General features: G+C 63.4%; 53 protein-coding genes and 2 pseudogenes (2 of these 55 running past the window's edge). 41 read left to right on the plus strand and 14 right to left on the minus strand.

Annotation, left to right across the window (positions count from 1 at the left end; translation table 11 throughout):
- From VGN93_RS08125 to VGN93_RS08220, 20 genes and pseudogenes are all read left to right on the plus strand, one after another.
- On the plus strand, positions 1-62 hold the final stretch of the coding sequence (locus VGN93_RS08125) for a sugar ABC transporter permease (RefSeq protein WP_319314745.1). 838 nt of this gene lie to the left of the window's left edge; 62 of the gene's 900 nt are visible here — the last part of the coding sequence; its start codon lies beyond the left edge, outside the window; it ends in the stop codon at positions 60-62.
- Positions 63-72: 10 nt separating this feature from the next.
- Positions 73-933, plus strand: a complete 861-nt coding sequence (locus VGN93_RS08130; protein WP_256116660.1) for a carbohydrate ABC transporter permease — start codon at positions 73-75, stop codon at positions 931-933.
- Between the two features lie 4 nt (positions 934-937).
- Positions 938-1,180 carry a hypothetical protein gene (locus VGN93_RS08135; protein ID WP_327507052.1) on the plus strand — a complete coding sequence of 81 codons (243 nt, stop codon included), beginning with the start codon at positions 938-940 and terminating at the stop codon, positions 1,178-1,180.
- Positions 1,180-2,289, plus strand: coding sequence for an ABC transporter ATP-binding protein (locus tag VGN93_RS08140; protein ID WP_327507053.1), 1,110 nt, complete (start codon positions 1,180-1,182; stop codon positions 2,287-2,289). The genes VGN93_RS08135 and VGN93_RS08140 overlap by 1 nt, the downstream gene beginning before the upstream one ends.
- Positions 2,290-2,292: 3 nt before the next feature.
- Positions 2,293-3,387: an ABC transporter ATP-binding protein gene (locus VGN93_RS08145; protein WP_327507054.1), complete on the plus strand. Its 1,095-nt coding sequence runs from the start codon at positions 2,293-2,295 to the stop codon at positions 3,385-3,387.
- Entirely contained in the window at positions 3,384-5,045 is a 1,662-nt protein-coding gene (locus tag VGN93_RS08150; RefSeq protein ID WP_327507055.1) for a GMC family oxidoreductase, read from the plus strand. Before VGN93_RS08145 ends, VGN93_RS08150 begins: the two co-directional genes overlap by 4 nt.
- A gap of 11 nt (positions 5,046-5,056) precedes the next feature.
- Positions 5,057-5,584 carry a 2,4'-dihydroxyacetophenone dioxygenase family protein gene (locus VGN93_RS08155; RefSeq protein WP_256116666.1) on the plus strand — a complete coding sequence of 176 codons (528 nt, stop codon included), beginning with the start codon at positions 5,057-5,059 and terminating at the stop codon, positions 5,582-5,584.
- Positions 5,562-6,353 carry an SDR family NAD(P)-dependent oxidoreductase gene (locus VGN93_RS08160; protein ID WP_327507056.1) on the plus strand — a complete coding sequence of 264 codons (792 nt, stop codon included), beginning with the start codon at positions 5,562-5,564 and terminating at the stop codon, positions 6,351-6,353. The genes VGN93_RS08155 and VGN93_RS08160 overlap by 23 nt, the downstream gene beginning before the upstream one ends.
- Positions 6,354-6,361: 8 nt before the next feature.
- On the plus strand, positions 6,362-7,357 hold the full coding sequence (locus VGN93_RS08165; RefSeq protein WP_327507057.1) for a zinc-binding dehydrogenase: 996 nt from the start codon (positions 6,362-6,364) through the stop codon (positions 7,355-7,357).
- A gap of 21 nt (positions 7,358-7,378) precedes the next feature.
- Complete coding sequence (gene aldA, locus VGN93_RS08170) at positions 7,379-8,815, plus strand: aldehyde dehydrogenase (RefSeq protein ID WP_327507058.1); 1,437 nt, start codon at positions 7,379-7,381, stop codon at positions 8,813-8,815.
- Between the two features lie 48 nt (positions 8,816-8,863).
- Positions 8,864-9,636, plus strand: a pseudogene (locus VGN93_RS08175) (SDR family NAD(P)-dependent oxidoreductase).
- Between the two features lie 413 nt (positions 9,637-10,049).
- Complete coding sequence (locus VGN93_RS08180; protein WP_327507059.1) at positions 10,050-11,237, plus strand: sugar ABC transporter substrate-binding protein; 1,188 nt, start codon at positions 10,050-10,052, stop codon at positions 11,235-11,237.
- Between the two features lie 133 nt (positions 11,238-11,370).
- A complete protein-coding gene (locus VGN93_RS08185) occupies positions 11,371-12,855 on the plus strand; it encodes a sugar ABC transporter ATP-binding protein (RefSeq protein ID WP_327507060.1) in 1,485 nt (494 codons plus the stop codon).
- A 15-nt stretch (positions 12,856-12,870) separates the two neighbouring features.
- Entirely contained in the window at positions 12,871-13,908 is a 1,038-nt protein-coding gene (locus VGN93_RS08190) for an ABC transporter permease (protein WP_319314780.1), read from the plus strand.
- Positions 13,909-13,921: 13 nt separating this feature from the next.
- Positions 13,922-14,815: a sugar phosphate isomerase/epimerase gene (locus VGN93_RS08195; protein WP_327507061.1), complete on the plus strand. Its 894-nt coding sequence runs from the start codon at positions 13,922-13,924 to the stop codon at positions 14,813-14,815.
- Between the two features lie 268 nt (positions 14,816-15,083).
- On the plus strand, positions 15,084-16,037 hold the full coding sequence (locus VGN93_RS08200; protein ID WP_327507062.1) for a GNAT family N-acetyltransferase: 954 nt from the start codon (positions 15,084-15,086) through the stop codon (positions 16,035-16,037).
- A gap of 182 nt (positions 16,038-16,219) precedes the next feature.
- The gene (locus tag VGN93_RS08205) at positions 16,220-17,440 is read left to right on the plus strand and encodes an efflux RND transporter periplasmic adaptor subunit (RefSeq protein WP_327507063.1); all 1,221 of its coding nucleotides are present in this window, start codon (positions 16,220-16,222) and stop codon (positions 17,438-17,440) included.
- Positions 17,440-20,502 carry an efflux RND transporter permease subunit gene (locus VGN93_RS08210; RefSeq protein ID WP_327507064.1) on the plus strand — a complete coding sequence of 1,021 codons (3,063 nt, stop codon included), beginning with the start codon at positions 17,440-17,442 and terminating at the stop codon, positions 20,500-20,502. Before VGN93_RS08205 ends, VGN93_RS08210 begins: the two co-directional genes overlap by 1 nt.
- A gap of 170 nt (positions 20,503-20,672) precedes the next feature.
- Positions 20,673-21,290 carry an isoprenylcysteine carboxylmethyltransferase family protein gene (locus VGN93_RS08215; protein ID WP_327507065.1) on the plus strand — a complete coding sequence of 206 codons (618 nt, stop codon included), beginning with the start codon at positions 20,673-20,675 and terminating at the stop codon, positions 21,288-21,290.
- 171 nt (positions 21,291-21,461) lie between these two features.
- On the plus strand, positions 21,462-22,184 hold the full coding sequence (locus VGN93_RS08220) for a response regulator transcription factor (protein ID WP_327507066.1): 723 nt from the start codon (positions 21,462-21,464) through the stop codon (positions 22,182-22,184).
- 156 nt (positions 22,185-22,340) lie between these two features.
- Here VGN93_RS08220 and VGN93_RS08225 read toward each other — a convergent pair whose 3' ends face one another.
- Entirely contained in the window at positions 22,341-23,189 is an 849-nt protein-coding gene (locus VGN93_RS08225; RefSeq protein ID WP_327507067.1) for a MipA/OmpV family protein, read from the minus strand.
- A gap of 235 nt (positions 23,190-23,424) precedes the next feature.
- Here VGN93_RS08225 and VGN93_RS08230 point away from each other — a divergent pair, with 235 nt between their 5' ends.
- From VGN93_RS08230 to VGN93_RS08275, 10 genes are all read left to right on the plus strand, one after another.
- Positions 23,425-24,792, plus strand: coding sequence for an ATP-binding protein (locus tag VGN93_RS08230; protein WP_327507068.1), 1,368 nt, complete (start codon positions 23,425-23,427; stop codon positions 24,790-24,792).
- Between the two features lie 46 nt (positions 24,793-24,838).
- Positions 24,839-25,237 carry a DUF2809 domain-containing protein gene (locus tag VGN93_RS08235; RefSeq protein ID WP_327507217.1) on the plus strand — a complete coding sequence of 133 codons (399 nt, stop codon included), beginning with the start codon at positions 24,839-24,841 and terminating at the stop codon, positions 25,235-25,237.
- Between the two features lie 86 nt (positions 25,238-25,323).
- Entirely contained in the window at positions 25,324-26,346 is a 1,023-nt protein-coding gene (locus VGN93_RS08240; protein WP_319313664.1) for a LacI family DNA-binding transcriptional regulator, read from the plus strand.
- Positions 26,347-26,513: 167 nt separating this feature from the next.
- Positions 26,514-27,527, plus strand: coding sequence for an SIS domain-containing protein (locus tag VGN93_RS08245; RefSeq protein WP_327507069.1), 1,014 nt, complete (start codon positions 26,514-26,516; stop codon positions 27,525-27,527).
- 89 nt (positions 27,528-27,616) lie between these two features.
- On the plus strand, positions 27,617-28,942 hold the full coding sequence (locus tag VGN93_RS08250) for an ABC transporter substrate-binding protein (protein ID WP_327507070.1): 1,326 nt from the start codon (positions 27,617-27,619) through the stop codon (positions 28,940-28,942).
- A gap of 14 nt (positions 28,943-28,956) precedes the next feature.
- Entirely contained in the window at positions 28,957-29,922 is a 966-nt protein-coding gene (locus VGN93_RS08255) for a sugar ABC transporter permease (protein ID WP_327507071.1), read from the plus strand.
- Positions 29,919-30,779 carry a carbohydrate ABC transporter permease gene (locus tag VGN93_RS08260; protein WP_327507072.1) on the plus strand — a complete coding sequence of 287 codons (861 nt, stop codon included), beginning with the start codon at positions 29,919-29,921 and terminating at the stop codon, positions 30,777-30,779. The genes VGN93_RS08255 and VGN93_RS08260 overlap by 4 nt, the downstream gene beginning before the upstream one ends.
- 1 nt (position 30,780) lies before the next feature.
- Positions 30,781-31,644 carry a PfkB family carbohydrate kinase gene (locus VGN93_RS08265; RefSeq protein WP_327507073.1) on the plus strand — a complete coding sequence of 288 codons (864 nt, stop codon included), beginning with the start codon at positions 30,781-30,783 and terminating at the stop codon, positions 31,642-31,644.
- A 2-nt stretch (positions 31,645-31,646) separates the two neighbouring features.
- Complete coding sequence (locus VGN93_RS08270; protein ID WP_327507074.1) at positions 31,647-33,050, plus strand: FAD-binding oxidoreductase; 1,404 nt, start codon at positions 31,647-31,649, stop codon at positions 33,048-33,050.
- Positions 33,051-33,081: 31 nt separating this feature from the next.
- On the plus strand, positions 33,082-34,197 hold the full coding sequence (locus VGN93_RS08275; protein ID WP_327507075.1) for a sn-glycerol-3-phosphate ABC transporter ATP-binding protein UgpC: 1,116 nt from the start codon (positions 33,082-33,084) through the stop codon (positions 34,195-34,197).
- A gap of 43 nt (positions 34,198-34,240) precedes the next feature.
- Here VGN93_RS08275 and VGN93_RS08280 read toward each other — a convergent pair.
- Positions 34,241-34,573: pseudogene (locus VGN93_RS08280) on the minus strand (isocitrate/isopropylmalate family dehydrogenase); the annotation flags it as partial.
- A gap of 28 nt (positions 34,574-34,601) precedes the next feature.
- Positions 34,602-35,276 (minus strand): FadR/GntR family transcriptional regulator, encoded by a 675-nt coding sequence (locus VGN93_RS08285; RefSeq protein WP_327507076.1) that lies wholly within the window; start codon positions 35,274-35,276, stop codon positions 34,602-34,604.
- Between the two features lie 248 nt (positions 35,277-35,524).
- On the opposite strand from VGN93_RS08285, the gene VGN93_RS08290 reads away from it, so the two are divergent.
- From VGN93_RS08290 to VGN93_RS08310, 5 genes are read left to right on the plus strand one after another with little or no spacing between them, the layout of a single operon-like run.
- A complete protein-coding gene (locus VGN93_RS08290; RefSeq protein ID WP_414714064.1) occupies positions 35,525-36,514 on the plus strand; it encodes an ABC transporter substrate-binding protein in 990 nt (329 codons plus the stop codon).
- Positions 36,514-37,356 carry an ABC transporter permease gene (locus VGN93_RS08295; RefSeq protein WP_327507078.1) on the plus strand — a complete coding sequence of 281 codons (843 nt, stop codon included), beginning with the start codon at positions 36,514-36,516 and terminating at the stop codon, positions 37,354-37,356. The genes VGN93_RS08290 and VGN93_RS08295 overlap by 1 nt, the downstream gene beginning before the upstream one ends.
- Position 37,357: 1 nt before the next feature.
- Positions 37,358-38,164, plus strand: a complete 807-nt coding sequence (locus tag VGN93_RS08300; protein WP_327507079.1) for an ABC transporter ATP-binding protein — start codon at positions 37,358-37,360, stop codon at positions 38,162-38,164.
- 6 nt (positions 38,165-38,170) lie between these two features.
- Complete coding sequence (locus VGN93_RS08305; RefSeq protein ID WP_327507080.1) at positions 38,171-38,923, plus strand: ABC transporter permease; 753 nt, start codon at positions 38,171-38,173, stop codon at positions 38,921-38,923.
- Positions 38,923-39,633 (plus strand): fumarylacetoacetate hydrolase family protein, encoded by a 711-nt coding sequence (locus tag VGN93_RS08310; protein ID WP_327507081.1) that lies wholly within the window; start codon positions 38,923-38,925, stop codon positions 39,631-39,633. The genes VGN93_RS08305 and VGN93_RS08310 overlap by 1 nt, the downstream gene beginning before the upstream one ends.
- Before the next feature lie 281 nt (positions 39,634-39,914).
- Here VGN93_RS08310 and VGN93_RS08315 read toward each other — a convergent pair whose 3' ends face one another.
- The 9 genes from VGN93_RS08315 to VGN93_RS08355 form a co-directional block, all read right to left on the minus strand.
- Positions 39,915-40,076, minus strand: a complete 162-nt coding sequence (locus tag VGN93_RS08315) for a hypothetical protein (RefSeq protein ID WP_327507082.1) — start codon at positions 40,074-40,076, stop codon at positions 39,915-39,917.
- A gap of 191 nt (positions 40,077-40,267) precedes the next feature.
- Positions 40,268-41,773 carry an aldehyde dehydrogenase family protein gene (locus VGN93_RS08320; RefSeq protein WP_327507083.1) on the minus strand — a complete coding sequence of 502 codons (1,506 nt, stop codon included), beginning with the start codon at positions 41,771-41,773 and terminating at the stop codon, positions 40,268-40,270.
- Between the two features lie 65 nt (positions 41,774-41,838).
- Entirely contained in the window at positions 41,839-42,186 is a 348-nt protein-coding gene (locus VGN93_RS08325) for a cupin domain-containing protein (protein WP_064333342.1), read from the minus strand.
- A gap of 29 nt (positions 42,187-42,215) precedes the next feature.
- Positions 42,216-42,578 carry a cupin domain-containing protein gene (locus VGN93_RS08330; RefSeq protein WP_327507085.1) on the minus strand — a complete coding sequence of 121 codons (363 nt, stop codon included), beginning with the start codon at positions 42,576-42,578 and terminating at the stop codon, positions 42,216-42,218.
- Entirely contained in the window at positions 42,571-43,863 is a 1,293-nt protein-coding gene (locus VGN93_RS08335; protein ID WP_327507086.1) for a glycosyltransferase, read from the minus strand. The genes VGN93_RS08330 and VGN93_RS08335 overlap by 8 nt, the downstream gene beginning before the upstream one ends.
- 13 nt (positions 43,864-43,876) lie before the next feature.
- On the minus strand, positions 43,877-44,929 hold the full coding sequence (locus tag VGN93_RS08340; protein ID WP_327507087.1) for an ABC transporter ATP-binding protein: 1,053 nt from the start codon (positions 44,927-44,929) through the stop codon (positions 43,877-43,879).
- Positions 44,926-45,717, minus strand: a complete 792-nt coding sequence (locus tag VGN93_RS08345; RefSeq protein ID WP_327507088.1) for an ABC transporter permease — start codon at positions 45,715-45,717, stop codon at positions 44,926-44,928. Before VGN93_RS08345 ends, VGN93_RS08340 begins: the two co-directional genes overlap by 4 nt.
- Positions 45,714-46,514 carry an ABC transporter permease gene (locus VGN93_RS08350; RefSeq protein WP_327507218.1) on the minus strand — a complete coding sequence of 267 codons (801 nt, stop codon included), beginning with the start codon at positions 46,512-46,514 and terminating at the stop codon, positions 45,714-45,716. Before VGN93_RS08350 ends, VGN93_RS08345 begins: the two co-directional genes overlap by 4 nt.
- 166 nt (positions 46,515-46,680) lie before the next feature.
- A complete protein-coding gene (locus tag VGN93_RS08355; RefSeq protein WP_327507089.1) occupies positions 46,681-47,739 on the minus strand; it encodes a spermidine/putrescine ABC transporter substrate-binding protein in 1,059 nt (352 codons plus the stop codon).
- Between the two features lie 203 nt (positions 47,740-47,942).
- Between VGN93_RS08355 and VGN93_RS08360 the strand changes: the two genes are divergently transcribed.
- The 4 genes from VGN93_RS08360 to VGN93_RS08375 all read left to right on the plus strand — a co-directional run bounded on the left by VGN93_RS08360 (position 47,943) and on the right by VGN93_RS08375 (position 52,076).
- A complete protein-coding gene (locus tag VGN93_RS08360; RefSeq protein WP_327507090.1) occupies positions 47,943-48,884 on the plus strand; it encodes a GntR family transcriptional regulator in 942 nt (313 codons plus the stop codon).
- Between the two features lie 5 nt (positions 48,885-48,889).
- On the plus strand, positions 48,890-50,167 hold the full coding sequence (locus tag VGN93_RS08365; RefSeq protein ID WP_327507091.1) for a glycosyltransferase: 1,278 nt from the start codon (positions 48,890-48,892) through the stop codon (positions 50,165-50,167).
- A gap of 231 nt (positions 50,168-50,398) precedes the next feature.
- Positions 50,399-51,640 (plus strand): AGE family epimerase/isomerase, encoded by a 1,242-nt coding sequence (locus VGN93_RS08370; RefSeq protein WP_327507092.1) that lies wholly within the window; start codon positions 50,399-50,401, stop codon positions 51,638-51,640.
- 28 nt (positions 51,641-51,668) lie between these two features.
- Positions 51,669-52,076, plus strand: coding sequence for a DUF3307 domain-containing protein (locus VGN93_RS08375; RefSeq protein ID WP_327507093.1), 408 nt, complete (start codon positions 51,669-51,671; stop codon positions 52,074-52,076).
- Here the strand turns inward: VGN93_RS08375 and VGN93_RS08380 are convergent.
- A complete protein-coding gene (locus VGN93_RS08380; RefSeq protein ID WP_327507094.1) occupies positions 52,073-52,969 on the minus strand; it encodes a hypothetical protein in 897 nt (298 codons plus the stop codon). The two genes, VGN93_RS08375 and VGN93_RS08380, sit on opposite strands and share 4 nt — an antisense overlap.
- 560 nt (positions 52,970-53,529) lie before the next feature.
- A complete protein-coding gene (locus VGN93_RS08385) occupies positions 53,530-54,252 on the minus strand; it encodes an SDR family oxidoreductase (protein WP_327507095.1) in 723 nt (240 codons plus the stop codon).
- A 136-nt stretch (positions 54,253-54,388) separates the two neighbouring features.
- Here VGN93_RS08385 and VGN93_RS08390 point away from each other — a divergent pair, with 136 nt between their 5' ends.
- Both VGN93_RS08390 and VGN93_RS08395 read left to right on the plus strand, forming a co-directional pair.
- A complete protein-coding gene (locus VGN93_RS08390; protein ID WP_327507096.1) occupies positions 54,389-55,336 on the plus strand; it encodes an AraC family transcriptional regulator in 948 nt (315 codons plus the stop codon).
- 298 nt (positions 55,337-55,634) lie between these two features.
- Positions 55,635-56,532 carry the 5' portion of a helix-turn-helix domain-containing protein gene (locus tag VGN93_RS08395; protein ID WP_319313724.1) on the plus strand. Its footprint extends 152 nt past the window's final position, so the window shows 898 of its 1,050 coding nt (coding positions 1-898); the start codon lies at positions 55,635-55,637; the stop codon falls past the right edge of the window.

Consider the following 56,532-nt stretch of genomic DNA (forward strand, 5'->3'; position numbering starts at 1 on the left):
CAAGCCTCTTCGCGCTTCGCCCGCTGCTCACCCAATTTTCGTCGCGCGCATCCGAAGGCTGAGGAGATCGCCATGCTGCAACGTGAATCAAGCTTCCCGAAGGAAGCGCTCCGCTACGGCCTGATCGTCATCGTGCTCGGCTTCATCGTGTTCCCGATCGCCTGGATGATCATCACGTCGTTCAAGCCGGCCGATGCCATCATGGTGTCGCCGCCGCGCTTCCTGTTTACCCCGACGCTGGATAACTATGTCCACGCGATCTACGACAAGAACTTCCTGTTCTACATCAAGAACACGCTGTTCATCTCCGTCGCCTCGACGATCATCGTCGTCATCACCGGCTCGCTCGCGGCCTACAGCTTCGCGCGCTACAATGTCGGCGACGGCCATATCCTGTTCTTCATCCTGTCGACCAAGATGTTTCCGGCCATCGCCGTCATCCTGCCCTACTTCCTGATCTTCCGCGAAGTCGGCAGGACGGGCGCCGGCAAGTTCCTCGGCATCGGCCTCGACCAGCCGGGCGCGCTGATCATCTCCTATACGGTGTTCAACCTGCCGTTCGCCATCTGGCTGCTGGTGTCGTTCTTCCAGGATATCCCACGCGAACTCGAACATTCCGCCCGCCTCGACGGCCTGTCGCGGCTGAAGGTTCTGGCCAAGGTCGTCTGCCCGCTGGCTGCCCCCGGCATCGCGGTCACCGGCGTCTTCACGCTGATCTTCAGCTGGAACGAGTTCCTGTTCGCCTACATCCTCACCCGCAAGGCCGCGAGCACAGTCACGGTGGGCGTGGAATCCTTCTTCACGCTGCAGGGCATTCTCTGGGGGCCTGTTGCGGCGGCCGCCACCATCAGCGTCCTGCCGATGCTGGTCTTCGTACTCGCCATGCAACGCTACATGGTGCGCGGCCTCACCTTCGGCGCTGTGAGAGGATAAGATCATGAGCTTCAGTCAAGGCTGGGATACCGGCTTCCGCGTCATCCTTCTCTATGTCGGCGTCGTCTTCGTCTGGCTCGGCTTCATCGAGCCGTATTTCGCCAGCCAGTCGATGTCGGTGGTCATCATGAACATCGTTGCTTTCGCGATCTCGGCGGCTTTCGTCGTGCGCGCGCGCAGCCGCTTTATCGCCGAGCGCCAACAGGCGGAGGCGGAAGTTGCCGCCCTCATGCAGGAGGACGTCTGATGTACGAACTGAAATCGGTCCACAAGCGCTACGGTCTCGCCAAGGTCGCCCTTCGTAAGATCGATCTGACGGTGCGCGACCGCGAGTTCCTCGTGATCTACGGGCCGGCCGGTGCCGGCAAGAGCACGCTTCTCAACATCCTCGCCGGCATCACCAAACCGACGAGCGGCGACGTGCTGCGCAACGGCGTCTCCATCCTGCGCGTGCCGCCGGAAAAGCGCGATGCGGCGATGGCCTTCGAAAACTATGCGCTCTATTCGCACCTCTCGGTCGGCGAGAACCTGGCGTTCCCGCTGAAGGCCCGCGGCATCGGCCGCGCGGAAGTCGAGGAGCGCGTCAAGCGCATCTCCGGCATTCTCGGCATCGGCCATCTGCTCGACCGGCGCCCGGGGTTCCTCTCCGGCGGCCAGCGCCAGCGCGTGGCACTCGGCCGCGCGATCATCCGGCCGGCGGACATTTATCTGCTCGACGAACCGGTCGGCCATCTCGATGCGAAATTGCGCCACAAGATCCGCGCCGAACTAAAGGCGCTCGCCGAAGACCTCTCCGCGACCGTCGTCTTCACCACCACATCCTCGCGCGAAGCCCTGGCGCTCGGCGACCGGGTTGCCGTGCTGAACGCCGGCAAGCTGGAACAGCTCGGCAAACCGGCCGATCTTTATCACCGACCGGCAAACGCCTTCGTCGCCTCCTTCGTCGGCGATCCGCCGATGAGCTTCATTTCCGTGCAGCCTCGTCGGCACGACGGCAGGGTCGATTTCGTGACGGCGGATGGCATGCCGGTCGCCTCGCTTGCGGCTGAGGCCGTCAGCGATCTCAACGAGGAGCAAGGCTCGAAAATCCAGGTCGGCTTCCGCTCCAACGAGGTGCGGATCGCCCGGGAGGGTGATTCCAATGCATTGCGCGGCCGCGTCGATGTCATCGAAAACCTCGGCTACATGAAGATCGCCCTTGTCGGCATCGGCAATGACCAAGTCTCCGTCTCGGTGCCCGCCGGCACATCGCTCGGTGTGGGCGAAACGGTCGCCATCGCCTTCCCGCGTGATGCCGTCCACTTGTTCCAGAATGCCCGGGCGGTCACGCACGCCACGCCTTCCGCAGGAGTTTGACCCATGGCCTCCATCAAAGCCGAAAGACTCGTCAAGCGCTATGGCGCCGTCCAGGCCGTGCACGGCATCGATTTCGAGATTGCCGATGGCGAGTTCGTCGCCATCCTCGGGCCGTCCGGCTGTGGCAAATCCTCGACCATGCGCATGATCGCGGGCCTGGAGCCGGTCACCGAAGGCTCGATCTATTTCGACGGCAAGCGCGTCAACGACGTGCGTGCCCGCGATCGCAACGTCGCCATGTCCTTCGAATCCTATGCGCTCTACACGACCATCTCGATCTACGAGAACATCGCCTTCCCTCTGCGCTCGGCCAATGTCGACAGCAAGGAGATCGATCGCCAGGTTCGCGACATCGCCGAGAAGATGGAGCTGACGGCGCTGCTGCACCTGAAGCCCAAGGGCCTTTCCTCCGGCCAGGCGCAGCGTGTGGGTCTCTCGCGCGCGCTGGTGCGTAAGCCCGAAGTGTTCCTGCTCGACGAGCCGATCTCGCATCTAGACACGCGCCAGCGCTACCGCATGCGCCGCTTCATCAAGAGCCTGCACCAGAAGTTCAACTACACGATGATCTACGTCACCCATGACCAGGAGGAAGCCTTGGCGCTTGCCGACCGCGTCATGGTGATGAGCGATGGCGAGATCCAGCAGATGGCGGTGCCGGACGAGGTCTATGCCCGGCCGAAGAACGCCTTCGTCGCTGGCTTCGTCGGCGAGCCGCCGATCAACTTCTTCGATTGCCGCGTGGCGGCGGCGGATGGCGGCTGGTCGATCGAGTTCGAGGGGCGCAAGCTTGCCTTGCCGGAACGTCTGCACGCGGCCGCACAGGGCATCGGCGATGGCGGGCTTGCCGCGATCCGTCCGCACTTCCTGTCGATCAGTGGCGATGGCCCGCTCAAGGTTGATGGTAGGGTCTTCATCACCGAGGAATTGCAGGACCAGAACCTGATCTTCGTCGATGTCGGCGAGACGCGCTTCACGCTGGTCGCTCATCCGTCGGTGACGCCGAAACGCGGCGACGCCGTGCCGGTGTCGATCGATCCGGACCACCTGCTGCTCTTTCCGCGCTCGCAGGCCGGCAAGGTGGAGAGTATCGTCGCATGAGCTACGACCACATCGTCGTCGGTGGGGGAACGGCGGGCTGCCTTGCGGCAGGCAAGCTTGCGGGCGAGCACGGCGCCCGCGTGCTCGTTCTCGAAGCGGGGCCGGATGACCGTAACCCGCTGATCCGCATGCCGGCCGGCTTCGTCAAGCTGCTCGGCGTCGAGAAATATATGTGGTTCTACAAGTCCGTGGCGCAGGCGCGGCTTGGCGGCCGCAGGCTGATCGTGCCGCAGGGCCGCGTGCTCGGCGGCGGGTCATCGGTCAACGCCATGGTCTACATGCGCGGCCAGCCGGCCGATTACGACGGCTGGGCCGACGAGATCGGCGACGAGCAATGGTCCTACGATGCGCTGCTGCCCTATTTCACCGGCATGGAGGACAATGCGCGGTTGAACGACGACTATCACGGCGTCGGCGGCCCGTGGAAAGTCTCGGACCTTGACCACATCTGCGAACTCTCCCGCGCCTTCGTGCTGGCCGCCCAGGGCATCGGCCTGCCGCACAACAGCGACTTCAACGGCCGCAGCCAGCGCGGCGTCGGCGCCTATCAGGTGACGACCCGCGATGGCCGCCGCTGCTCCGCGGTCGATGCGTTCCTGCGCCCCGCCATGGCGAGTGGCCGGCTCGATGTGAAGACCTCTTGCCTGGTGCATTCGCTGATCATCGAGAATGGCCGCGCCGTCGGCGTGCGCTATTCGCAGGGCGATGCGCGGACGGTGGTGGAGGCCCGCTGCGATGGCGAGGTGCTGCTTGCGGCCGGCGCCATCGCGACGCCGAAGCTGCTGATGCTTTCCGGCATCGGCCCCGCCGATCATCTGAAAACCCATGGCATCGATGCGCTCGTCGATCTGCCGGGTGTCGGCGCCAATCTTCAGGACCATACGGAGACGCCGGTCGTGGCGCTTTGTAATGGTCCTTATGGCTATTACGGCCACGACCGCGGATGGAAGCAGATGCGCAACGGCATCGAATATCTTGTAAACCGCACCGGACCCGTGACGTCCAATGGTGTGGAGGCCGGCGCCTTCTTCGATCCGGACGATCTCTCCAATGATCCGAAGATCCAGCAGTTCTGCGTGCCGACCGTCTATCTCGACAAGGACCATACCGACCAGCAGGCAAGCCATGGCCTGACGCTCAATTCCTGCGTCGCCAAGCCGCGGTCGCGCGGCTCGGTGCAGCTTGCCTCCGCCGATCCGAGGGACCAGCCGCTGGTCGATCCGAACTATCTGGCCGATCCGGAAGACCTGCGCCTGTCGATCGGCGGCGTGCGCCGCGCCCGCGAAATCCTAAGCCAGGAACCGCTGCGCTCGATGATCGCGCGCGAAATCTTCCCCGGCCCGGACAAGGTGTCCGATGCGGAGCTCGCCGAACATGCGAAGCGTTTCGTCAAGACCGTCTATCACCCGGTCGGCACCTGCCGCATGGCGCGCGAAGGCGACGCTGGTGGCGTACTCGGTGCCGATATGCGGGTGCGCGGCGTCGAGGGGCTTCGGGTGATCGATGCCTCTGCGATCCCCACCATCATCTCCGGCAATACCAATGCCGCCGTGCTGGTCGTCGCCGACAAGGCGGTGGAATTCATCACCGGCGCAAAACGCCGCCAGCCTGCGGGCATCGCGCCACGGCGCGAGTCCAGCACCCTCCAGACAGCCTGAGGAAGACGCCGATGCCCCCCATGAAGACCGATCCCAACCCGCGCATGCCCTACCAGTTTCCCATGCCGAAGGAGTCGCTGCCGGATATCGTCATTCCGGACGCCATCCCCCTCGACGACCGGGTGTGGGTGCCGCAGGGCACGAATGTCTGGTTTCGCCCGCTCTGCCTCAATCGCTCCGCCGGCTACTGGATGAACCTGTTGAAGGTGCGCAAGTCCGGCGTGCTCAGTCGCCACCGGCATCCGCAGGCGGTGCACGGCTTCGTGCTGAAGGGCCGCTGGCACTATCTGGAGCATGACTGGGTCGCCGAAGAGGGTGGCTACGTCTTCGAACCGCCGGGCGAGACGCACACGCTGGTCGTCCCTGACGATGTCGAGGAGATGATCACTTTCTTCCAGGTCAACGGCATCATGTATTACGTCGATGCCTATGGTGAACCGCTCGGTTTCGAGGACGTGTTCACCAAGATCGACATGTGTCGTGCGCATTACGAGGCGGTTGGGCTGGGAGCGGATTATGTCGACCAGTTCATCCGCTGACGGGCGGACCGCTGCTGCCGGCAACCCCGCCGCCTACCTGCGCCCCGGCCTGTTCGAGGGCCGGCAAGTGCTGGTGAGCGGCGGGACCTCCGGCATCGGGGCTGCGATCTGCCAGGCCTTCGTCGCGCTCGGCGCGGATGTGCTGGCAACGGGCGTCACCGAGGCCGAGATCGCCGCTGCCGGAAGCCGGCCGGAGATGAAGGGTGTGCTCTTCGCCACGCTCGACGTGCGCGACAAGTCTGCCGTCGATGCGCTCGTTGCCGGCCTGCCGCGGCTCGATCACGTAGTGAACTGCGCCGGCGTCATCCGCCGCACGGACGAACTCGAACCGGACGTCTTCGCCGAGGTCGTCGACATCAATCTCAACGGCTCGATGCGCGTCTGCGCCGCCGCCCGCCCGCGCCTTGCGGAAACCGGCGGCACGATCGTCAATACCGCCTCCATGTTGTCCTTCTTCGGCGGCGGGCTGGTGCCCGGTTATTCGGCCTCCAAGGGCGGCATCGCGCAGCTCACCAAGTCGCTGGCGATCGCCTATGCGGCCGATGGCATTCGCGTGAACGCCATCGCGCCCGGCTGGATCGCCACGCCGCTGACCAAGGGCCTGCGCGAAAACGCGGAGCGCAACGCGGCCATCGTCGCCCGCACGCCGCTCAACCGTTGGGGCGAACCGGCCGAACTTGCCGGCGGCGTCCTTTATCTTTCCTCGCCGCTTGCGAGCTTCGTTACCGGCAGCGTGCTGGTCATCGACGGCGGCTACCTGATCACATGAGGCACCCTATGAAGGCGATTGTTGTTTCCGATGCAAAGGCCCGGCTTGACGATGTGGTCCTGGCCGACCTGCCGGTCCCCGAGCCCGGACCCGGCCAGCTGCGCCTCAAGGTCATCGCCGTCTCGATCAACCCGGTCGACTGGAAGCTGGCGCTCGATCACAAGCCGGAATGGATCTATCCGCATGTGCTGGGGCTCGATGCCGCCGGCATCATTGACGCGGTCGGTCCCGGCGTTGAAGGCTGGAAAGTCGGCGAACGGGTGGTGGTGCACAACAACCTCTGGAAGTCCGGCGTTTTTGCCGAATATTGCCTGGCGCCGGCGCACGCGACATCGCGGCTGCCGGAGGGCATCAGCTTTACCGATGCGGCCGCGGTTCCCTGCGCCGGCTACACCGCCTATCAGGCGCTATTCCGCAAGGTGCGGATCGAGGCGGGGCAGACCGTTCTCATCCAGGGCGCCAATGGCGGCGTCGGCGGTTTTGCGACGCAGCTTGCCCACCAGGCGGGCGCGAAGGTGATTGCGCTCACGCGTACCGAGCACTTCGATGCCGTGCGCGCTTTCGGTGCCGGTGTCGTCTTCGATTACCGCGATCCGGACCTGCTGCAGAAGGTGAAGGCCGAGACGGAAGGCGGTTACGGCGTGGACGTCATGGTGGAAGTGGCCAACCCCGGCGATGCCCGCAAGTCGCTCGCCTTCGTGCATTATAACGGGCATCTCGTCTCGGTCGATCCGCTGCCTGTCATGACCGACGTGCCGTCCTATACCTATGCCGCCTCCATCCACGAGATCGGGCTCGGCGGCGCCTACAATGCCGGCCACGTGCCCACCCAGCGGGACTTCGCCCGTATGGGCGACGACCTGATGGCGCGTCTTGCCGCGGGCAAGCTCGATCCGATGGTGGAGGAGATCGTCACGCTCGAAGACATTCCGGACGCCTTGCAGCGCCTGCGTGCTCGCGCGGTGACGGGCAAGATCGTCGCCCGCGTCGCGCCGGATGCCTGATAAAACAACGGGAGGAACACCATGACCAGGAACACCCATTACATTGACGGCCGGTTTGTCGAGGACAGCGCCTCCGACCGCATCGCCGTCTACAACCCGGCGACCGAGGAGCAGATCGCGGACATCCCCGATGCTTCGGCCGAGACCGTCGACGCCGCCGTCGATGCGGCACGCAAGGCACAGCCCGCCTGGGCCGACCTGCCGCCAATTGAGCGCGCTGGTTTCGTCAAGGCAATCGCCGGCAAGATTCGCGATAAGGTCGATGTGCTGGCCGAGACGATCTCCCGCGAGCAGGGCAAGACGCTCGGCCTTGCGCGCGGCGAGGTGCTCGGCATGGCCGGGCTGATGGACTACATGGCCGAATGGGCGCGGCGCATCGAGGGCGAGATCATCGCCAGCGATCGCAAGGGCGAGACGATCTACCTGAACCGCGTGCCGATCGGCGTCGTCGCCGGCATCCTGCCCTGGAACTTCCCGTTCTACCTGATCGGCCGCAAGCTCGCGCCGGCGCTGGTGGCAGGCAACACGATCGTGGTGAAGCCGAGCGAGGAGACGCCGCTTAACGCCTTTCTTTTCGCGGAAATCGCGGATGAGGTGGGGCTGCCGAAGGGCGTATTCAACATGGTCTCGGGCCGCGGCCGCACGACCGGTGCCGCGCTTTCCGGCCATACGGGCATCGACCTCGTCAGCTTCACCGGCAGCGTGCCGACGGGCGTCGCCATCATGGAAACGGCGGCGAAGAACCTGACGCGGGTCAATCTGGAACTCGGCGGCAAGGCGCCGGCCATCGTGCTGAAGGATGCCGATCTCGACCTCGCGGTGGAGGCGATCACGGCCTCGCGCATCATCAATACCGGACAGGTCTGCAATTGCGCCGAACGCATCTTCGTCGAGCGCCAGGTGGCGGACGATTTTACCGAGCGCTTCATCAAGCGCATGGCCGCCGTCAGCTATGGCGATCCGCTGACGGAACGCGATGTCGACATGGGGCCGCTGGTCAATGCGGTGCAGCTTGGCAAGGTGGAAGCCATGGTCGATCGGGCGCGGGAGGCGGGCGCCACGGTGGCGCTTGGCGGACAGCGCGCCGATCGCAACCGCGGCCACCACTACGAGCCGACGGTGCTGACGGGCTGCACGCCGGACATGGAGATCATGCGCAAGGAGATTTTTGGCCCCGTTGCGCCGATCGCCGTCGTCAATGATGCCGACGAGGCGGTCTACCATGCCAACGACACCGAATACGGCCTGACATCGTCGCTCTACACGCAGGATCTCAACAGGGCGATGCAGGTCACGCGGCGCCTGCAATTCGGCGAGACCTATATCAACCGCGAGAACGGCGAGGCCTATCAGGGTTTCCACGCCGGCCGCAAGAAATCCGGCATCGGCGGGGCGGACGGCAAACACGGCTTCTATGAGTATATGGAGACGCAGGCCGTCTACATCCAGCACGGGTGAGGGCGGCCGCGAGGCACGGGCCGCGACCTGCGGCCGGAAAGGAACGGTATGTATCTTCAGAAATTCGATCTGTCCGGCCGTGTGGCGGTCGTCACCGGCGCCGGGCAGGGGATCGGGCTCGCCTGCGCCGAGGCGCTTTGCGAGGCGGGCGCGCATGTCGTCGTCACCGATATCAGCGCGGAGCGCAGCGAAGCCGGCCGTGCCGTGCTGGCCGCCAAGGGTTGTTCCGTCGAGGCCGACGTGATCGATATCGGCGACAGCGCGTCGGTCAATGCGGTGGCGGACCGGCTGGCGAGTGCCGGCCGGGCGGCGGATATTCTCGTCGCCAATGCCGGCATCGCCCAGGCGGGCGTGCCTGGGGAGGACCTGTCGGATGCCGACTGGGAGCGGATGATCAACATCAACCTCAACGGCGCCTTCCGCTCGTGCCGCGCCTTCGGAAAACACATGTTGGCGAAGGGCAAGGGATCGATCGTCACGATCGGCTCCATGTCCGGCACCATCGTCAACCGGCCGCAGCAGCAGGTCCATTACAATGCGGCCAAGGCCGGCGTGCACCACATGACCCGCTCGTTTGCCGCCGAATGGGCGACGCGCGGCGTGCGGGTCAATTCCGTGGCGCCGACCTATATCGACACGCCGCTCCTCACCTTCGCCAAGGAGGACAAGCCGATGTACGAGCGATGGCTGGACATGACGCCGATGCACCGGCTTGGACAACCGGACGAGATCGCCGCGATCGTGCTGTTTCTCGCCTCCGACGCCTCAGCCTGATGACCGGCTCCATCGTTACTGCCGACGCCGGTTATACCTGCTGGTAAGGCCGCGGCCCGCGTTGCGATCTCACAGCGCGGGCGCAAGACGTTGGCGACGCTTTCGCCCTTGAATCGTAATCCTGACATGCTATACGTACAACATGACAAATTAAGCCTTGATCGGGTGCTGCCTGCCGCTGCGCAGAGCTAACATGCAAAATTTGGCGCCTCGCGCTCAAAGGGAATTACGTAGCTCAACTACATTCTGGCGCGACCGATTGGTTGATTCCTGTCGGTCGCGACACTGTTTTCGTTCCAGTTTCTATGGGAAACGTGCAAAAGATCGTGATCATAATTGCAAAAAATGTAGTTGAATTACATTATGGCTTTGTCTAGCATCCGATTAACGTGAGGGGTGGGAGCGCCGATCGGCGCCCATCGCGCACGTTGGAGGAGATTTTTTCGACAGGGAGGGAGCTATGTTCAAGACGCTCGCAAAAGCATCATTGTTTGCTGCAGCCGCGACTGTTGCACTCTGGCCGGCATTGAATGCCGCGCCGGCGGTGGCGCAGGAAGGCGACAATATCGACATCACGATCGGCTGGGTGCCGCCGGACATTACCGGCGTCTTCAAGACCGCGACGAACTTTTTCGAACTGGCCGCCGCGGACGCCAACAAGAATGGCTTCAACGTCACGGTCCTGACCAAGTCGCCGACCAGTCCCACGGCGTTCGCCGAGCAGGTCAGCATCATCGAGGACATGATCCAGCGCAAGGTCGACCTGATCGCCGTGTCGCCGGCCGAGGTCGCGACCGTCAAGCCGGCGCTCGTGCGCGCCACCGAAGCCGGCATTCCGGTCATCATCGTCAACCTGCTGGAACCGATCGACGGCGTGAACGTCTCGTCCTATATCGGCTTCGACAACACGCAAGGTGCCGAAGTCAGCGCCTATTCCGTCGTCGATTATTTCGGCGGTCCGGGTGTGCTGGGTGCCGGTGACAAGGTCACGGTCGAGCCCGGCGCCTATCTCGACCTGAAGTTCTGGCAGGATCTCGCCGCAAAACTTTCCGATGAGGACAAGGCGAAGATCAAGGCGCGCGGCGCCATCATCGAAGGCGTTGCCGGCGGCTTCTATTCGACGGCCCGCCTCAACGGCTTCCGCAAGGTACTCGAACAGTTCCCGGGCATCGAGATCGTCGGCGGCACCTGCGCCGGCGACTGGAACCGCGAGAAGGGCACGCGGTGCGCCGAGGACATCCTTCAGGCCAACCCGGAAAACCTCGACTTCATCTGGGCGGCATCGAACGAAATGGGCCTCGGCGCCATGCTCGTCGCCGGTTCCAGCGGTCGTCTCGAAACCGTTCAGGACGGCGCCAATATCGGCGACAACAAGGTGGCGGTCTTCACCAATGACGTGACGCCGGAATCGGTCGATCGCATTGCCGAAGGCAAGATGATTGCCGAAACGACCCACGGCTTTGCCGATTGGGGCTGGTTCGGCACCAAGTTCGCCGTCGAACTCGCCTGCGGCCTCGACGTGCCGAAAACCTTCGATATCCGCCCGCGCACCGTCTACGAGGCGAATGCGCGCAACTTCTATCCGGAGCCGAAGCTCGAAACGATCGACTGGAAGACCATCCGGACGAATTGCAAGAAAGCCAACTAAGGTTTCTCCCAGGACGCGGGGCGCGCATCTTCTCTTGAAGAGGTGCCCCGCGCCGCCGTTCGCCTGCAAGGCGGGGCCGGTGTCAGGAGATGAAGCGGCACGCTCGGTGCCGGTTGAATGGTAGTCGAGGCGTATGGACCAGCACGAAATCCTTCTGAAACTCGAGAATATCGAGAAGCGTTTTCCCGGCGTCGTGGCCTTGAAGTCGATCTCGCTCGACGTGCGCGCGGGCGAAGTCCAGGTGCTTCTCGGCGAAAACGGTGCGGGCAAGTCGACGCTGATGAAGATCCTCGCGGGCGAACACGCGCCAACCGCCGGAGATATCGAGATTGGCGGGAAGCGGGTTTCGGCGCTGACGCCGACGCTCGCCACGGAACTCGGCATCGGCCTTGTGCACCAGGAGCTGAGCCTCATCCCGGCGCTAACCGTCACGGAAAACATCTTTCTCGGCCGCTTGCCGCGCAATGCTTTCGGCAAGATAAGCTGGAGCAAGGCGCATGAGGCCGCGCGGCACGCGCTGGAGGCACTCGGCGTCGCCATCGACCCGACGGCCGAGGTGCGCAGGCTGGAAGTGGCCGAACAGCAATTGATCGAGATCACCCGCGTGCTGGCGCGGGGTCCGCGCATCCTGCTGCTCGACGAGCCCACCTCGGCGCTGTCGGACAGCGAGCGCAGCCGTCTTTTCGATGTCATCCGCCGCCTCAAGCAGCGCGGCCACGGCATCATCTATATTTCGCACCATCTGTCGGAAATCCCGATGATCGCCGATCGCGTGACGATCCTGCGCGACGGCGTCGTCGTCGACACGCTGCCCGCTGAACAGGCGGGTGAGGAGACGGTGATCGGCCTGATGGTCGGCCGCAGGCTGGAGGAGCAGTTTCCCAAGGAGGCGGTGGCGCTCGGTGCGCCGGTGCTCGCCGTCGAAAATCTTGCTTCCGGCGGCACGCTGAAGGACCTGTCCTTCTCGCTTCGCCGGGGCGAGATCCTCGGTATCTACGGCCTGATGGGCGCGGGGCAGGCGGAGATCGCCGGCGCGCTGTTCGGCTTGCAGACGGTCAAGGCCGGGTCGATCGAGGTCGCCGGAAAGCGCGCGGATTTCCGCCATTCGTCGGATGCGATCGCGGCGGGTCTCGGCCTGATTTCACGCGACCGCCGCCAAAGCCTTGTGCCCATGCAGCCGGTCGGCCCCAATCTCAGCCTGTCCTGGCTGGCCGGCAAGTCGCTGCTGTCGCGGCTCGATTTGGGGCGCGAGCGCGAAGAGGGCAAGCGCTACATTTCGGACCTGCGCATCCGGCCGGCCTCCACCACGCACAAGCTCTTCTTCTTCAGCGGCGGCAACCAGCAGAAGGTCATCCTGGCGCGCTGGATGTCGAGCGGTGCGCGGATCCTGATTTTCGACGAGCCGACGCGCGGCATCGATGTCGGCGCCAAGGCGGAGGTCTTTTCGGTGATGAGCCGGCTGGTGGCGGAAGGCGCGTCGATCCTGATGATCTCCTCGGAACTCAACGAGTTGATCGGCATGGCGGACCGCGTGCTGGTCATGCGGGGCGGACGCCTCTCGGCGGAGTTGCCGCGGGACGAGATTACGCAGCAGAACATGCTGCGCTATGCGAGCTAGGAAGTGGGAGACAGCATGAGTGCGGAAAAGAATTCGGACGCGCCGGTCGCGGGTGGCCGCGGGGCGAAGATCAAGGGGATCGTCTTCCAAGCCGGTCCGCTGATCGCGCTCGTCCTGCTGATGGCCTATCTCGCCTTCGCCACGTCCAATTTCCTGACCTTCGACAACCTCTCCAACGTGGCGCGCCAGTCCGCCTTCGTCGCCATCCTGGCGGTGGGGCAGACCTTCGTCATCCTGACCGGCGGCATCGACCTTTCGGTCGCGGCCATCGCGGCGCTGGCGGGATCGATTACGGCCGTCCTGCTCACGCAGTCGCTCGTGCTGTTCGGCGTCGATCTCGGCTTCGTGCCGCCGCCGGTGGCGATCCTGATCGGCCTTGCCGTCGGCGTCGTCGCGGGCGCGCTCAACGGCTGGCTGATCTCCACGTTCAAAATTCCGGATTTCATCGCGACGCTCGGCACGATGACCGCCTTCCGTGGTGCAGCACTGCTGGTGACGGATGGCATGCCGGTGCCCTCGTTCAATGCGACCCGGCAACTGCCGGAGACGCTGACCTGGGTCGGCGGCGGCCAGCTCTTCGGCGTGCCGGTGAGCGCGCTGATTGCGCTGCTCTGCGCGGTCGCCGGCTGGTACGTGCTGCGCTACACCGCGCTCGGCCGCGCCATCTATGCCGTCGGCGGCAACCGCGCGGCCGCCCATTCGTCCGGCATCAGCATCACCCGCACCAAGATTATGACCTATGCCATATCCGGCCTGTTGGCCGCGATTGCCGGCATCATCCTTGTCGGGCGGCTCAATTCCGGCAATGCGCTGATGGCGGAAGGGGAGGAACTGCGCTCCATCGCCTCCGTCGTCATCGGCGGTACCAATCTCTTCGGCGGCGAGGGCGGCGTCTGGGGATCGATCATCGGCGCGACCATCATCGGCGTGCTCGGCAACGGCCTCAACCTGCTCGATGTCAGCCCGTTCTGGCAGCGCATCGCGCAAGGCGTCGTCATCGTAGTCGTCGTCATCTTCGACCAGTGGCGCCGCCGCAGCATGACACGTGTTTGAGGGGGAGGACAGCATGAACAAGCTTGGGCTGCACGCCAATGTCTGGGTGCGCGACTGGAGCCGCGAGGACTGTGTTCTCGCGGTAAACAAGACCGCCGAACTCGGCTTCGACATCATCGAAATCTCGGCGCCCGACCCGAAGGCCATGGACATCGCCTTCACCGCAAAGGAGTTACAGAAGGCGGGCATCCGCGCCAACCTCTCGCTCGGCCTCGATGCCGCAAGCGATATATCGAGCGGTGATGCGGACCGGGTGAAGGCCGGCGAGACGCGACTGCGCGAAGTCATCGCCGCTGCCGCGGAACTCGGCTCGTCGCATGTCTGCGGCATCCTCTATTCCGCCTTCCAGAAATACAGCGAACCGCCGACCGCAGCCGGCATCGCCGGGGCTGTCGACGTGCTCACACGCATCGGCGAGGAAGCCGACCGCCACGGCATCACGCTCGGCCTCGAGGTCGTCAATCGCTACGAGACGAATGTGCTCAACACCGCCGGCCAGGGCGTCGAACTCTGCAAGCGTGTCGGCCTGCCCAACGTCAAGGTCCACCTCGATTCCTATCATATGAACATCGAGGAAGCGGACGTCGAAATGGCGATCGTCGATGCCGGCGAGCACCTCGGCTATTTTCATATCGGCGAATCGAACCGCGGTTATCTCGGTGCCGGCTCGGTGGATTTCGTTGCGATCTTCAACGGACTTGCCCGGATCGACTATACCGGCCCCATCGTCTTCGAATCCTTCTCCTCCACCGTCGTCGGCCAGCCGCTCTGCGGCATCCTCGGCATCTGGCGCAACCTGTGGACCGACGGCGAGGATCTGGCACGCCACGCGAAGGCGTTCATTCAGGCCCACCGGCAGTCGGCCGGCGAAGTCGGCAGGGACGCGAGGAGATCGGCCCTTCCATAAAGGTTGAGGGCATCGAACAAGCCAGGAACTCGTATGCCCTAAAATCGAAGCCGGCCTGCGGGCGCGCGGCGTCGGGCTGGATGTCTATGGGCAGGAACCGCTGCCGAAACAGGGACACCCGCTCAGTCCCTGGAGGGGTATCGGTCGAAATCCGGTCGCGCGACCCGCGCTTGCGCATACAGGATCATAAGGTCGTCTTCATTCGCGTACCCTTGCCCTTGCTCAATATAGTTGTATAACGCAACTATATTGAGCAAGGACTTCTGAAATGAACACCGACCCGCGTCTGGTTGAAGAGATACGCGCCGCCTCCCGGTCGATGGCGCGCGAATGGGGTTTTATGGGCGGCGATTTCGCGGGCACGGATCTGTCCCCGTCGGCTGTCCATGCCTTGATCGAGATCGAACAGGGAGGCATGACCGCGCGCGAGCTTGGGGTTCGCCTCCGCCTCGAGAAGTCGAGCGTCAGCCGGATGCTGCGCAAGCTGGTGGAAGCTGGCGATGTGAGCGAGGAGGCGGGGGAGGAGGATGGACGCGTCAAGAAGCTTTTGCTGACGCCCGCCGGCAAGCGGCGCGTGCAGGCGATCCATGCCTATGCGGGCGCGCAGGTTGCCAACGCGCTCCGCCACTTTAAGACAGGGCAGGAGCGCACGGTGCTGGATGGTCTTCGGCTCTACACGGCAGCGCTTGGCGCCGCGACCGGCGAAGGAATTGCCGCTCCCGCCATCGAGATCGTCAGGGGATACCAGACCGGCCTCATCGCCCGCATCACGCAAATGCACGCGCTTTATTATGCAAAAACGTCCGGCTTCGGCCAAAAGTTCGAGAGCGTCGTAGCCGGCGGCCTGGCTGAATTCTGCAACCGTTTGGAAAATCCGCGCAACGCGATCTGGACGGCGATGCGCGGCGGCGAGATCATTGGCTCGGTTGCGATCGACGGCGAGGATATCGGCGACGCCATCGCGCACCTGCGATGGTTCATTGTCGATGATGGCGTGCGTGGCGGCGGCGTAGGCCGCAAGCTGCTTTCCGCCGCACTCGGCTTCGTGGATGCGCAGGGCTTCGCGCAAACGCACCTCTGGACGTTCAGCGGACTGCTCGCTGCCCGCCACCTGTACGAAACTTTTGGATTTTCATGCGTCGAAGAGCAGTCCGGTGCTCAATGGGGCAGGCAAGTCATGGAGCAACGCTTCGTGAGACCGTCGCCTTTAGCGGGCGCCTGACCCGAAGGAGTTTGCCGGCTCGCAACTCGGCATGCCGCCCCCTGGACCGAAAGACGCCAGATCGCGGGTCCAGGCGCAATCTTTCTTAATGCGATGAAACACCCGGGCCGTTCCGGATCGATAGCCTTTGACCCGGATCATGCCGGGGCGATGTGCCTTCGGATCAATCGGAAGGTGGTTTCATGCGTGAGAAATCCAGCTCACATTCTTCGCGCGCCGGTCTGGTGCTGGGCGTCCTGCTGCTGTCTTGCGCTTTCACGCCCACAGCCCAGGCGCAGGACCAGATGCCGGTGACGGTCGTCGTTGCCAGGCGGAGCACGGTGACCGAACAGGTTTCCGTCGTCGGCTCGGTGGTGTCTCGCGAGGAAGTGGAGGTGCATTCCTTCATCCAGGGGCAGGAGATATGGCAGATTCTCGGCGAGGTCGGGCAATATGTCGAAAAGGGTCAGCCGCTCGCCGTTCTCGATACGACCGATGCCCGGATGCGGCTCGACCGGAATGCGGTTAGCATGCTGCGTGCCAAGGCAGCCGTCGCCGTGGAGGTCGCCCGGGTGGAGGTGGCGCGGGTGACGGAAGCGGAAACCGCCAGCGTTTTCGAGCGCAGCCGCGTGCTGCATGCCAGAAACGTCATCTCGCAACAGGTGCTGGACCAGCACCGCAACGCCCATGAGCGGGCGGCGGCCGAACTGGGCCTGGCGCGGCAGTCTCTGGCCCTTGCGGAGGCGGAAGCCGCGCTGGTGACCCGCGAACGCGCAGAAATAGAACTGACGATCGAGCGCAGCACGCTGCGGGCTCCTATGGCCGGGCTCATTCTCAGCCGCACGGCGCGCCTCGGCGCGATGACGTCGGACGCCGCCACGCCGCTGTTTCTCATCGCGGAGGAGGGGAGCATGGAATTCGTCGCCTCGGTGGTGGAAACCAATTTCGTTCGCCTGCAAAACGGCATGCGCGCCGACGTGATGCTTCCCGGCCACGATGGTCCCGTTTCCGGCACGCTGAGGCTGAAGGCCGCGCAGCTCGATCCCGCGACCCGGAGCGGTCAGGTTTATATAGCCCTCGACAAACGGGATGGGCTCACGCCCGGCGTCTTCGCACATGGGCGCATCGATGTTTCCGAACGCCAAAACATTCTTCTTCCGGGCAGCGCGGTCAAAACCGTGCGCGGTGCGGACACGATCTTCGTCGTGACGGAAGGTGCCGTGGATGTCCGGCCCGTCACTGTCGGTGCCCGTCAGGGCGGTTTCGTCGAGATCACGCGCGGTGTCGATGACGGCGAAATGGTGGTGCTGAAAGCGGGCGGGTTCCTGAAGGCGCAGGACAGGGTGCAGGCGGTCGTCGCCACGCTGGATGTCGCTCCGGCGGACAGACTGGTGGCGGTCAACGACACAAGGGAGATCCGGTGATGAACGCCAACTTGTCCGCCTGGGCCATCCGAAACCCGCTGCCGTCGTTCCTGCTCTTCGTGGTTCTGACGGTTGCCGGGCTCTACAGTTTCTCCCGGTTGCCGGTCACCTATTTCCCGTCGATCGTCACCCCGCTCGTGCGCATCACCGTCGAGCAGTCGGGGGCCACCCCGGTCGAGCTCGAAACCGAAGTAACGCGGTCGATCGAGAACGCGGTCGCGTCCCTGCCTGCCGTCAAGGAACTGACGTCGACGATCGACCAGGGGCGCTCCGTGACCACCGTCGAGTTCGAGCTCGGCCTGGTCTCGCCCGACCGGGCGATGGACGATGTGCGCGATGCGGTGGCGCGCGTGCGGGGCGACCTGCCCGATGGCATCGATGAGCCGGTGATCGAACGGCTGGAAGAGGAAGCCCAGTCCGTCGTCACCTACGCCGTTGTCAGCCAGGACATGACGGCTGCGGACCTGTCGTGGTTCGTCGATGATGTGGTGGCGCGCGATCTCCAGGGGCTGCGCGGCGTCAGCCGCGTCGAGCGTATCGGAGGCGGCGAACGGGAGATCCGCGTCGAACTCGACGCCGACAAATTGCAGGCGCTGGCGCTCACCGCCGGCGCGGTCAATGAAACGATCCGGCAGAGCCAGCTCGAAAGATCGGGCGGGCGCCAGGAGATCAACGGCCGCGAACAGGTTTTGACGACCGCCGCCTCCGCGCAGACCGTTTCGAGCCTTGCCGAACGGCGCCTGGCGCTTGCCGGAGACAGTTCCGTGCGGCTCGCGGACATTGCGAGCGTTCGCGACAGCGTTGCCGAGCCGCGGTCCTTTGCGACGTTGAACGGCGAAGAGATCGTGAGCTTTGCCGTCTCGCGCTCGCAGGGTGCCAGCGAGGTGGGCGTTGCCGCGGCTGTCGCGGCCGCCGTCGCGGAACTGGCGGTGAGGAACCCGGGCGTCCAGTTCCTGCTGGTGGATGACAATGTCTCTTACACGACAGGCAATTATCGCTCGGCGATGAACGCCTTGCTGGAGGGGGCGGCGCTTTCCATCGTGGTGGTGTTCCTGTTCCTGCGCGACTGGCGGGCGACCATCGTTGCCGCCGTGGCGTTGCCGTTGTCGATCATCCCGACCTTCTTCGCGATCGACCTTCTCGGCTTTTCGCTCAACATCCTCAGCCTGCTGGCCATCACGCTGGTGACCGGAATCCTCGTCGACGATGCGATCGTCGAGATCGAAAATGTCGTCCGCCATCGCAACATGGGCAAGTCCGCCTACCGGGCGGCGCTCGACGCCTCCGACGAAATCGGGCTTGCCGTCATCGCGATCTCCGCGACCATCATCGCGGTCTTTGCGCCCGTCGGGCTGATGAGCGGCATCGTCGGCCTCTATTTCCGAGAATTCGGCCTGACGGTCGCCATCGCGGTGTTCTTCTCCCTGCTGGTCGCACGTTTGATAACACCCATCCTCGCCGCCTATTTCATGACCGGCCGTGCGCGGACGGAGGCGCGCGACGGCCGCGTGTTGCGAGCCTACCAGCGTCTGTTGAGGGTAAGCCTTCGCTGGCGATGGGCGACGATCGGCGGCGCTTTCGGCCTGTTCGCGCTCTCCGTCGTGTCGCTCGCATCGGTGCCGACGGCCTTCCTGCCGGAAGAAGACATGGGCCGGCTGACGCTCACCGTGGAACTGCCGCCGGGCGCGACGCTTGAAGAGACCCGTGCCGTCACGGATGAGATCGCGGCTCGCGCGGACGCGTTCCCGGAGGTCGAGGGCGTTTTCGCCCGCGCGGGGGTCAGCATGAACGGGCAGCACGATCTGCGCTATGCCGTGATCCTGATCGACCTCGTGCACAAGACGAAGCGGTCGCGTTCCTCCTTCGCCGTTGAGGCGGACATGGAAAGCAAGCTCGCCTCCATCGCCGACGTGCGCTTGCGGTTCCTCAACAATCGCGGCGGGCGCGACCTGTCCTTCGCGGTGCTGGGAAGCGATGGAGAGGTGGTGCAACAGGCGGCCGATGCCATCCTGAACGAGATGTCCGGCGATCCATCCTTCATCAAGCCGGCAAGCGACAACGTGGCCACACGCCCGGAATTGCGGATGTCCGTGTTGACCGACAAGGCGGCACTGCTCGGCGTGTCGCCCGCCGCGATTGCGGACACAATACGCCTCTCGACGATCGGCGATATCGACAGCAGGCTGGCGAGCTTCATCGACGGGGCCCGCCAGATTCCGATACGCGTCGTGCTCGCGCCGGACGCCCGCGGCCGGTTGCCGATCCTGCAAATGCTGTCCGTGCCGTCCGACAAGGGCAACCACATACCCTTGTCCGCCGTCGCGGACATCAGCTTCGACGAGACGGTCGCGGCGATCGATCGTTTCGATCGCCAGCGGCGGATCGAAATCGGCGTGGATCTTCAAGACGGCATGACATCGGGACAAGGCCTCGACCGGCTGATGCAGCTGGAGAGCGTGAAACGCCTTCCGGAAGGTGTCCGCCTCCAGGCGACCGGCGATTCCGATTCCGAGGGCGACGTCTTCGAGAGTTTCTTCGTGGCGATGGGATCGGGCGTCATGCTGGTTCTCATCGTGCTGATCCTGCTGTTCCGCAGCGTGCTGGCGCCATGGACCATCCTCGCCTCCCTTCCGCTGTCGATCGGCGGCGTGGCCGCGGGGCTTCTCCTCAGCGGCAATGCGATGTCGCTCCCCGTCGTCATCGGCATCCTGATGTTGATGGGCATCGTAACCAAGAACGCCATCATGCTGCTCGACTTCGCGATCGAGCGGGAAGCGCATGGGCTTTCCCGCACGGAGGCCATCGTCGAGGCCTGCCTGGAGCGGGTGCGCCCCATCGTCATGACGACACTCGCGATGGTGGGAGGCATGGCGCCGTCGGCCTTCGGACTGGGAGATGGTGGCGAGTTTCGCGCACCCATGGCGATCGCCGTCATCGGCGGGCTGCTGGTCTCCACGGTGCTGTCGCTGGTCGTGATCCCGTCGCTGCACCTGGTCATGTCCGGCCTGGGCGACCGCGTGAGCCGGATGTTCGGGCCGATGGTCCGTCCAGCCGCGATGTAATGCGTCGCAGTGCTTCTTAATACGGCGAAACAAATCTTTAAGCCGACGCCGTGCCGCCCGTGGGAAGGAATTCCATCGCCTTTCCTCCAAGCACGGACGTTGCAACATGAATTTCATCGTTTGCCGATCATGGAAACTGCACCCATACCCTGGCAAGGGGGAGGCTGCTCATGGCTGAGGTCCGGGCTCCCTTCCTGCAGCAATACCGCATCAATACGCTTCGCGTCTTCGCCGCCGTCGCGTTCGCACTGCTGGCCGTGACGTCGTCGCCTTCCGATCTTCCGGTCGTGAATTCGCTTCTCGAACTGACGGGTTTGCTGGCGATCTTCACGGCCATTGCCGGTCGCGTGTGGTCGCTGTTCTATATCGGCGGCCGCAAGAATGCCGAGCTTGTCACCGACGGCCCCTATTCGATCACCCGCAACCCGCTCTACCTGTTCAGCCTGATCGGGATTGCGGGGCTCGGGGCGCAGACCGGGAGCCTGTTGTCGATGGTCGCGATGACGGGCATCGCCTATTTCGCCTTCGACATGGCGATGCGGGGCGAGGAGGCCTTTCTCGCCGGCCGCTATGGCCAAAGCTTCGAGCACTATCGCCGGTTGACGCCAAGGCTTTTGCCGGATTTCGCGCTGTGGCGGGAAGCCGGTGATACACCACTGCGCTCCGTGAAAGCCGTCAGCGGTCTCAAGGACGGCGCCGTCTTCCTGGCCGCCTGGCTCGGCATCGAGCTCATCAAGATGGCGCAGGCGGCAGAATTGCTGCCGGTCTTCTGGACATTGCCGTTCTAGGTTTTTGTTTTTACCGCATTATCCGACGCCGAGGCGGTGCCGCTTCGGCTGGAAATGCTCTGGCGCCCGCCGCGCTAGAGCCTCATTTCGTCGCAACAAAACGTAACAAAGCGAAATGTTTGTCGCCCGCGTGATAGACATTATATGCGCGTTCAGGTTGGGAAGACGAGAATGCAATCGAGTGCCGCAAATGCAAGAATCCTGATCGTCGAAGACGATCCGGAGATCGGAAGTCTCCTTGCCTTGACGGTGCAGGAGAGCGGGATGATTGCGACCGTCGCGGAAGACGGGCGGGTGATGCAAGCCTTGCTGCGCAACAACGAGTTCGACCTGATCATCCTGGACGTCATGCTTCCCGGCGAGGATGGTCTCAGCATTTGCCGGCGCATCCGCTCGGAGAAGACCACGCCGATCATCCTGCTCACGGCGCTCGGGGAGGAGATCGATCGCATCGTCGGACTGGAAGTCGGGGCCGATGACTACGTCACCAAGCCCTTCAGCCCGCGGGAGATCGTCGCCCGCATCCGCAGCCTTCTGAGAAGGGCGTCCTATGGCCTGGCGAACAATGTCGATCAGCGCAAGCTGCGCTTCGATGGCTGGCAGATCGATCCGCTGCGCCGGCAGTTGCACGATCCCAGCAATGCCAGGGTGGCGCTGACCACGACGGAGTTCGACCTGTTGCTGGCCTTTTGCCGCAATCCCGGGCGGATCATCACGCGCGAGGAGCTTCTGTCGCTCACCCATAGCGGCCTTGCCGGACCGATCGAACGCAGCATCGATGTGCATATCAGCCGGCTGCGCCAGAAGATCGAAGCGGACCCGAAGACGCCGGCGTTGCTGCACACCGTGCGGCTCGGCGGCTACATGTTCACGGCCCGGGTCGAGCAATCCTAGAGTTTGTCAGGGAAAAGTGGGAACCGGTTTTCCCGAAAAGACAAACGAAAACAAAAGAAACTAGAGTATGTCTGGTTCAGTCTGAACCAGACATACTCTAGCCGTTTGGTTTGGGCGAGAAGCCGGACTTGCTCCGGCTTCTCGTAATCGCCGCAATCAGAATTTGTAGCCGACGAAGATCGAGGCCGAGGGCTGAAGCTTCCTTTCCACGATCGGGCTGTCGGCGGCGTCTCCGGTCAGGATGCCCAGCGCCGCTTCGCCCCGGATGAACCAGTCTTCGCTGAGCCCATAGGTGGCGGATGCCGATACGTTGACGCGCTTGATGCCGGCTTCCGCCTTGTATTCGGACAGGCCGGATGCCGCCGCCTGTGCGGCGTTCACGCCGAAATAGGCCTGCATGTGCTTGTCGTTGGCAACGACAACCTCCGCCCCGGCACCCAGCATCAGGCGTTCGGTCACCGGCGCCGAATATTCGACGCCGAGGGTTCCGATGAGGCTTTCGCTTCCCTCGATCGTCTGGTCGAGCGTTGCGTAGAACTCGAAGGCGTTCCAGGTATAGGCCGCCTTGGCGCCGACGGTCGCGGCGAAGTCGATGTCGCCGAGGCCATTCAGGCGGTCATGGTCATCCTGGTCGCGCCCGGTCTCGTAGCCGACCTTGCCCGCGAGCGAGAAACCTTCGCGCCGAAGCGCGGTGATCGTGACGCCCGTCGGGTCGATTTCGAGCCATTCGCCATAGGTGAAGATCACGAGCGGTACAGGGCTGACCTTGAGGTCATCGCTGCCTTCATATTCGGTTTCATAGATGCCGCCGGCACCGATGATGAGGCTCCAGCTCGGTTTGACCGCCTCGTTGTTGAACCGCTCCTGGTCGAAAGGCGGTTCCTGTGCCTGGTCCGAAAGGCTGGCATCGGCGGCGAGCGCGGTCGATGCCGTTCCAAGGGATGTGAACGTGACGAAAAGCGCGCTCCGGGTAAGGCGCCAGTCGATGTGCTTGGTAAGAACCATGGGTGCTCCAGTGATTTGACGCGGATCGCCGGCCGCAGCGGCGAACCGTGTGTGCAACCGCCTTGTCTTTTCACGGATCAGGATGGGGCTGGATGTCTTTGTGTTACGCTTTGTTGCGGGCGGCCATGATGGGCGGGTTTACCGATGTCCGGGCGGCCTTAACAAATCGACACAAAACGTAACGCGGTTCGGCCACGCAGGCCTGTTTCCATTCCCCTATTGATGAGAGTGTCGGTTGGACAGGCAGAGTTCATGCGCGGCGAAGCCTGCGCGAGGAGGCGTGTTGAGGTTTCGCTTACCCAAACTGTTTTCGACGATTCATGGGCAGATCACGGTCATCGTCCTTCTTGCCCTTGTGATGGTCATCTCTGCCGGCTCCGCGTTGGAGCGCTGGATGCGGGCGGACTTCGAGATTATCGGCCTCGAGAATATTTCCGAGCGCGTCTCCTCGATCGGTTCGGTGCTGGCGGAGGCCAAGCCATCGGAACGCGTGGCTATTCTGGAGATCGCCAATCGAGGCGATTGGAAATTCTCGATTCGTCCTCTCTCCCTGTCGCAGCAATTCACCACATCGTCGCCCACCGAGCCTTTTGTCGACGTGGTCGTGGACTGGCTGTTCCCTCCCGACGACGGCGCGGAGCCGCTTGGAGGCTGGCGAACCTTCCTCGACGGCAAACGCGTCATCGCGGTCAAGATCGACGATAGCGAGATGCTGGTTCTGGAAAGCCTGCCGGGGCTTTCCCTGCGTGGCGATGCCTTAAATCTGGGTTCCAACTACCTTCTCGCGGTTGTGATCCTGATGGTCCTGTTTTCCGCTTTCGCGGTGTGGACGATCACGCGCCCTTTGCGCCGTATCGCGGCGGCGGCGATGCGGGCGGACCTCTCCGTCGGGCCCGCGCTGTTCGAGGAGCGGGGAAGTCAGGAGATCGTTGCGCTGGCCCGCGCGCTCAACGGCATGCAGAAACGCATTTCGACGATGATCGACTCGCGCACGAGAATGCTGCGCGGCGTCAGCCACGATCTGCGCACGCCGCTCACCCGGCTGCGGCTTCGTGTCGAGCGCGTGGACCAGCAGGAGGTGCGGGAGGCCTTGCTTGCCGATGTCGAGCGCATAGACCGCCTTTTGAAGGAAAGCCTCAGCTATCTGCGCGACAACCACCGGATCGAAGCGTTCGCCCGCGCCGATCTCGCCTCGGCCGTCCAGACGGTGTGCGACGAATTCGAGGATATCGGCCATCAGATCACCTACCGGGGGCCGGGCCGCTTGATCGCGAATTTCAAGCCGCTCGCGATCACGCGGGCGGTGACGAACCTGTGCGAAAACGCCACGAAGTTCGGCAGCAGCGTTCGTGTCGAGCTTGGCGCGAGCGCGGGCATGGCGACGATCGACGTGGCCGACGACGGTCCCGGCATTTCCGTCGAACATCGCAGCCGCGTGCTGGAACCGTTTTACAAGGTGGATGCGGCCCGCGGAGGGACCGATGCCGGTTTCGGCCTCGGCCTCTCCATCGTCGCCGAGATCGTGCAGGACCACGGCGGAAAACTGGAGCTGCTCGATCGACATCCGAATGGGTTGATCGCGCGGATTGCAATCCCGACCTGACGGGCGGCAACTCGACAGCCGATGCCCGGCGGGCTAGATCGTGACGATGAGTTTACGCTTCGATCTTGCGTCTTTCGTGCGCGCTGCCTTCCTGTTCGTGGTTTTGGTGTTGCTTGCGACGGTCGGCCGGGACCTCGGCTGGGTTCGCAGCTTTCTCGGCGACGTGCTGGCGGTCGCCTGGGTCTTCTACGTCATACGGACCTTCGTAAAGACGCGAGCAAGTTGGATAGCCGCCATCGCCTTCGCCACCGGCGCCGCGGTGGAACTGGTGCAATTTCTTCTAATGAGCATGGATGTGCAGATACCCAACCGGAGCCTCCGCATCGTCTTCGGCGCGACGCCGGACTGGTGGGATATTCTGGCCTATGCCATCGGTGCGGCCCTTGTTCTCGGCGTGGACTTCCTGACTGCAGCCCGTGGCGGGGCAAGACAGGGCAAACCTTGATTGCCGGATCAGGGCAGCATGACCTATGCGAAGCGTTCACCCGAAGCTACAAGGAGACTCCTGCCTGTGTGATCGCGAAGGGTGAAATGGTTCGGAAACCGGCGACTTTGAAGGATGTGGCGGCGCTGGCCAATGTGTCGCGCGCAACCGCCGCCCGCGCCCTGAACAGTTACGGCTATGTCGGCGGCGAGACTGCGCAGAAGGTTCAGGCCGCGGCGGAGCAGCTCGGTTATCGCGGCAACCGCCTGGCGCAGGCGCTGCGCAACGGGCAGTTGCCGATCGTCGGCTGCATTCTCGGCGATATCCAGAACCCGTTCTTCGCCCGCATCGCGCATGATATCGAGGTACTTGCCCGCGAGCGCGGGCACAATCTCGTCATCGGCAGCAGCGAGGAGGAGCTGGATCAGGAAATCTCCCTTTTGGCGAGCCTCCAGTCGCTCAGCATCCGCGGCTTCATCGTCGCGCCGACATCGGCCGACAACAACGGCCATTTGCAAGGCCTGATCGCTGAAAACGTGCCGTTGGTGCTGATCGACCGCGTCGCCGAGGGCGTCGATTGCGACAGCGTGCTCGTCGACAACGAGGGCGGCACGCGCAAGGCCGTCGAGTATCTGATCGGCATGGGCCACCGCCGCATCGGCCTGTTGCAGGACAACATGCGCATCTTCACCTCGCGCGAACGCATGAGCGGATACAGGACGGCGCTTGCCGCCGGCGGCATTGCGCTCGACGACCGGATGATCTCCGTTTCACAATCCACGGTGGAACACGCGGTCGACGCGACGATACGCCTCTTCAGCCAGAAGAACCCTCCGACGGCGCTTTTCACGGTCGACAGCTTGATGACGCAGGGCGCGCTTTTGGCCTTCCGCTCCATGGGCATTTCCATTCCGCACGACGTTTCGCTGATCGGTTTCGACGACTTCAATCTGGCGACGTTTACCGATCCGCAGATCACCGTCGTCTCGCAGCCGGTTTCCGAAATCGGGCGCGCGGCTGCCCGCCTGTTGTTCGATCGGCTCTCCGGTAAAAACGACCTGCCGCAGAAAATACGCTTTGAAACCAAGCTGATAGTCCGCGGCTCCGTCAGCCGGCGAAGCGACGGCTGAGCGCCGGGACCAACCCCAAAAAAATTTAAGAACCCCACTTGCCAGCGCAAAATTCTTGTGCGGTAATAGATGTGAGATCGATCTCACATCGTCTCAAAAATCATTTTCGCGCAGGCGCCGTTCCGCTTTGAAGGCGATTTGGCGCAGCGCAAAACGGGAAGGTTCTAATGCTCAACTTCGATAGAGATCGCTTTGTGAAGATACAAAGCGGCGCAGTCGCCATCGCCGACGATGTGCGCGCCCTGATGCGCGATCTGCTCAACGACGGTCTGGAACGCATCTTCTTCATGGGGACCGGCGGCGTGCAGTTCCTCACCCAGCCGGCCATCGAGCTTGCACGCGTTTCGACGGTCTTCCCGGTTTCGGCCGCCTATTCTGCACAGGTCGTGCTGGAGCCGCCGGCTGGCCTCAACGAGAAGGCGCTGGTCGTCCTGCCGTCGCTGTCGGGCACGACCAAGGAGAGCGTGCAGCTTCTCGCCTTCCTGAAGGAGCGGGGCGTGAAGACGCTGTCGCTGACCGGCCACAAGGACACGCCGCTCGGCCGCGACGCCGACTACAATTTCACCAATTTTGCCGAGGACGACACGTCGTCGGAATCGTTCTACCTGCAAACCCTGATCATCGTGCTGGCGCTTCTCGCCGAACGCGGCGAATACCCGGATTTCGACGCGACGGTCGCCGAACTCAAGCTGCTACCCGAACTGCTGGTTTCGGTGAAGGAAAGTTACGAGGCGGATGCCGCCACGCTCGCCGGGGACATCAAGGACGAGACCTACCACATCTTCACGGGTGCAGGCTCCGTCTGGCCGGAAGCGCATTACTACGGCATGTGCATCCTTGAGGAGATGCAGTGGATCCGCACCCGTCCGGTCCAGGCATCCGACTTCTTCCACGGTACGCTCGAACTGGTGGAGCCGGGCGTCAGCCTGTTCATCTTCAAGGGCGAGGATGCCTGCCGGCCGCTCACCGACCGGGTGGAGAGTTTCGCCAAGCGCTATACCGACAAGGTGCGCGTGCTGGATGCGGCCTCCGCCAGCCTTCCCGGCGTTTCCGCCAAGACCCGCAGCCTGATTTCCCCGGTCATCCTGGCCACGATGCTGGAGCGCCTGAGCGCCCATCTGGAAGTCCTGCGCGATCATCCGCTGACGACGCGCCGCTACTACAAGCGCGTCGAATATTGAGGTTTTCCCGGCCCGGCGATCGCGCCGGGCCGGGTTTTCAGACTTTTGCATGCCCCCAGAAAACAAAGACAACAGAGAGGAACTGCGAAATGAAAGCCAATATCTTCCCGAACACGACGAGCCTCGGCTCGCTTGTCGCAGCCGCATTCGTCATCGGCGGCGTCGGCAGCGCTTCTGCGGCCAATCCGGTCGTGGCCGACCCCGCCGCGACGGTCGAATATTCGGGCACGGTCAGCGTGCTGACGAAATTCGGTTTGCAGCAGCTTTCCCCCTTCTTCGTCAACGCGGCCACGGAATATGAAAAGCTCCATCCCGGCGTGAAGGTCGAGCTCATCCAGGAGAGCGACGACAGCGTGAAGGGCAAGACGAAGGCGCTCGTCGCATCCAATTCGCTGCCGGATGTCTATTTCACCTGGACAGGAAGCTGGGGCGAGAATTTCGTGCGTGGCAATCGCGCCGTCGACCTGACGCCGGTCATCGGTCCGGACACCGAATGGGGCAAGACGCTCGCCACCGCCGCGGTCTCCGCCTTCCAGTACAACGGCAAGCTCTACGGCATTCCGCTCTACCTCGACGCCAAGTTCATGGGCTACAACAAGAGCCTGTTCGAAAAGGCGGGCGTTTCTGAACCCAAGACCTTCGACGAGCTTCTGACCGCCTGCGCGACGCTACGCAAATCCGGTATCACGCCGGTCTCCTTCGGCAACAAGGAAGGCTGGCCGGGCGTGCACTATGCGGGTCAGCTGCTCGCCTACAACGTGCCCCAGGCGACGCTCGAAAAGGACTTCGTCCCGGCAACGGCCGACTATGCCGATCCCGGCTATGTCGTCAGCCTGACGCAGTTCAAGAAGCTGATCGATGAATGCTCCGACGGATCGGGCACGAACGGCTCGTCCTATGCCTCGGCGATACAGCAGTTCGGCAGCGGCAAGGCCGCCATGTATTATCAGGAGATCATCGAATTCGACCAGGCGACGGCCGAAGGCGCGCTGAAGCGCGAGGATTTCGGTTTCTTCAAGCTGCCGGCGCCTGCCGATGCCAAGGGCGACGTCAAATCCATCGAGGGCGCGCCGGAAGGCTACATGATCAGCGCCGCCTCGAAGAACATTCCGCTCGCGATCGATTTCATGCGCTTCGTCACCTCGGCTGAAAACGGCAAGGTTCTCTCCGCACCCCCCTATGGCCAGCCGAGTGCCACGGTCGGCGGCTATTCTGCCGAGACCATGAACCCGGCCGTCGTCGATGGCCTGAAGGTGATCGCGGATTCCTCCTATCTCATGCCCTGGCTCGATACCGCCAATCCGCCGCGCGTGGCGGCTGCCTGGCTTTCCGGTCTTCAGGCGCTGGTCGGCGGCACCATGAGCCCCGAAGAGGTGATGGAACGCGTCAAGGAAGCGGCGGCTTCGTCCAAATAGGGATAGGGCCTGCAATGGCTGTCATGAAGCATGAACACGAAGGTGAAGCCGTCAAAATCGGCTTCACCGGGCCGGGCCGGGTCGACAAAGACCGGTTCGGCCCAATCGCCGGGGTCCTGTCGTTCCGCTGGGTCCTCATCGCCTTCGTCCTGATCCTCTGGTTCGTCTACTACCCGATCATCGACAATTTCATCGTCAGCACGAAGAACCAGGATATCTTTACCGGCGAGACCGCCTTCATCGGACTGGACAATTACCGCCGTTTGCAGGGCGATCCGGTCGTCTGGACGGCGATCGTCAACAACACGCTCTATGCCGTCATCTCCGTCGTCTTCCAGGTTTTCGGCGCCTTCGTACTGGCCGCACTGATCGAAGGGCTTACCGAGGAGAGATGGCGCCGGTTCTGGCGCGCGGTCTACTTCGTGCCCTCGGCCATCTCGATCACCGTCACCGGCCTCCTGTTCTATTTCATCTATCAACCCGACATCGGCCTCCTGGATTCGGCGCTGACGCAGATCGGGCTTGCGGACTGGTCGCGCGCCTGGCTCGGCGAGGAGGGGACCGCGATCTACGCCATCATCGCCATGAGCCAGTGGCAGGGTTTCGGCTATTCGACGCTGCTCTTCGCAATCGCGATCCAGAAGATCCCGCGTGAACTCTACGATGCGGCGGTCATGGACGGGGCAGGGACGTGGCGGCGCCTGTGGAACATCACCTTTCCGCTCACCCGCGAAATGACCGGCCTCATGGTGATCGTCACGATCACCGGCGCCTTCCAGGTCTTCAATGAGGTCATGGTGATGACCGGCGGCGGGCCGAACAACAGCAGCCAGGTGCTCGGCACTTGGCTTTACCAGCAGGGCTTCATCGAAAACGACTTCGGTTACGGCGCGGCCATCGCAACGGTCATCTTCGTCATCACGCTGATCACCGGCTTCGCGCAGCTCTGGTACACCAAGAGACGGAGGGTTGACCTGTGAACGTCTCCCATCAACCACGGGAAACCGAGCGCACCGACTTCGTCGCCGTTTTGACGAAGACCTGCCTCGTCACCTTCCTGATCAGTCTCGGCTTCGTCGTGCTCTATCCGCTGTTCTGGATGGCGATGAACGGCTTCAAGACCAATGCCGAAATCTTCGGCAACCCCTTCGCGCTGCCGAGCGGCTTCAGCATCGCAAACTATATTTCGGCCTGGAACCAGGGAATCCGGAACTATATCGCGACGAGCGTCATCGTCACGCTCGGGTCGGCTGTCTTCACGGTGCTTGTCAGCGCCTGGACCGCCTATGGCCTCACGCGCTCGAAACTGCCGGGAAAGCCGTTCTTCGTCGGCATCGTGCTCGGCGGCCTCATGCTGAGCCCGACGGTCGCCGTCATCCCGCTGGTGCGCATGATGCAGGATCTCGGCCTCTACAACACCTATTGGGCGCTGATCATCCTCTACACAGCCTTCCGCATCCCCTTCACGACCTTCCTCATCCGCGCCTACATGCTCGGGCTGCCGCGCGATCTGGATGAGGCGGCCATCATGGATGGCGCAAGCGAAGGCCAGATCTTCTGGCGCGTGACACTGCCGCTCTGCAAGCCGATCCTGGTGTCCTGCGTGATCCTGCACGTGCTCTTCGCGTGGAACGAATATCTCTTCGCGATGATCTTCACCAGCGGCGCGGACCTCCAGACGCTGCCCGTCGGCCTCACCTCCATCATGGCGAAGCACGGAACGAACTATGCGGTCGTCTTCGCGGCGATGACGCTCTCCGCCCTTCCCATCGTCATCACCTTCTTTGCGGCCCAGCGCTTCTTCATCCGAGGGCTGGCCGAAGGCATCGGGAAATAGAATGAACAAGACCAATCCCACCCTGATCGCCATCGGCGACAATTGCCTCGATGCGTACCTCACCAAGGGTTTCGTTACCGTGGGCGGTAACGCCCTCAATGTCGCCGTGCAATGGCGGCGGCAAGGACTGAACACCCGCTATTTCGGCGCGCTGGGGCCGGACGAGGAAGCCGAGATCATGTTCGGCGCCATCGAGGACGTGGGCCTCGACCGGGCCGACATCGAGATACGCCCGGGCTCCTCGGCCGTGACGCTTTTGACCGACGATGCCGGTGAGCGGCGCTTTCTCCTCGAATCCCTCGGCGTCGGGGAGAACTATGTTCCGAGCGTAGAGCGCTACGAGGCGCTGCGCCACGCGGACTGGGTGCATCTCGGCACTAATTCCAGCGAACGGCTGGTCCGCCGGCTCGTCGCAGATGACGCGCCGTTCAGCATCGATGTCTCCACACGGCATTTCGACCTATCTCTGGAAGGCGTGCCACTGGTTTTCGCCTCCGGCCCGGATGATCCGGCCGAGCCCGTCGAGCCGCTGATCGCGCGGTTCAGGGCGGCGGGCGCGCGCCAAGTCGTAATCACCTGCGGCAAGCGCGGCTCCTTTTATGACAATGGCAGCGCGGTGTTTTCCGCGGGCTCGGTGCCGGTGGCCGTGGTCGATACCTGCGGCGCGGGGGACAGGTTCATCGCGAGTTTCGTCGTGTCGCGCCTGTTCGAGAACCAGTCGGAGCAAGCCGCCCTTGAGCGAGCCGCGGCCGAGGCTGCGGAAACCTGCACCCATCTCGGCGGATTTCCCCAGCCGATCCTCGCGATCCCTCAATGGCTGCTCGACAAATATGACAGCGTCATCCGCACGGCACAAAGGGCCTGAGCATGAACACTATCACGATGAGGCCGCCCGTGACGGCGGCGAAGGCGGATCGCTCCTTCTGGCTGCAAAGCATCGATGCGGACGGCGTCACCGCGCCCCTGTCGGGAAGCGAGACCTGCGACGTGGCGATCGTCGGTGGCGGTTATGCCGGCCTTTGGACGGCTCTGCGGATCAAGGAGCAGGCGCCGCAGACGGAGGTGACCGTGCTCGAAGCGGATTTCTGCGGCTCCGGTGCCTCCGGCCGCAACGGCGGGCAGGTCCACAGCTGGTTTGCGGAGATCGACATGCTGCGCGATCTCGTCGGCGGGGATGACGCGCTCATGCTGTGCCGGGCGACCGCCGACGCCATCGAGGAACTGCACGGCTTGCAGGCCTCCGGCACCATCGACATGGACCTGCGGCTCGACGGCTGGCTGTGGACGGCAAGTTCGACCGCGCAGGAAGGCGCCTGGGCGCAAGCCGAGGCCCTCAGCCGTGCGCTGGGCGAAGCGCGCTTCCAGCCGCTCCAGCGCGCCGACATCCTGCGCCGTACGGGCTCTGCCGCGTCCTATGTCGGCATCATGGAAGGGAGGGCGGGCACCGTGCAGCCGGCAAAACTCGCCCTCGGCCTGCGCCGGCTCGCCCTTTCCAGGGGCATCGTCATCCACGAGCACAGCCCCGTCCTCGAAATCGCCCCGGGACCGCGGCCGCAACTGCGCACGGCGAAGGGCGCGCTGTCCGCCGGCAAGGTCGTGCTTGCCGCGAACGCCTGGCTCTCCGCCATCCCGGAACTGCACCCATATCTCTACGTGGTCAGCAGCCAGGTCATCGCCACCGCACCCGCGGCCGATATCCTGGAGCGGATCGGCTGGGTCGATGGCGCGTCGATCTGCGATGCGCAGCATCACGTGCTCTATTATCAGCGAACGCCCGCCGGTCACGTCATCTTCGGGCGCGGCACGGGCGGCATCGCCTATCGGGACCGCATCGACGGTCGTTTCAATCGCAGCGGCGATGCCGGGGCGGACAATGTCCGTGAGCTGCACCGGGTCTATCCGCAGCTGAAAGACGTGCCCGTCCTCTACGACTGGAGTGGGCCGATCGACTGCACGGCGCAGCATCTGCCGGTGTTCGGCCATCTGAAGGACCATGCGAATGTCTTCTACGCCATGGGCTTCAACGGCACCGGTATCGCGCAGGCGCCCGTCGCCGGCCGCATCATGGCAAGCCTCGTTCTCGGCCGCGACGACGTCTGGTCCCGATGCGGGCTGGTCGGCCTCGGCAACCGCACGCGGCTCCCGCCCGAGCCGTTGCGCTATGTCGGCGCCAAGGTCGTGCGCCGAGCCATCCGGCGCAAGAACGACCTTGAGATCCTCAACAGGAGGCCGGATCCGGTAACACGGTTCCTGGCCCGGCTCGCCCCCTGACGGCGCAAACCAAAACAATGGAATGGGAACGATGGTCGATCTGTCGCTGAGAAACATCCGCAAGGCCTATGCCGATTTCGAAGTCCTGCACGGCATCGATCTCGACATAAAATCGGGCGAGTTCATCGTCTTCGTCGGCCCGTCCGGCTGCGGAAAATCCACCTTGCTGCGCTCGATCGCCGGCCTTGAAAGCATTACCTCCGGCGACCTCGTCATCGACGGCGAGCGGATGAATGCCGTCGCGCCCTCCAAGCGCGGCATCTCCATGGTGTTCCAGTCCTATGCGCTCTATCCGCACATGACCGTCTACGAGAACATGGCCTTCGGATTGCGCATCGCCGGCACGCCGAAGGCCGAGATCGACGCGCGCGTGCGCCGGGCGGCCGGGATCCTGCAACTGGACAAATATCTGCAAAGACAGCCGAAAGCGCTTTCGGGCGGCCAGCGGCAGCGCGTCGCGATCGGCCGGGCGATCGTGCGCAATCCGCGCGTCTTCCTCTTCGACGAGCCGCTGTCCAACCTCGATGCGGCGCTGCGCGTCGCCACGCGCATCGAGATCGCCAAGCTGAAGCAGAGCATGCCGGATGTCACGATGATCTACGTCACCCACGATCAGGTGGAGGCGATGACGCTCGCCGACCGCATCGTCGTCTTCAAGGACGGCTATGTGGAACAGGTCGGCACGCCGACCGAACTCTACAGGAAGCCGGCGAACCTGTTCGTCGCCCAGTTCATCGGCTCCCCGGCGATGAACATCCTGAAGGGGAAGATCATCGATCGTTCCGGCGAGACGGCGCGCTGCCAGCTCGACTGTGGTCTTTTCCTCGACATCGAGGAAGGGCAGGGGAGGCTTTCCAAGGGCGACACGGTCAGCATCGGCATTCGCCCGGAAAACACCCGGACCATTGGGGACGACGCATCCGATCCGGCCTTTGCCGGCACCATCGACCTGGTGGAGCATCTCGGCGATGTGCAGATCCTTTACGTGGACCTGCCCGGGCACAACGAAAAATTCCTGGTCAAGGCGGATGGCGAGAGCGCCTTGGCGCGCGGGCAGGCCATCCGCTTCACGGCGCGCCGCCAGGATATCCATGTCTTCGACGCCGGCGGCGCTGTCGTCCCCTGCCGGGTTCTGCCGCCCACTTGAACGAAACGGCGGGGAGGGGCCCCGCCGCCTGCATGTTGGAGGCTCAGGCCGCCATGGCTTTGCGGAGGTTTTCGTCGATCTTGTCGAGGAAGCCGGTAGTGGAGAGCCAGGGCTGGTCGGGGCTGATGAGAAGGGCGAGGTCCTTCGTCATGAAGCCGGGTTCGACCGTGTCGAAGCAGACCTTTTCCAGTGTGTCGGCGAACTTGGCGAGCTCCGCATTGCCGTCCAGCTTGGCGTGGTGCGCGAGGCCACGCGTCCAGGCGAAGATCGAGGCGATCGAGGTTTCCTCGCCCTTCTGGTGCTGGCGATAGTGGCGCGTCACCGTGCCGTGCGCGGCTTCCGCTTTCACCGTCTGGCCATCCGGCGTCATCAGCACCTTTTGCCGCCCCTCCTCGGATTTCGGTTCAGCGCATATCGCGCATATGGCCTTCGACGCTGCGCAGGTGCCGGCGCATCGCATCCGCCGCGGCAGCGCCGTCGCGGTTGGCGATCGCCTCGACGATGCGCTCATGTTCCGCGAAGGAATGGTGGTCCGGCGGCGGGCGGACCGGCGTGTCGCGCAGCCGCCCCCAGGTGACGGCACGGCGCACCGCATTCAGCGTGTCGAGCAGGCCGAGCAGCAGCGAGTTCTGCGAGGATTCGCCGATCAGGCGGTGCAGCCGGTTGTCCCACTGCTCATAGAGCCGCCAGGTCGGCGCCTGTTGCGCCTTCACCACGCAGCTGCGCAATTCGGCGATCTGGCTCGGCGTGGCGTTGAGCGCAGCGCAGCGCGCGACCTCCGGCTCGAAGGCGATGCGCGCACCCATGACCTCCAGCGGATTGGTCCGCTGCACCATGGCGTTGATGTCCGCGACGGTGTCGATCGGCCGCTCGCCGGTAAAGGTCCCCTTGCCGACATGGCGCCAGACGACACCTTCGGCCTGCAAGGTCGCGAGCGCCTTGCGCAGCGCGCTGCGCCCGACATCCAGCGATTCCGCGAGGTCGCGCTCCGGCGGCAGGCGCCCGCCTTCGGCGAGCTGCGCCGTCGCAACAAAGTCTCTGAGCCGGGAAAGCACGGTGGCTTCGGTGTTTTCAAGCATGGTATTGTCCGAACCAATTCAGGATTGGTTTGCTTATATTGGACATATTCGTTGCTGTCAACGCGCCCTAATCGAGACCTCAAGTCGGAAATTTTTATAGCCTAAAATCAATATATTAAATCAATTAAGGGCTAGAAGTAGCCTGCCGCTCTCGCATTGCAGCACGTTTAATTGGTTGACACAATGGTCGTTTAATGAAGAATTGGTTTTATATTGGGTTGGGAGAACCCGATTTTGGGAGGAAGAAAATGAACATGTTTGCCAGACGAATGAGGGCGTCTGCGGTCGCCGCCGCGCTTTGCCTTTCTGCCGCAGTGCCCGGATTGGCCTTCGCCGATCCGATGCGTGTTGCTTTCGGCGATATTGCGACGGTCGAATCCCTCCATTTGCTTGCGGCGATGGAGCGCGCCAAGGAAAAGGGCGTCGACGTGCAGGTGACGTTCCTGAAGAGCGAGGACATCGCTGCGCAGGCCGTCGTCAGCGGCCAGGCCGATATCGGCATCGGCGGCCCCTATGCGCTGCTCCAGAAGGTGAAGGCGCCGATCCGCATCTTCCTGCAACTGTCGAAGCTCCAGTTCTACCCGGTGGTCAACACCGAGTTCTACAAGGAGTGGAAGGACCTGAACGGCCAGGAAATCGCCGTGCATTCGCGCGGTTCCGGCACCGAGGCGATCATGCGGCTGATGGCCGACAAGAACGGCATCGCCTATTCCAACATCTCCTACGTGCCGGGTGCCGAGGTGCGCACGGGCGCGCTGCTCCAGGGCAATGTCAAGGCGACGATCGTCGACTCCTCCGGCAAGCGCATCCTGGAAAAGGAAGCACCCGGCAAGTTCGCCTTCCTGCCGCTCGGCGAGGTGAGCGCCACCGACGAGGCGCTGTTTGCCAATACCGACTATCTCTCGAAGAACAAGGAAGACGTGGAAATCCTGGTCGAGGCGATCCTCACCACCTGGCGCGAAGTCGCGGCGGACCCGAAGGCGTCCATCGCGCTGCGTGACAAGTACAAGCTGCTGCCGGACGCCACGGCCGCCATGGTCGCCGACATCGATCCATACTTCGCCGAAGCAGCCCCTGCCTTGCCGCTGAACGGCGGCGGCGAGGATGCCGCGAAGGACGACTTCGACTTCTACACGGTCTCCGGCGCGCTCGAAGGCAAGGCCGCGGATCTCAAGGTCGAGGATTTCTGGGACCTCACGGCACTCAACGCGGTGCTCGCCAAAATCGGAACCAAATAATGCACATGGCTGCTACACCCCACAAGGTGAGCGCGACGGGAGGGGCCGGCAACGGCTCCTCCACCATCGTCGAAACGCTCGCCGAATTCGCCCGGCGCCGAAAATCCTTCTGGGTCGTGCTGTCGCTCGCAATTCTCTTCACCGCCTGGGAAATCGCCGGCCGCGTGCCGATCAGTTTCGCCTTCCCGACCTTCCTGGAAACGGTCTCGGCCCTGATCGAGATGGCGCTCGACGGCACGCTGCTGCCGGCCTATGCCATCACGTTCCAGCCGCTCCTCATCGGCGTCGCCGTTTCCGCCGTGCTCGGCATCGGGCTCGGCATCGTCATGGGCCTGTCCGACAAGGCGGAATGGTTGCTTGCACCGGTCTTCATCGTGCTTCAGGCGGCGCCGATGGCCGCCCTCGTGCCACTCGTCACCTTCGTCTACGGCATCGGGCTTGTCGCCAAGACGCTCGCCGTCATCATGCTGGCGCTGCCGGTGATCGTGCTCAATTCCTATAAGGCGGTGCGCCACGTCAATCCATCGCTCGTCGACATGTGCCGCTCGTTCCAGGGCACGCGCCTGCAGCAGATCTTCAAGATCATCATTCCGGATGCAACGCCCGTGCTGTTTGCCGGCCTTCGTCTCGGCATCGCCGCCGGCTTCATCGGCGTCATGCTCGCCGAACTGCTGATCACGCCCACGGGTATCGGCGACCTCATCACCTATCACCGCTCGATCGCCAACTATGCGCATATGTACGCGGCCGTGGCCTCGATCATCGCCGTCTCGACGATCACGCTCGCGGCCCTGCAATATGTCGAGATCCGCTTCCTGCGTCCCGAAAAGAGGAGAAAGTGACATGGCCAATCCCATGCCGGCCCGCGCGGCCGACCAATCCGGAACCGCCACGTCCGACGCCATCGTCGAAGTGCGCGACATCTGCAAGCGCTACGGCGATATCGAGGCGCTGCGCGGCATCAACCTTGAATTCGAGCGCGGCAAGCTGACGACGCTGCTCGGCCCGTCCGGCTGCGGCAAGACCACGCTGCTGAAGATCATCGCCGGCCTCGTGCCCGCCACCTCCGGCCAGATCCGCATCAACGGCAAGGTCGTCACCGGCCCCGGTCCCGAGCGCGCCTTCGTCTTCCAGGATTTCGCGCTGATGCCCTGGGCGACCGTGCTGCGCAATGTCAGCTTCGGCTTGGAACTGAAGGGCGTGCCGCAGGCGGAGCGCCACCGCATCGCCAGACACTATATCAGCGAAGTCGGTCTCTCCGGCTTCGAGGAAAAATACCCGCACGAGCTTTCGGGCGGTATGCGGCAGCGTGTCGGCATCGCGCGCGCGTTTTCGGTCAACGCCGACGTGCTGCTGCTCGACGAGCCTTTTTCGGCTGTCGACGAACAGAACCGCCGGAAATTCCAGGAAGACCTGCTCCAACTCGTCGAGAAGGAACGCAAGACCTTTCTGTTCGTCACCCACTCGATCGAGGAAGCTGTCTATGTTTCCGATCGCATCGTGCTGCTCTCGCCGCGGCCCGGCCGCGTCTCCCAGATCATCGAACCCAATATCGACCGCTCCGCCGCACCGGATGTCATCCGGCGCGACAAGGGCTATCTCGATGTGGTGGAGGAGATCTGGCAGGGCCTCCGGCAATATGCGGAGTAGGGCGCCATGAAACTCTTTGGCTTCAAGGTCCCCATGATGACCTCGCTCCTGTTCTGGGCGCTCGTCTGGGAAGTCGTCGGCAGGATGGATGTGATCTTCCTGATCCCGCCGATGAGCGCCATCGTCTCGGCCGGCTTCGAACTGGTCGCGACCAATTCCTGGCAGAACGCCTCGTTGATCACGCTTCGGTCCTTTGTCGTCGGCATGGCGTTCGCCATCGGCGTCGGCGTGCCGCTCGGCATCGCGATGGGGCGCTTCAAGATCGTCGACAACATCTTCGGCCTGTGGGTCAACATGTTCGTCAGCGCCCCGCTCTCCGCCCTCGTGCCGGTGCTGATGATCCTTTTCGGCCTCGGCGAGACGACCGTCGTCGTGACTGTTTTCCTCTTCGCCGTCTGGATCATCGTGCTCGATGCCCGGGCCGGCGTCATGCAGGCGCCGCCGTCGCTGATCGAGATGGGGCGCTGCTACGGTGCTTCGAGCATCACGATCTTCACCAAGATCATCCTCTTCTCCGCCCTGCCGGAAATCCTTGCGGGCATCCGCATCGGCCTCATTCGCGGGGTGAAGGGTGTGGTGATCGGCCAGATCCTCGTGTCGATCATCGGGTACGGCGAACTCTTCGAGCTCTATTCCCGCTCCTTCGACATGGAGCGGTTCTGGGCCCTGACAATCATCCTCTTCGCGGCAGCCATGCTGTTGTCCGCGGCCGTGGAACTCTTTGAAAAACGCATCGAATATTACGCAGGAGCGCGATAATGAACGACATGTCCTCCATCAACACCGCTTACGTCTTCAAGCCGGCGGCCGTCCCCACGCTGCCCGTCGTCGACAGCCAGGCGCTCTTCCCGGTGCACCGCATCTACTGCGTCGGCCGCAACTTCGCCGATCATGCCATCGAGATGGGCCACGATCCGAACAAGGAGCCGCCGTTCTTCTTCCAGAAGAACCCCGACACGCTCGTCCTGCCCGGCACCGATTTTCCCTATCCGACTGAAACGAAGGACGTGCACCACGAGGTCGAGCTCGTCGTGGCGCTGAAGAGCGGCGGCGACAACATCCCGCTCGATAAGGCGCTCGACTGCGTCTACGGCTATGCCGTCGGCCTCGACATGACCCGGCGCGACCTGCAAGGGGAGGCCAAGAAACTCGGCCGCCCATGGGAGACCGGCAAGGCCTTCGAAAGCTCCGCGCCCTGCGGCCCCGTCCACCCGGTCGAAAAGGTCGGGCATCCGACGGACGGCGCGATCTGGCTCAAGGTCAACGGCGAAACCCGCCAGGACGGCGATCTCAACCAGATGATCTGGAAGGTGCCGGAAATGATTTCCTACCTCTCGCGCCTCTTCACTCTGCAACCCGGCGACCTGATCTTCGCAGGCACGCCGGCCGGTGTGGGCGCGATCGTCAAGGGCGACGTGATGGTCGCCCATGTGGACGGTGTCGACGAAGTCTCCTTCAAGGTTGCCTGAACATCCGGCGGCGCGCTCCGGCGCGCCGCCGGCTTTACCAGATTACGTCAGTGTAAATTTAAGTTCCATAATTCAGCTTATGTGATTTATTGACGTGCCTGGGTACATTCTATTTCCAAGTGCGACATGCCAGTAATTTCAACGGCTTCGCCCTGGAGATTTTTGGATGTCTCGATGCTATTTACAGCTCACCCTCGCCGCGTCGACAAGCTGAGAAGGCGCCGCTCAACGTGAGTGGCACATGCCCTCGATAGGGACTTGAAAATCAGGGGAAGCGGGCGTCAGCCGACGAGGCCGAAGACGACGGCGCTGACGAAGAGGAAGGCGACGACGACGGCAATGTTGCTGACCAGCACCTGCCGCTCCGCGCGGCGAGCCCTGCGGTCGCTCGTTGCGCTGAAGGCACCATACGTGGAACGGCCGCCGAGTTTCGCATTGCTCATTCGCAATCATCCCTTGCTGTGGAGGCCGGATTTTCCGGTCTCTCCGTGACGGACATTCATGCCCGCCCGTTCTCTGGGAATGATTTATATATTATCCCTATAAGATTGGTAGGGTATTTTTTCTCATTTTCGCCACACTCGTGAATTTGCCTTTCACACTTCCGTCATGAGACGATTTTGGCGATGCGATTTCAGACGTGCTTGCGCCCGCCCTCCTCGTAGAACCAGTCGTCCGGATAGGGATACCACCAGCTCTGGATCACCGGCTTGTGGTCGATGATGACCATCTTGGAGCGGCGGAAGGCATCGAGGCCGAGTTTCGAAAGCTCCCGGCCGAGGCCGGATTTCTTCCAGCCGCCGAAGGGCAGCGCGTCATTGTCGATCAGCGGGTTGTTGACCCAGACCATACCCGCCTCCAGCCGGTCCGCGGCCTCCATCGCCTCTTCGAGCGAGGTGGTGAAGATGGAGGCGCCGAGGCCGAATTCGCTGTCGTTCGCCCGCGCGATCGCCTCGTCGAAATCGGCGACGCGCATCACCGCCGCGACGGGGCCGAAACACTCTTCCCGCAGGATCGCCATGTCCGGCGTGCAGCCGGTGAGAATGGTCGGTTCGTAGAACCAGCCGGTGGGCTCGCTCTCCGGGATCTTCCCGCCGATCACGACGGTGGCGCCCTTCGCCTTGGCATCCTCGACCAGCCGGATGACCTTGGCCCGCGCCGCCTCGCTGACCAGCGGGCCGATTTCCGCCCGGGTGAGGCCGTTGCCGATGCGCAGCCGCTTCGTCTCGGTCGTGAATTTCTCGATGAAGGCGTCATGCACGGCATCGACGACGAAGAATCGTTCCGCGGAGGTGCAGACCTGGCCGGACATGTGGAAGGCAGCGGTCACGGCGCCGGCGGCCGCGACATCGAGCGGCGCATGCGCCGTAACGATCATCGGATCGGACCCGCCCGCCTCGATCACCGCCGGCTTCATCTCGCCTGCCGCCGCCATCGCCACGGCCCTGCCCGCGGCAACCGAGCCGGTGAAGGCCACTGCATGGGTTTTTGGCGAGGCGATGAGCGCGCTGCCGAGTTCGGCGCCGCCCGGCAGGCAGGCGATCAGGCCGTCCGGCAATGCCTCGAAGACAGCCATGAACTCCAGCGTCGAGAGCGTCGTCGCGGGTGCCGGCTTGATGATGCAGGCATTGCCAGATGCAAGCGACGCGGCGACCGTCCAGCACATCAGCAGGATCGGGAAATTGAACGGCATGATATGCACGCTCACGCCGAGCGCTTCGTAGCGCGCATGCTGGAAGGAACCCGCCTGCGTCGTGCCCGCCACCTTGCCGGCCTCGTCGCGCGCCATTTCCGCGAAATAGCGGAAGGCGCCGGCGCAATTCGCCACCTCGCCGATCGCCTCCGGGTAGGGCTTTCCCATCTCGCGAGACACCAGCTCCGCGCAGCGCCGCATGTCCGTCGCCTCGATGCGGTTGGCGATGCGGTGAAGAACCGTCGCGCGCGTCTTGGCGTCGAGCCGCTTCCAGTCGCGCTGCGCCTTGGCGGCCGCGTCCAGCACCGTCTCCATCTCCGCCAGTGTGGTATCGGCGATGGTCCCGACGGTCGCAAGCGTCGCCGGGTCGATCACCGCATGGCGCTCGCCCTTGCTCGGGACATAGACGGGATGCCGGTAAAAAACCGGCTCGGCAGGGCTGAACATGGCACTGATCCTTAAAATGTCACAAGCGCAGCGGCATACGCACCGCTGCGCATCTCGCGCTCCGCTCAGCGGATCATGTAGACCTTCTTCACCGTCTCATGGACCGTACACTCGCCCTTCCAGTCCTTTGGAAAGAACGCTGCCGTATCGGGCGTGATCTCGATCACCTCGCCACTCTCATGCACATAGGTGCAGCGGCCTTCGAGGAAGTGGCAGAACTCGTCGCTGGTGACATGGCAGAACCATTTTCCCGGCGTGCAGATCCAGAGACCGCTCTCAGATTCTCCGTTCGGCCCCTTGTAAATGACCTTGCCGGAGGTGCGGCTTTCGCCCTCGATCATGGTGGGGATGACGCCCCAGTCCTTGAGGTCGGTTTCTTCGAGCGGCTTGCGCATCAGGGGTGTCGCGGTCATTGGGGGTTTCCTTTCCGTTTCTTCTTGCGTCAGGCCAGCATGTAGATGTTACGCATGGTCTCGATGACAGTGCATTCGCCGGTCCAGCCGGCCCGGAACAGGACGACGGTGCCGGCGTCGACCTCGATCACCTCGCCGTCGTCGGACCGATAGACCGCCCTTCCCGCCACGAAATGGCAGAATTCGTCGCGCGGGATCGACAGCCGCCAGCGGCCGGGCGTGCAGACCCAGATGCCGGATTCCGGCTGGTTGTTCGGCCCCTTGAAGACGAGCCGGCCTGAGGAGTGGGACTGTCCCTCAAGGCTGTCCGGCTGGCTGCCCCAGTCGACGAGGTCGGAGAAGGTCGTGGCTCCGTAGATATGCGGGGCGGAGGAAGTCGTCGTCTCAGCCATTGTAGGCGCCTGTCTTCACCAGTTCGTCGAGAATGCCGGCCGCCTTCTTCGGGCCGTTGCGCGCCTGCATATGCGCGCTGGTGGCCGCGAGGCGCGTCTTCATCGTCGGATTGTTGACGCAGGCGTCGAGCTTCGCGGCGAGATCCGCATCCGTCCAGTCATAGCGCGGCATCTTGAAGCCGTGTCCTGTCTCGTCGACGCGCGTTGCATTGTCGTGCCCGTCCCAGACATAGGGCATGATGATCGCCGGCTTGCCGAAATAGAGGCATTCCGTGAACGAGTTGTTGCCGCCGTGGTGGATGACCGCATCGACCTGCGGGATGACGGAGGGCTGCGGGAACCAGCTGTCGACGATGATATTGCCCGGCAGATCCTCATACTGATCCCTGTAGTCGCCGACATTGACCAGCGCGCGATAGGGCAGCTTGCCGATCGTCGCGATCAGGCGCTTCAGCAGATCGGTATCCCCGGCGCCCAGCGACCCGAAGGAAATGTAGAGCAGCGGCTTGTCGTTGTTTTCCGCGAATTCCGGCACCGCGTAGGGCTTTTCCTTGCGCACGCAGCCTTCGAGATACTGGAACTGCTTTGGATCGAGCGGATGTTCGCGGTCGAACTTCACCGCCTCAGGATAGAGCAGCAGGTTCATGAAGGGCGAGGCTTCGAAGAACTGGCCGATCGGGTAAGCCGCCTCGCCGTTCTCGCCAAGGAAGCCGTTGAAATCGTCATGGATCGGCTTGATGACCGTGTTGAAGTGATCGCGATAGGCCGCATGTCCGGCGAAATCCTTCTCGCCGCAGCCGGAAAGATGCGGCGGGATTTTCGGATCCTCGATCTCGTTTTCCGAACAGGAGATGATGCGCACCCAGGGCTTGCCGAACTGCTTGATCGCCGGGAAGAGAATGACGTTGTCGACACAGATCAGGTCCGGCTTGATCCTTGCCAACACGCCCGGCAGGTCCTTCTGCGCCCATTTGGCGCTGTCGACGATCGCCATCCAGCAGTCCTTCACGTAGTTGTCGACCTGATCGTAGGGGGATTTGCGGAAATTCGGGATGTGGCCGTTGATGAAATCCTCCCAGAATTTCGCCATCTGCTCGGCCGGCATGGGCTCGGAGAGGTTCACCGCATGGGCCTCGAACCCATAGCCTTCATAAACGGAGACGAAGCCGGGATCGGAGAGGAACACCGCCTTGTGGCCGAGCGCCTCGACCGCCTGGGCGATGCCGACCGAGTTCAGCGCCGGGCCGAAGGCCGCTTCGGGGAAGAATGCTATCGTCTTGGACATGGTGTTTCCCTCTTTATGCATTGAAGAGCCGGCATTTCGCCGGGTCGATCTTGAGGCTCAGCGCGTCGCCGATCTTCCAGTTGCCCGCCCCGCTCGCGGGAATGCGCACCTGAAGCGGCGTCTCGGTGGCCGCCGTTTTGACATGCAGCACCCGGTCGAGCCCGTGATAGGCGATATCGGTGATCACGCCTGAGACCGGATGATCGCCCGGCGGGCCGATGACGATGTTTTCCGGGCGGATGGCGAGCGTCGCCGCTCCGGGTTCTCCACCCGCGGCCTTAACCTGCAGGCCTTCCGCCTCGAAAAGGCCATCGACGCCCACCTTGCCGTCGATGAAATTCATCACGCCGATGAAGTTCGCCACGAACCGGTCGGCCGGCCGCTCATAGACGTCTTCCGGCGCGCCGACCTGCAACAGGCGACCGTCCTTGAGGATCGCCATGCGGTCGGCCATGACCAGCGCTTCCTCCTGATCGTGCGTGACGATGATGAAGGTGATGCCGGCTTCGTGCTGCATGCGCTTCAGTTCGAGCTGCATGCGTTCACGCAGCTTCTTGTCGAGCGCGCCGAGCGGCTCGTCGAGCAGCAGCACCTTGGGGCGCTTCACCAGCGCGCGGGCAAGCGCCACGCGCTGCTTCTGGCCGCCGGAAAGTTGTTCGGGCTTGCGGTCGGCGAACGGCGTGAGGTCGGTCGTCGCCATGGTCTCGTCGACCCGCCGGCGGATTTCGGCCTTGGCGAGGCGTTCCATTTCGAGGCCGTAGGAGAGATTCTGGCGCACCGTCATGTGCGGAAATAGCGCGTAGGACTGGAACATCAGGTTGAGCGGCCGCTTTTCCGGCGGCAGCGGCGAGATATCCTTGCCCTCGAGCAGGATGCGGCCGGCATCCAGGCTCTCGAAGCCGGCGAGCATGCGCAAAAGCGTGGTCTTGCCGCAGCCGGACGGGCCGAGCAGCGCGAAAAACTCGTTCTCGCGGATATCGAGCGAAACGTTGTCGACGGCCGTCACCGGCCCAAAATTCTTGCCGACGCCCTCGATGCGCAGGATCGGGTTGCTCGATGACGTCATGGGACCTGCTGTTCTCTGTTGAGCCATTGCGAGATCAGCAGTGCCGTCGCGCTGACGCCCATCACGATGGTGGCGAGCGCGTTGACCTCCGGCGTGATGCCGAAGCGGATCATCGAATAGATCTGCATGGGAAGGGTGATCGACGAACGCCCGGCGCCCGCCGTGAAGAAGGCGATTATGAACTCGTCCACCGAGAGCGTGAAGGCGAGCAACGCGCCGGCGACGATCGACGGAAGCAGCACCGGGAAGGTGATGCGCCAGAAGGTCGTCCAGCCCGACGCGCCGAGATCGCGCGAGGCCTCGACGATGGAGAAATCGAAATGTTTCAGCCGGGCGCGCACGACCGAGCAGACGAAGGCGAGGTCGAAGATGACATGGCTGATGATGATCGTGTGCAGGCCCATCGCCAGGCCAAGGCGCGAGAAGAAGGTGAGCAGCGCCACGGCGAGCACGATGTCGGGAATGACCATCGGCGCGAAAGCGAGCGCTTCCAGCCCGTTGCTCTTGCGCCGCCGCGTTTCCATGCCGAGCGCCAGCAGGGTGCCGAGAACGGTCGAGATGACAGTCGCGAAGATGGCGACGATCAGCGTGTTCCAGGCGGCGCGCAGGATATCGGTATTGGCAAGCAGCGCACCGTACCAGCGCGTGGAAAAGCCGGACCAGGAGGTCGGCAGGCCGCTGTCGTTGAAGGAAAGCAGGACGAGGACGGCGATCGGCAGGTAGAGGAAGCCGAAGACCAGCACGAGCACGATGCGGCCAGGCAGCTTGTGCGACAGCGCGGCACTCATCGCTCCGCCTCCGCTTTCCGCTCGCCGGAGGCATGCGCGGTGGCGCGGGCTTGCAGCAGCAGAAGCACGATCATCGTGAGGATCAGCGCCGCACCCAGCGCCGCGCCGAAGGGCCAGTCGTTGGCGGTCAGGAACTGATCGTAGACGAGGTTGCCGACCATCTGGAACCGCCCGCCGCCGAGCAGCGCCGGCGTTACGAAGTTGCCGATGGAGAGCACGAAGACGAAGACGCCACCGGCGGCCACGCCCGGCAGGGTGAGCGGCAGCGTGACGCGCAGGAAGGTGCGGACGGGACCGGCGCCGAGATCGCGCGAGGCCTCCATCAGCTCCGGGTTCAGCCGCGAGAGGGTGGAATAGATCGCGAGGATGACGAAGGGCAGGTAATTGTAGACGAGGCCTGTGATGACGGCGCTCTCGGTGTAGAGCATCGACAGCGGCTCGCCCGTATAGCCGAGCGTGCGCAAGAGATTGTTGATCAGGCCTTCGCGGTTGAGCAGCACGATCCAGGCATAGGTGCGGATGAGGTAATTGCTCCAGAAGGGCAGCACGGCGAAGAACAGCAGGATCGGCTGCGTCATTCTTGGTGCGCGCGAGATCGCATAAGCGGCCGGATAGGCAATGAGGACCGCGACCACGGTCGCCGTCAGCGCGATGCGGGCGGAATTGAGAAAGATCTTTGCGTAGAGCGGGTCGACGACGCGGGCAAAATTTTCCAGCGTGAACGTATATTCCACCCCGCCCCAGACGCCGCGCTGGAAGAAGGCGTAACTCAGCACCAGCAGGCACGGCACCACCATGAAGGCGACGAGCCAGGCGACGCCGGGCGCGGCGAGCAGGGTCGGTCTGGTGGCGTTGGTGGACACTATTCTTCTCCCGCGGGGCCGCTAACGGCACCCGCGTATCGATGGATTCAGGATTGGAATTGCCCGTGGCGGCGCGAGCCGCCACGGAAGCGCGAAGCAATCAGTTCGCGGCCTTGATCTCGCTCACGATGCGCGAATAGTCTTTCTGCGCGGTGCCGAGATCGCGCAGCAGCTCGTATTTCACGAGGTCGGCCGGGGCCATGGCCATGTTCGGATATTGCTCGGCGAGCGCCTTGTCGAGGCTTTCCATCGCGGCCTTGTTCGGCACCTTGTAGAGGATGTTCTGGGCCGCCCAGGCGTGGTTCTTGGCGTCCAGGATGAAGTCGATGAACTTCATCGCCGCTTCCTTGTTCTCAGAGCTCTTCATCACGACGATCGTGTCGATCCAGAGGTCGGAACCTTCCTTCGGCACGACGAACTTGATGTCCTTGTTCTCGGTGATGCCGTAGTTGCACCAGCCGTCCCAGGCCTGCACCAGCGAGGCCTCGCCGGACACGAGTTTCGAATAGAAAGTCGTGTCGTCATAGGCGAGTAAGGTCTTCTTCGCCTCGACCAGAAGGTTTTTGACCTCCTCAAGCTTCGCCGGGTCCTTTTCGTTGACCGAATGGCCCTTGGCAAGTTCACCGGCGGCCATCAGCCAGCGGTCGGTGGCGAGCATCGTCGTCTTGCCCTTCAGCGCGTCGGCCGGCTGGAGCAGGTTCATCCAGCTGTCCGGCGTGCCTTCTACGAGGTCGGAGCGGTAGCAGAGGCCCGTCGAGCCCCAGGTATAGGGCACGGAGAAGGTGTTGCCGGGGTCATAGGCAAGCGTGGTCGCTTCGGGATAGAGATTGGCGAGGTTCGGCACGGCCGCCTTGTCGATCGGCTCGGCGAGCCCCTGCCCGTTCAGGATTTCGGCAAACGGCGAGGAGACGAAGACGACGTCGTAGCCCTTGCCGCCGCTCGCCATCAGCTTGCCCATGACCTCTTCGTTGGTGGCGTGGTTGACCACCTCGATCTCCAGCCCCGTCGCGGCCTTGAAGGCATCGGCGATGTCGGGCGCCATGTAGCCATCCCAGTTCGAGATGACGAGATCGGCGGCGGAGGCCGCGCCCGCCGCTATGCTTGCGGCAATGAGTGCCGCGGCCGCGCAGGTCGCAGTCAGTCGGTTCTTCGCGTTCACGGAAGACTCCCTTGTTCGATTGTTCCAACCTCTTCGACGGGCGCGCCGGTTCTCCGGTCTCGTTCCTGTCGGAGTGGCAGTATTATTTATAAAAAAAATACGTCAATAGGCTTTGGCAATTTTGTGCGCCGAAACGAAATCCGCGTGCGGCGGACTTGCGAAAAGCGGGCGCAAAGGGCAGCATGCGCGGTGATGGACGTGAGATGCCGCAGATGACCCCGGAGCCCAAACGCACCAATTTCCGCCATGTCGAACTGGCGCAAAAAATACTGGACGTCGCCGGCGAGCGCGGCATGGCGCCTGGCGAGCGGCTCGCCGAACAGGCGCTGGCCTCCCTCTGCAACGTCTCCAGAACGCCGATCCGCAAGGCTTTGCAGATACTTGCGGAGCGTGGCGTGGTGACGGCGGATGCCGAAGGCGGATATCTCCTGGCCGTGGACCCGGTGGCGACCGCGCGCCTTGAGGACACGGCGGAGGGCGATGGCGAGAGCGAAATCTACGCCGCGATCCTGCGCGATCTCGCGGCTGGACGCATCACCGAGAACCAGACGGTCGCCGCCCTGCAACGTCGTTACGACGTCTCGCGCCAGACGGTACAAAATGCGCTGATGAAACTGGCAGAGGAAAATCTTGCCGAACGGGGTGCCGGGCAGCAATGGCTGCTGAAGCAGTTCGCAATCGGCGGCGATGCGGCGGCGAAGAGCTACGAGTTTCGGCTTGCGACCGAGCCGCTGGCGCTGACGCTGCCGGATTTCAAGCGCGACATCCCGGCGATGACGGCGCTGCGCCAGTCCATGCTCATCCTGCGCGGCATGAACGAGACGAGCTTCGATCGAAAACTCTTCGACCGGACGGACCTCGATTTCCACCTCTCGATCGCACGCTCCTGCGGCAATCCCTTCATGGCGGAGGCGCTGGTCAACCATCACCGCCGCCGCCGCGCCAGCCCGCCGGCCGGCCATGTCAACGCCTTCCGGCTGATGCAGTCGAATCTCGAACATATCCAGATCCTCGAGCAGATCGGGCGCGGCCAGATGGAGCTTGCCGCCGATCTGATGCGTGTGCATATACAGCTCTCCCAATCGCAGCGCCCCCGGCTTGCCGGCCGCGGCGTTCCTCCCGCCTTCAAGCTTGTCGTGCGTTAGCCCCCATGGCGCCAGCAAAGACCATCGCGCTCTTTCCCGAAGCGAGCTACGGCGCGGCGCTGAACTGCGTCGGCATCGCGCAGGAATTGCGGCGGCTGGGGCATCGGCCGGTCTTCATCTGCCATCCGGGTTTTTCCGGCGTCTTTGCCGAATATGGTTTTGCCGAATATCAGCTTTCGGACGCCGAGGCCGGCGCGCCAACGGACTGGACCGATTTCATCGAACGCCATCAGGACGCCTTTCGCCAGTCGCCGCTCGACCAGCTCGAAAGTTACGTCGGCCCGACCTGGGAGGCGATCGTCGACACGGCGATGCGCGTGGAGGAGCCGCTGCGCCAGCTTCTCGGCCGGCTGAAGCCCGATGCGATCGTGCTCGACAATGTCGTGATGTTTCCGGCCATTGCGAATGCCGGCGTGCCCTGGATCCGCATCGTCTCCTGCGCCGAGACCGAAATCCCCGACGAAAACGTGCCGCCTTATCTCTCCGGCTGCGGCAACGATGATCGCGCGGCCTGGGCGACTTTCGCCGCCGGCTACGAAAAGACCGTTGCGCCGGCGCACAAGCGGTTTGCCGGCTTTCTTGGCGACTGCGGCCTCAGGGCGCCGTCCGCACCCAATTTCCTCGACCCGTCCCCCTGGCTGAACCTGCTGCTTGCACCGGAAATCATCCGGCACGAGCGCCGTCAGCCGCTCGATCCGAAAACCTTCGTCTTCCTCGACGGTTGCGTACGCCACGAGGCACCCTATACGCCGCCGCGATTTGCCAGCCACAACGAGGCGCCGCTGGTGCTGACGAGCTTCGGCTCGCTCGGCGCGATGGATGTGGCGATGATGAAGCGCATGATCGGCGTTTTCGCCACCCTTCCCTACCGCTTCCTCGTCAATGCCGGGCACTGGCGTGAGGAGTATCGCGAGGTGCCGGACAATGTCTTCATCGACAGCTGGTTCCCGCAGCCCTCGGTGGTCGAGCAGGCGGGCCTGTTCGTCCACCACGGCGGCAACAATTCCTTCTGCGAGGCGCTCTATTACGGCGTGCCGTCGCTCGTCATGCCCTATTGCTGGGATGGTCACGACAACGCGGCGCGGGCCGCGGAGACCGGCGTCGGCCAGCGGCTCGAACGATACGGCTGGAGCGACGCCGAGCTTGCTGCGGCGATCGAAGGGCTGCTCGGCAACACGGCCATGCATGCGCGGCTGAAGGCGAATGCACAAAAGATGCACAAGGCGGCGGGCGTAACGCTGGCCGCGGAGGAAGTCGCGCGGGTTGCAGCCGGACGCTCGTAACCCACCTGAACGAAAGCACCGTGGAGAGGCCGTACATCAAACCCGCCTGAGCGTGGGTTGCGACGCTGGCCGTTCTGGGCCATAAATCCCCTCCCCACCTGTCGAGGTCAGCCGTCATTGCGAGCGTTGCGGGCCGTGCGTGATCCCCACGCCACGGTAACTCCCCGCGCTCCGGTTGGCCGAGGCTCAAGGGCACAACAAATGCGGACCGATCAAAAAGGAGAACGCATCATGGGCGCAACGGGACATCTTGGCACGGCGTGGCGCAAGCGCGACTATCATCGCCAATGGCTCTGGCGGGAAGCAAACCGCCTGTTCGATTTCTTCCAGAACCGGGCGTTCAATCCGATCGGCGGCTTCCACGAACTCGATGCGGAGGGGCGTCCGCTCAATCCCGGCAATCCGGTGCGCGGCATCCATTCTACCGCGCGCATGGTGCATTGCTTCGCCATCGGCAGCCTGCTCGGCCGCCCCGGCTCCGACAATATCGTCGACCACGGCATGAAATATCTCTGGGAAAAGCACCGCGACAAGGAGCGCGGCGGCTACCATTGGTCGCTCGACAATTCCGGCCTGCTGGATTCCAGCAAACAGGGTTACGGCCATGCCTTCGTGCTGCTGGCGTCATCCAGCGCCAAGCTTGCCGGCCACCCGGATGCCGACCGCATGATAGCCGACGTCACCGAAATCCTGGAACGGCGCTTCTGGGAAGACAAACACGGCGCGATCGCAGAAGAATTCGAGGCCGACTGGTCGCCGGTCGCCGGCTATCGCGGCCAGAACTCCAACATGCACCTGACGGAAGCCCTGATGGCCGCCTTCGAGGCGACCGGCGAGAAGAGCTATCTCGACAAGGCGGAAAGCATCGCCGACCTGATCATTCGCCGCCGCGCCGGCGAAAACGGTTTTCGCGTGCCCGAGCATTTCGACGAGAACTGGGTGCTCGACAAGGAATATCGCGGCAACGAAATGTTCCGCCCCTCCGGCACCACGCCCGGCCATTGGCTGGAATGGGCGCGCCTCATTCTCCAGCTCTACGCACTTGGCGGCAAGAAACACGACTGGATGCCGCAAGCGTCCAAGGCGCTCTTCGCGCAGTCGATCGCGCTCGGCTGGGACAAGGAGAAGAGCGGCTTCTTCTACACGCTCGACTGGAACGACGAGCCGGCAAAGCGCAACAAGCTCTGGTGGCCGATGGCCGAGGGCGTTGGCGCCGCGGCCTTCCTGGCAGAACATCTGCCGAGCGATTTCCACGAGATCTGGTATCGCAAGATCTGGGATTCGATCGCCCGCCATTTCCTCGATCAGGACCGCGGCGGCTGGCATGAGGAACTCACCGAGGATCTTCTGCCAAGTTACACACTGTTCGCCGGCAAGGGCGACATCTATCATGCGCTCCAGGCCTGCCTCATCCCGCTCTATCCGGCGACGGGCAGCCTGACCAGGGGCATCATCGAGGCGGGCGGCCGATAAGGCCGCCTGTCGATCGGACGGGAGCGGAATGATCGATATACCCGACCAGATCTCGACTGCGTGGATCGCCGCCGCTTCGGTGGCGTTCCTCGTCAAACATTTTTTGGCGGATTTCGTCTTCCAGACGAGCCGGATGGTGGCGGGCAAGGACCGACCGGTGGGCTGGTTCCGGCCGCTGGCAATCCATGCCGGCATACATGGCGCCATCACCGCCGTGCTCTTCCTCGTCGTGTCGCCGCCGCTCGCCTGGCTCGGCCTCGCCGATGCCCTCGTGCATGGCACCATCGACCGGCTGAAGAGCATCGCGACGCGCCGCCAGAAACTGACGCCGGGCCAGACGACATTCTGGTGGTTCTTCGGCGCCGACCAGACGCTGCATCACCTGACGCATGTCCTGCTGGCGATCCTTCTCGCCGCCGCAGGCTCCGCGGGTTAGGCGGCCTCGGCGGACTGCGCCTGCATGCCCGCTTCGCGCAGCAGCAGGTCCGTCAGGGAAAGATTGTCGGCAAACCAGCGGTCTGCCGCATGCCACATCGCCGGCGTCAGCCGGATGTCGTGGCCGCCGCGTGCCGTCGTCGTCAGCAGGCCGGCATCGCGCGCGGCTTCGACGATCCGGCGGACATGGGTGCGCGAAACGCCGGTCTGTGTGGCGAGGCGCTGGTAGCCGGTGGAAATGGTGTTGTTGCCGCTTTCCTGGCCGCTGCGCAGCAGAAGCAGCAGGATCATGTAGCCGCAATCATGGGCGAAGAACGGCGCCAGCAGCAGATGCCGGCGGATTATGCGGCTGAGGCCCGGCAGAAGCGGCAGCGTGGCGCGCCGCATGGCGCGGTGCAGATCGGGGCCAAGCGGCCCCTTGTGCCCCCCCGTCGGAGAAAGCCCGAAATCCGACAATCCGCTGACGAGAAGTCCGAGGATGCCGGCATCGCGCGCGAGGAGCGCAGCACTCGGCACGAGCAGGCGCACGCGCCGGTCCGAGGCATGCGGCTGCTGCGTGAGAAACCCGTATTTGCGCAGGCACGAGACCTGCGCTTCGACCCGGTTGCGGCTGGCGACGCCAAGTTCCGTGACCTCGCGCTGGAGACGCCCGAGCGTCAGCCAGGTCGAGGACTGCGCCATGTCCTGGCCGGCATGAAGCGAAAGTGCCGCCAGATAACAGAGGAACCGGCCCTCCTCCAGGATGAGCCGGTTGAACAGGTGGTTGCCCTCGTAGAGCGCGAGCTTCCCGGATATCAGCCGACCCCTCGTCTCTGCGAAACCCGGTGCGCTCAAGAATTCGAACGGCGGCACCTTGAATGCCACCGAGCCGTCGTCAAAAGAAATCTGATCCATGCCTGCCGTACCCCAATCCGTATCGGCACACCTTGTTATGTTCTTTTCTCGGTGCCGAGGGCCCGGATGGACCCTTTATTTTCCATGGGGTTGCAGCGCAGGGAAACTGTCAATTGTATTACTAAGCACATTCCGCAATATGAGACGGGGGGACAAAAGAATGAGACGCCGTGCCAAGGGCTTGAATCCGAGGCGCCGCGAATTTCCGGGAACTTGGTCAAAGTAACGACGTTTCGCCCACGGCAAGGTTTTCATCCGCAAAGCGAATGCCGGTTTGTCCCAGTCGTGTTGACGAGCGGTACAGGCAACCTTTGCGAAGGTCACGGCCGCGGCTAGAAACGCGTCGAACCGAGCTTGTCCTACACCCGGTCCGGAGTTACTTCGACGCCACGTGAGGCGGTCTTAGACATACCATCCCTACAGGTTCCAGAAGATCAGTGAGGCCTTGAAGCGCAGCCGCTCACTTTCAAGGGTGAGCACCCGCATGTTCGTCCAGGTCGAAGATGCGGGTGCTCCACGTCACACCGCGAAAGCGGGCATCGGATCGAGGGCCAACGCGGTCACCACGGCAGCTTGCCCTTGTCGTTGGCGAAGCTCCCGTTGGGCGAACCCGCCCCCTCGGCCGACGCCAGACTTACGATGATCTCTGAGGCCTCTTCCACGGTTCTATACCCCTCGCCGCCGTTGAAGTCGGTCGCGGTGTATCCCGGATCCGCGCTATTCACACGGATTCCGCTCTCGGACAACGCCTTGGCAAAGGCGACGGTCACCGCGTTCAACGCGCTCTTCGAGCTGTTATAGCCGAGCGCGTTGACGCCGTAGAACTCGCTGGTGGGGTCCGAGAGCGCGCCGAGCGAGCCAAGCTCGCTGCTGACATTGACGATATTGGCTGCCGGAGCTGCCCGCAGGAGCGGCAGGAACGCCTGGATAATGCGTATGGGCGCAAAGACGTTGACCTCGTAAACCCGCCTTATGTCGTCCAGGTCCTGCTCCGCCGGGTCCACGAACTGGCCCGGCACGGCGGCATTGTTGATCAGTACGTCAAGCCTGCCGTCTTCCAGTCCGACGCGATCCACGGCCGCCGTGACGCTCTCGTCGTCATCCACGGCCAGCGACAGATGGCGGACATCATGACCGAGGTCTCTCAGGTTTCTCGCCGCAGCCTCGCCGCGGTCTGTATCCCGCGCGCCCAGCCATACCCTGTGGCCAAGCTCCCCCAGGCGGCGGGCGGTCTCGTAGCCGATACCCTTGTTTGCTCCCGTGATCAGCGCGTTCTTCGACATTCGTATTCTCCAGGTTGGTTTCGACAACAGGAGAATTGGGGACGGCACCGTCTGCGAACGTGCCGAATTCTGCTGACTTTTTGCCTATTTCTGCCGGACCCTTGCAGTCGACCTGAAGCGGTGCGATCTAAAACGGATGGCTGACACGGTAGACGAACTCAAGGCGCTCGTGACGCGACACGCCCGCGGTCCACGCACGGAGACGACGATTTGCGGCGTGTCCCTCCTGCAATCGCGGACCACGACCGAGCCGACGGCGGGCATGACCGAGTTGACGATGTGCCTGGTGCTCCAGGGCGAAAAGGACATCTCCTGCGGCGTCAACGCCCTCGTCTACGGCGAAGGACACTATTTCGTCGCCACCATCGAGATCCCGGTCGTGGGCCGGATCTCGCGGGCGAGCCGCCGGGAACCTTTTCTCGGGATTGGTTTCAATTTCGACCAGGCGGCGCTGGCCGAGTTGATTGCCGAGATGCCCGAGAGCGGCGATCCCGATCTCATGTGCGGTTTGGGCATCAGTCCGACCCAACCGGAACTCGCGGACGCTTTTCTGCGGTTGATCCGATTGCTCGACAGGCCTGACGAGATCCCTGTGCTTGCGCCAATGTTAAAGCGGGAAATCCTGTTCAGGCTTCTTCAAGGACCACAGGGTGCCAAGCTACGCCAGATCGCATATGCCGGAAGCCGCCAATCAAACCTTCGACGTGCGCTTGGCTGGATGCGCGAAAATTACACGGAACCTTTCAAGGTCGAGGACCTGGCCCGGATGGCGGGTATGAGCGTTTCGGTTTTCCATAGACAGTTCAAGGTCGCGACGTCGCTCACGCCCATCCAGTATCAGAAAAGCTTCAGGCTGCATGAAGCGCGCCGTCTGCTGCTCGAAAAGGCCGGGGACGCCGCCGGTGTGGCGTTTGCGGTAGGTTACGAGAGCGTTTCCCAGTTCAGCAGGGAATATGCGCGGATGTTTGGCGCTCCTCCGGTGAGAGACGTCGCGAGACTCAAAACGACGCAGACGTCCTCTTATACAGATCGTCGAAAAGCGGCATTGGTGGAGACGTCGCCAGCTACCCGGGAAGGGAGTTAGCGGCGAGTCTGAAACCAGCTATCCGCAGATGGGATCTGGGCCGAGATTTTTACAAACGCGATGGGCAACCATAGCCCGATATCTCGCGGCTATTGACGTGAAGAGAAAGCCGGGATTCGTCCCGGCGTTCTTTTTGTTAGAATATTTGGGAAAAACCAGACGTCATCTTGGCAAAGGGCCTTGCCGGACGTTCCGGGAAGCATTGAAATGCAAGGCTTATTTACTTCGACCAGGAACCTTCGGCCGTACCCGTTCTTTGATAGGCGTGTTGTCTGTTGTGCCAGCATCGTGAGAGACAATGAGTTCTGCTGCCAAGCTGCCATCCAACTCCGTGCTTGCAGAAGCTGGCGAGGATTGCCGTCGCAAAAGCCAGCTCTTCGCCGAGACGCTCGACCCTGTCTTCGGCACGACCATGGCAACGCCGGAAAAGATTAGCGATTTCCGCGCCGGCCTTTCCACCTATTTCATGGGTCCGGCGGTGTTTTTCGTCGCGGACCTGCGCGGCACGACCTATACCTTTTCGCGTGATTCCGAGCGCATCGCCCGCAGCGGCCTCGACCTGATCTTCGTGCAGAAGACGCTGGAAGGCAGCGACGTGCGCACCCTCAACGGCGAGACCGTGCTGGTGGAGGCGGGCGACATATCGATCTTCGACCTGTCGCGCCCCATGCATTCCGAGACGCAGCACTGTCGAAACCTTACGCTCGTTCTGCCGCGCCACCTGCTGTTCAGCAAGGATGTGCAGAACGATGCCCTGCACGGCCTCCTTCTCAAGCGCTCGACAAGCACGGCCCGGCTGATCGGCAGCCACCTGCGTGCGCTCTTCGAGGACCTTGCGGACATCAACCAGGCGGAAGCCCCGGCGATCGTCACCGCCACGGCCAACCTCGTCACCAATCTCGTCGGCCCGCAGGTCGCCGACCGCAGCCTTCCCTCCCCCACGGTCCGCGGCGCCATGATCATGCAGATCCGCCGTTACATCGAGCAGCATATCGCGCTGCCGGATCTCGGCCCGGACCATCTGTGCAAGATGTTCGGCCTGTCGCGCGCCTCGCTCTACCGGCTGTTCGAGCCGATCGGCGGCGTCACCGACTATATTCGCACGCGTCGCCTGCGCGCGGCCTTCGACATGCTGGCGAACGAGCACCAGCGCACCGTCGGCGAGATCGCCTATGCCTGCGGTTTTGCCGATATTT

The sequence above is a fragment of the Shinella sp. genome (assembly GCF_035998705.1).
GTDB lineage: Bacteria > Pseudomonadota > Alphaproteobacteria > Rhizobiales > Rhizobiaceae > Shinella.

Bases quoted from the DNA above. Each gene is read 5' to 3' on its own strand.
- VGN93_RS08130 (WP_256116660.1), top strand. From the start codon at position 73: ATGCTGCAACGTGAATCAAGCTTCCCGAAGGAAGCGCTCCGCTACGGC.
- VGN93_RS08135 (WP_327507052.1), top strand. From the start codon at position 938: ATGAGCTTCAGTCAAGGCTGGGATACCGGCTTCCGCGTCATCCTTCTC.
- VGN93_RS08140 (WP_327507053.1), top strand. From the start codon at position 1,180: ATGTACGAACTGAAATCGGTCCACAAGCGCTACGGTCTCGCCAAGGTC.
- VGN93_RS08145 (WP_327507054.1), top strand. From the start codon at position 2,293: ATGGCCTCCATCAAAGCCGAAAGACTCGTCAAGCGCTATGGCGCCGTC.
- VGN93_RS08150 (WP_327507055.1), top strand. From the start codon at position 3,384: ATGAGCTACGACCACATCGTCGTCGGTGGGGGAACGGCGGGCTGCCTT.
- VGN93_RS08155 (WP_256116666.1), top strand. From the start codon at position 5,057: ATGCCCCCCATGAAGACCGATCCCAACCCGCGCATGCCCTACCAGTTT.
- VGN93_RS08160 (WP_327507056.1), top strand. From the start codon at position 5,562: ATGTCGACCAGTTCATCCGCTGACGGGCGGACCGCTGCTGCCGGCAAC.
- VGN93_RS08165 (WP_327507057.1), top strand. From the start codon at position 6,362: ATGAAGGCGATTGTTGTTTCCGATGCAAAGGCCCGGCTTGACGATGTG.
- aldA (WP_327507058.1), top strand. From the start codon at position 7,379: ATGACCAGGAACACCCATTACATTGACGGCCGGTTTGTCGAGGACAGC.
- VGN93_RS08180 (WP_327507059.1), top strand. From the start codon at position 10,050: ATGTTCAAGACGCTCGCAAAAGCATCATTGTTTGCTGCAGCCGCGACT.
- VGN93_RS08185 (WP_327507060.1), top strand. From the start codon at position 11,371: ATGGACCAGCACGAAATCCTTCTGAAACTCGAGAATATCGAGAAGCGT.
- VGN93_RS08190 (WP_319314780.1), top strand. From the start codon at position 12,871: ATGAGTGCGGAAAAGAATTCGGACGCGCCGGTCGCGGGTGGCCGCGGG.
- VGN93_RS08195 (WP_327507061.1), top strand. From the start codon at position 13,922: ATGAACAAGCTTGGGCTGCACGCCAATGTCTGGGTGCGCGACTGGAGC.
- VGN93_RS08200 (WP_327507062.1), top strand. From the start codon at position 15,084: ATGAACACCGACCCGCGTCTGGTTGAAGAGATACGCGCCGCCTCCCGG.
- VGN93_RS08205 (WP_327507063.1), top strand. From the start codon at position 16,220: ATGCGTGAGAAATCCAGCTCACATTCTTCGCGCGCCGGTCTGGTGCTG.
- VGN93_RS08210 (WP_327507064.1), top strand. From the start codon at position 17,440: ATGAACGCCAACTTGTCCGCCTGGGCCATCCGAAACCCGCTGCCGTCG.
- VGN93_RS08215 (WP_327507065.1), top strand. From the start codon at position 20,673: ATGGCTGAGGTCCGGGCTCCCTTCCTGCAGCAATACCGCATCAATACG.
- VGN93_RS08220 (WP_327507066.1), top strand. From the start codon at position 21,462: ATGCAATCGAGTGCCGCAAATGCAAGAATCCTGATCGTCGAAGACGAT.
- VGN93_RS08225 (WP_327507067.1), bottom strand. From the start codon at position 23,189: ATGGTTCTTACCAAGCACATCGACTGGCGCCTTACCCGGAGCGCGCTT.
- VGN93_RS08235 (WP_327507217.1), top strand. From the start codon at position 24,839: ATGAGTTTACGCTTCGATCTTGCGTCTTTCGTGCGCGCTGCCTTCCTG.
- VGN93_RS08240 (WP_319313664.1), top strand. From the start codon at position 25,324: ATGGTTCGGAAACCGGCGACTTTGAAGGATGTGGCGGCGCTGGCCAAT.
- VGN93_RS08245 (WP_327507069.1), top strand. From the start codon at position 26,514: ATGCTCAACTTCGATAGAGATCGCTTTGTGAAGATACAAAGCGGCGCA.
- VGN93_RS08250 (WP_327507070.1), top strand. From the start codon at position 27,617: ATGAAAGCCAATATCTTCCCGAACACGACGAGCCTCGGCTCGCTTGTC.
- VGN93_RS08255 (WP_327507071.1), top strand. From the start codon at position 28,957: ATGGCTGTCATGAAGCATGAACACGAAGGTGAAGCCGTCAAAATCGGC.
- VGN93_RS08265 (WP_327507073.1), top strand. From the start codon at position 30,781: ATGAACAAGACCAATCCCACCCTGATCGCCATCGGCGACAATTGCCTC.
- VGN93_RS08270 (WP_327507074.1), top strand. From the start codon at position 31,647: ATGAACACTATCACGATGAGGCCGCCCGTGACGGCGGCGAAGGCGGAT.
- VGN93_RS08275 (WP_327507075.1), top strand. From the start codon at position 33,082: ATGGTCGATCTGTCGCTGAGAAACATCCGCAAGGCCTATGCCGATTTC.
- VGN93_RS08285 (WP_327507076.1), bottom strand. From the start codon at position 35,276: ATGCTTGAAAACACCGAAGCCACCGTGCTTTCCCGGCTCAGAGACTTT.
- VGN93_RS08290 (WP_414714064.1), top strand. From the start codon at position 35,525: ATGAACATGTTTGCCAGACGAATGAGGGCGTCTGCGGTCGCCGCCGCG.
- VGN93_RS08295 (WP_327507078.1), top strand. From the start codon at position 36,514: ATGCACATGGCTGCTACACCCCACAAGGTGAGCGCGACGGGAGGGGCC.
- VGN93_RS08300 (WP_327507079.1), top strand. From the start codon at position 37,358: ATGGCCAATCCCATGCCGGCCCGCGCGGCCGACCAATCCGGAACCGCC.
- VGN93_RS08305 (WP_327507080.1), top strand. From the start codon at position 38,171: ATGAAACTCTTTGGCTTCAAGGTCCCCATGATGACCTCGCTCCTGTTC.
- VGN93_RS08310 (WP_327507081.1), top strand. From the start codon at position 38,923: ATGAACGACATGTCCTCCATCAACACCGCTTACGTCTTCAAGCCGGCG.
- VGN93_RS08315 (WP_327507082.1), bottom strand. From the start codon at position 40,076: ATGAGCAATGCGAAACTCGGCGGCCGTTCCACGTATGGTGCCTTCAGC.
- VGN93_RS08320 (WP_327507083.1), bottom strand. From the start codon at position 41,773: ATGTTCAGCCCTGCCGAGCCGGTTTTTTACCGGCATCCCGTCTATGTC.
- VGN93_RS08325 (WP_064333342.1), bottom strand. From the start codon at position 42,186: ATGACCGCGACACCCCTGATGCGCAAGCCGCTCGAAGAAACCGACCTC.
- VGN93_RS08330 (WP_327507085.1), bottom strand. From the start codon at position 42,578: ATGGCTGAGACGACGACTTCCTCCGCCCCGCATATCTACGGAGCCACG.
- VGN93_RS08335 (WP_327507086.1), bottom strand. From the start codon at position 43,863: ATGTCCAAGACGATAGCATTCTTCCCCGAAGCGGCCTTCGGCCCGGCG.
- VGN93_RS08340 (WP_327507087.1), bottom strand. From the start codon at position 44,929: ATGACGTCATCGAGCAACCCGATCCTGCGCATCGAGGGCGTCGGCAAG.
- VGN93_RS08345 (WP_327507088.1), bottom strand. From the start codon at position 45,717: ATGAGTGCCGCGCTGTCGCACAAGCTGCCTGGCCGCATCGTGCTCGTG.
- VGN93_RS08350 (WP_327507218.1), bottom strand. From the start codon at position 46,514: ATGGTGGTGCCGTGCCTGCTGGTGCTGAGTTACGCCTTCTTCCAGCGC.
- VGN93_RS08360 (WP_327507090.1), top strand. From the start codon at position 47,943: ATGCCGCAGATGACCCCGGAGCCCAAACGCACCAATTTCCGCCATGTC.
- VGN93_RS08365 (WP_327507091.1), top strand. From the start codon at position 48,890: ATGGCGCCAGCAAAGACCATCGCGCTCTTTCCCGAAGCGAGCTACGGC.
- VGN93_RS08370 (WP_327507092.1), top strand. From the start codon at position 50,399: ATGGGCGCAACGGGACATCTTGGCACGGCGTGGCGCAAGCGCGACTAT.
- VGN93_RS08375 (WP_327507093.1), top strand. From the start codon at position 51,669: ATGATCGATATACCCGACCAGATCTCGACTGCGTGGATCGCCGCCGCT.
- VGN93_RS08380 (WP_327507094.1), bottom strand. From the start codon at position 52,969: ATGGATCAGATTTCTTTTGACGACGGCTCGGTGGCATTCAAGGTGCCG.
- VGN93_RS08385 (WP_327507095.1), bottom strand. From the start codon at position 54,252: ATGTCGAAGAACGCGCTGATCACGGGAGCAAACAAGGGTATCGGCTAC.
- VGN93_RS08390 (WP_327507096.1), top strand. From the start codon at position 54,389: ATGGCTGACACGGTAGACGAACTCAAGGCGCTCGTGACGCGACACGCC.